The organism is Enterobacter sp. KBR-315C3_2022 (genome assembly GCF_041399425.1).
In the GTDB taxonomy this organism is placed as follows: domain Bacteria; phylum Pseudomonadota; class Gammaproteobacteria; order Enterobacterales; family Enterobacteriaceae; genus Enterobacter.
The window spans coordinates 1-53329 of sequence record NZ_JBGKEB010000026.1; the positions used below are offsets into that span (position 1 = coordinate 1).

46 protein-coding genes are annotated in these 53329 nt (G+C 55.5%); 24 read left to right on the forward strand and 22 right to left on the reverse strand.

The genetic code is table 11. The features are described 5' to 3' along the window. Nucleotides 1-386: 386 nt before the first annotated feature. The gene (gene rplM / locus AB8804_RS20020) at nt 387-815 is read left to right on the forward strand and encodes a 50S ribosomal protein L13 (RefSeq protein ID WP_003860434.1); all 429 of its coding nucleotides are present in this window, start codon (nt 387-389) and stop codon (nt 813-815) included. Nucleotides 816-830: 15 nt separating this feature from the next. Continuing rightward, nucleotides 831-1223: a 30S ribosomal protein S9 gene (gene rpsI, locus AB8804_RS20025; protein ID WP_003025138.1), complete on the forward strand. Its 393-nt coding sequence runs from the start codon at nt 831-833 to the stop codon at nt 1221-1223. Between the two features lie 11 nt (nt 1224-1234). Here the strand turns inward: rpsI and AB8804_RS20030 are convergent, their stop codons facing one another. Continuing rightward, entirely contained in the window at nt 1235-1531 is a 297-nt protein-coding gene (locus tag AB8804_RS20030; RefSeq protein ID WP_371189691.1) for a hypothetical protein, read from the reverse strand. Between AB8804_RS20030 and sspA the strand changes: the two genes are divergently transcribed. From sspA to AB8804_RS20070, 8 genes are all read left to right on the forward strand, one after another. Beyond that, complete coding sequence (gene sspA, locus AB8804_RS20035; RefSeq protein WP_003860438.1) at nt 1530-2168, forward strand: stringent starvation protein SspA; 639 nt, start codon at nt 1530-1532, stop codon at nt 2166-2168. The two genes, AB8804_RS20030 and sspA, sit on opposite strands and share 2 nt — an antisense overlap. Before the next feature lie 5 nt (nt 2169-2173). Then, nucleotides 2174-2674 carry a ClpXP protease specificity-enhancing factor gene (sspB, locus tag AB8804_RS20040; RefSeq protein WP_371189692.1) on the forward strand — a complete coding sequence of 167 codons (501 nt, stop codon included), beginning with the start codon at nt 2174-2176 and terminating at the stop codon, nt 2672-2674. A 763-nt stretch (nt 2675-3437) separates the two neighbouring features. Beyond that, the gene (locus AB8804_RS20045) at nt 3438-4142 is read left to right on the forward strand and encodes a fimbria/pilus chaperone family protein (RefSeq protein WP_371189693.1); all 705 of its coding nucleotides are present in this window, start codon (nt 3438-3440) and stop codon (nt 4140-4142) included. Between the two features lie 8 nt (nt 4143-4150). After that, complete coding sequence (locus tag AB8804_RS20050; protein WP_371189694.1) at nt 4151-6577, forward strand: fimbrial biogenesis outer membrane usher protein; 2427 nt, start codon at nt 4151-4153, stop codon at nt 6575-6577. Then, nucleotides 6574-7134 carry a hypothetical protein gene (locus tag AB8804_RS20055; protein WP_371189695.1) on the forward strand — a complete coding sequence of 187 codons (561 nt, stop codon included), beginning with the start codon at nt 6574-6576 and terminating at the stop codon, nt 7132-7134. Before AB8804_RS20050 ends, AB8804_RS20055 begins: the two co-directional genes overlap by 4 nt. Nucleotides 7135-7236: 102 nt before the next feature. Next, nucleotides 7237-8016 (forward strand): transcriptional regulator NanR, encoded by a 780-nt coding sequence (gene nanR / locus AB8804_RS20060; RefSeq protein ID WP_371189696.1) that lies wholly within the window; start codon nt 7237-7239, stop codon nt 8014-8016. 125 nt (nt 8017-8141) lie between these two features. Then, nucleotides 8142-9035 (forward strand): N-acetylneuraminate lyase, encoded by an 894-nt coding sequence (gene nanA, locus AB8804_RS20065; protein ID WP_371189697.1) that lies wholly within the window; start codon nt 8142-8144, stop codon nt 9033-9035. Nucleotides 9036-9081: 46 nt separating this feature from the next. Further along, nucleotides 9082-10566, forward strand: a complete 1485-nt coding sequence (locus AB8804_RS20070; protein WP_371189698.1) for an MFS transporter — start codon at nt 9082-9084, stop codon at nt 10564-10566. A gap of 118 nt (nt 10567-10684) precedes the next feature. On the opposite strand, the gene AB8804_RS20075 is transcribed toward AB8804_RS20070, so the two are convergent. After that, entirely contained in the window at nt 10685-12103 is a 1419-nt protein-coding gene (locus AB8804_RS20075; protein ID WP_371189699.1) for a glutamate synthase small subunit, read from the reverse strand. 12 nt (nt 12104-12115) lie between these two features. Continuing rightward, nucleotides 12116-16576, reverse strand: coding sequence for a glutamate synthase large subunit (gene gltB / locus AB8804_RS20080; protein WP_371189700.1), 4461 nt, complete (start codon nt 16574-16576; stop codon nt 12116-12118). Nucleotides 16577-17263: 687 nt separating this feature from the next. On the opposite strand from gltB, the gene AB8804_RS20085 reads away from it, so the two are divergent. Then, nucleotides 17264-18205 (forward strand): TIGR01212 family radical SAM protein, encoded by a 942-nt coding sequence (locus tag AB8804_RS20085; protein ID WP_371189726.1) that lies wholly within the window; start codon nt 17264-17266, stop codon nt 18203-18205. On the opposite strand, the gene AB8804_RS20090 is transcribed toward AB8804_RS20085, so the two are convergent. Continuing rightward, nucleotides 18185-19687, reverse strand: coding sequence for a helicase HerA-like C-terminal domain-containing protein (locus AB8804_RS20090; RefSeq protein WP_371189727.1), 1503 nt, complete (start codon nt 19685-19687; stop codon nt 18185-18187). The genes AB8804_RS20085 and AB8804_RS20090 overlap by 21 nt on opposite strands. A 137-nt stretch (nt 19688-19824) precedes the next feature. Here AB8804_RS20090 and AB8804_RS20095 point away from each other — a divergent pair, with 137 nt between their 5' ends. Beyond that, nucleotides 19825-21462 (forward strand): dihydroxyacetone kinase subunit DhaK, encoded by a 1638-nt coding sequence (locus tag AB8804_RS20095; RefSeq protein WP_371189701.1) that lies wholly within the window; start codon nt 19825-19827, stop codon nt 21460-21462. A 90-nt stretch (nt 21463-21552) separates the two neighbouring features. Here the strand turns inward: AB8804_RS20095 and AB8804_RS20100 are convergent, their stop codons facing one another. From AB8804_RS20100 to pepA, 5 genes are all read right to left on the reverse strand, one after another. After that, complete coding sequence (locus AB8804_RS20100; RefSeq protein ID WP_371189702.1) at nt 21553-22572, reverse strand: NAD(P)-dependent alcohol dehydrogenase; 1020 nt, start codon at nt 22570-22572, stop codon at nt 21553-21555. Nucleotides 22573-22655: 83 nt separating this feature from the next. Further along, the gene (locus AB8804_RS20105) at nt 22656-23159 is read right to left on the reverse strand and encodes a GNAT family N-acetyltransferase (protein WP_371189703.1); all 504 of its coding nucleotides are present in this window, start codon (nt 23157-23159) and stop codon (nt 22656-22658) included. A gap of 123 nt (nt 23160-23282) precedes the next feature. Further along, a complete protein-coding gene (locus AB8804_RS20110) occupies nt 23283-26138 on the reverse strand; it encodes a valine--tRNA ligase (protein ID WP_371189704.1) in 2856 nt (951 codons plus the stop codon). Then, entirely contained in the window at nt 26138-26581 is a 444-nt protein-coding gene (gene holC / locus AB8804_RS20115) for a DNA polymerase III subunit chi (RefSeq protein WP_008502815.1), read from the reverse strand. Before holC ends, AB8804_RS20110 begins: the two co-directional genes overlap by 1 nt. Before the next feature lie 86 nt (nt 26582-26667). Beyond that, nucleotides 26668-28179 carry a leucyl aminopeptidase gene (gene pepA, locus AB8804_RS20120; RefSeq protein ID WP_371189705.1) on the reverse strand — a complete coding sequence of 504 codons (1512 nt, stop codon included), beginning with the start codon at nt 28177-28179 and terminating at the stop codon, nt 26668-26670. Between the two features lie 266 nt (nt 28180-28445). On the opposite strand from pepA, the gene lptF reads away from it, so the two are divergent. From lptF to mtgA, 5 genes are all read left to right on the forward strand, one after another. Then, nucleotides 28446-29546, forward strand: a complete 1101-nt coding sequence (lptF, locus tag AB8804_RS20125) for an LPS export ABC transporter permease LptF (RefSeq protein WP_371189706.1) — start codon at nt 28446-28448, stop codon at nt 29544-29546. Then, on the forward strand, nt 29546-30628 hold the full coding sequence (gene lptG / locus AB8804_RS20130) for an LPS export ABC transporter permease LptG (RefSeq protein WP_371189707.1): 1083 nt from the start codon (nt 29546-29548) through the stop codon (nt 30626-30628). Before lptF ends, lptG begins: the two co-directional genes overlap by 1 nt. A gap of 135 nt (nt 30629-30763) precedes the next feature. Further along, a complete protein-coding gene (gene arcB / locus AB8804_RS20135; protein WP_371189708.1) occupies nt 30764-33100 on the forward strand; it encodes an aerobic respiration two-component sensor histidine kinase ArcB in 2337 nt (778 codons plus the stop codon). 229 nt (nt 33101-33329) lie between these two features. After that, nucleotides 33330-33983 (forward strand): isoprenoid biosynthesis glyoxalase ElbB, encoded by a 654-nt coding sequence (gene elbB, locus AB8804_RS20140; RefSeq protein ID WP_371189728.1) that lies wholly within the window; start codon nt 33330-33332, stop codon nt 33981-33983. Then, on the forward strand, nt 33980-34705 hold the full coding sequence (gene mtgA, locus AB8804_RS20145) for a monofunctional biosynthetic peptidoglycan transglycosylase (protein ID WP_371189709.1): 726 nt from the start codon (nt 33980-33982) through the stop codon (nt 34703-34705). Before elbB ends, mtgA begins: the two co-directional genes overlap by 4 nt. Before the next feature lie 39 nt (nt 34706-34744). Here the strand turns inward: mtgA and npr are convergent, their stop codons facing one another. The 11 genes from npr to AB8804_RS20200 all read right to left on the reverse strand — a co-directional run bounded on the left by npr (nt 34745) and on the right by AB8804_RS20200 (nt 42658). After that, nucleotides 34745-35017: a PTS phosphocarrier protein NPr gene (gene npr, locus AB8804_RS20150; RefSeq protein ID WP_003861872.1), complete on the reverse strand. Its 273-nt coding sequence runs from the start codon at nt 35015-35017 to the stop codon at nt 34745-34747. After that, nucleotides 35014-35868 carry an RNase adapter RapZ gene (rapZ, locus tag AB8804_RS20155; protein WP_371189710.1) on the reverse strand — a complete coding sequence of 285 codons (855 nt, stop codon included), beginning with the start codon at nt 35866-35868 and terminating at the stop codon, nt 35014-35016. Before rapZ ends, npr begins: the two co-directional genes overlap by 4 nt. Before the next feature lie 45 nt (nt 35869-35913). Then, a complete protein-coding gene (gene ptsN, locus AB8804_RS20160; protein ID WP_371189711.1) occupies nt 35914-36405 on the reverse strand; it encodes a PTS IIA-like nitrogen regulatory protein PtsN in 492 nt (163 codons plus the stop codon). Nucleotides 36406-36487: 82 nt separating this feature from the next. Beyond that, complete coding sequence (gene hpf, locus AB8804_RS20165; RefSeq protein ID WP_221551120.1) at nt 36488-36775, reverse strand: ribosome hibernation promoting factor; 288 nt, start codon at nt 36773-36775, stop codon at nt 36488-36490. Nucleotides 36776-36797: 22 nt separating this feature from the next. After that, a complete protein-coding gene (gene rpoN, locus AB8804_RS20170; protein ID WP_371189712.1) occupies nt 36798-38231 on the reverse strand; it encodes an RNA polymerase factor sigma-54 in 1434 nt (477 codons plus the stop codon). Nucleotides 38232-38278: 47 nt separating this feature from the next. Further along, on the reverse strand, nt 38279-39004 hold the full coding sequence (gene lptB / locus AB8804_RS20175; RefSeq protein WP_003861862.1) for an LPS export ABC transporter ATP-binding protein: 726 nt from the start codon (nt 39002-39004) through the stop codon (nt 38279-38281). A 6-nt stretch (nt 39005-39010) separates the two neighbouring features. Further along, nucleotides 39011-39559, reverse strand: a complete 549-nt coding sequence (gene lptA, locus AB8804_RS20180) for a lipopolysaccharide ABC transporter substrate-binding protein LptA (protein ID WP_371189713.1) — start codon at nt 39557-39559, stop codon at nt 39011-39013. Then, nucleotides 39528-40103, reverse strand: a complete 576-nt coding sequence (lptC, locus tag AB8804_RS20185; RefSeq protein WP_371189714.1) for an LPS export ABC transporter periplasmic protein LptC — start codon at nt 40101-40103, stop codon at nt 39528-39530. Before lptC ends, lptA begins: the two co-directional genes overlap by 32 nt. Beyond that, nucleotides 40100-40666 (reverse strand): 3-deoxy-manno-octulosonate-8-phosphatase KdsC, encoded by a 567-nt coding sequence (kdsC, locus tag AB8804_RS20190; RefSeq protein WP_371189715.1) that lies wholly within the window; start codon nt 40664-40666, stop codon nt 40100-40102. Before kdsC ends, lptC begins: the two co-directional genes overlap by 4 nt. 14 nt (nt 40667-40680) lie before the next feature. Further along, a complete protein-coding gene (gene kdsD, locus AB8804_RS20195; RefSeq protein ID WP_371189716.1) occupies nt 40681-41667 on the reverse strand; it encodes an arabinose-5-phosphate isomerase KdsD in 987 nt (328 codons plus the stop codon). Nucleotides 41668-41680: 13 nt separating this feature from the next. After that, nucleotides 41681-42658: a calcium/sodium antiporter gene (locus AB8804_RS20200; protein ID WP_371189717.1), complete on the reverse strand. Its 978-nt coding sequence runs from the start codon at nt 42656-42658 to the stop codon at nt 41681-41683. Between the two features lie 226 nt (nt 42659-42884). Between AB8804_RS20200 and mlaF the strand changes: the two genes are divergently transcribed. From mlaF to murA, 7 genes are all read left to right on the forward strand, one after another. Next, nucleotides 42885-43697: a phospholipid ABC transporter ATP-binding protein MlaF gene (mlaF, locus tag AB8804_RS20205; RefSeq protein WP_371189718.1), complete on the forward strand. Its 813-nt coding sequence runs from the start codon at nt 42885-42887 to the stop codon at nt 43695-43697. Nucleotides 43698-43704: 7 nt separating this feature from the next. Continuing rightward, nucleotides 43705-44487: a lipid asymmetry maintenance ABC transporter permease subunit MlaE gene (gene mlaE, locus AB8804_RS20210; protein ID WP_371189719.1), complete on the forward strand. Its 783-nt coding sequence runs from the start codon at nt 43705-43707 to the stop codon at nt 44485-44487. Between the two features lie 4 nt (nt 44488-44491). After that, nucleotides 44492-45040 (forward strand): outer membrane lipid asymmetry maintenance protein MlaD, encoded by a 549-nt coding sequence (gene mlaD / locus AB8804_RS20215; protein WP_371189720.1) that lies wholly within the window; start codon nt 44492-44494, stop codon nt 45038-45040. Nucleotides 45041-45058: 18 nt separating this feature from the next. Next, the gene (gene mlaC, locus AB8804_RS20220) at nt 45059-45694 is read left to right on the forward strand and encodes a phospholipid-binding protein MlaC (protein WP_371189721.1); all 636 of its coding nucleotides are present in this window, start codon (nt 45059-45061) and stop codon (nt 45692-45694) included. Next, complete coding sequence (gene mlaB, locus AB8804_RS20225) at nt 45694-45987, forward strand: lipid asymmetry maintenance protein MlaB (RefSeq protein ID WP_371189722.1); 294 nt, start codon at nt 45694-45696, stop codon at nt 45985-45987. The genes mlaC and mlaB overlap by 1 nt, the downstream gene beginning before the upstream one ends. A gap of 126 nt (nt 45988-46113) precedes the next feature. Beyond that, a complete protein-coding gene (gene ibaG, locus AB8804_RS20230) occupies nt 46114-46368 on the forward strand; it encodes a BolA family iron metabolism protein IbaG (RefSeq protein ID WP_014071941.1) in 255 nt (84 codons plus the stop codon). Nucleotides 46369-46417: 49 nt separating this feature from the next. Then, on the forward strand, nt 46418-47677 hold the full coding sequence (gene murA, locus AB8804_RS20235; RefSeq protein ID WP_371189723.1) for a UDP-N-acetylglucosamine 1-carboxyvinyltransferase: 1260 nt from the start codon (nt 46418-46420) through the stop codon (nt 47675-47677). A 38-nt stretch (nt 47678-47715) separates the two neighbouring features. Here the strand turns inward: murA and AB8804_RS20240 are convergent, their stop codons facing one another. Further along, on the reverse strand, nt 47716-52734 hold the full coding sequence (locus AB8804_RS20240) for a hypothetical protein (RefSeq protein ID WP_371189724.1): 5019 nt from the start codon (nt 52732-52734) through the stop codon (nt 47716-47718). Nucleotides 52735-52749: 15 nt separating this feature from the next. Then, complete coding sequence (locus AB8804_RS20245) at nt 52750-53295, reverse strand: hypothetical protein (RefSeq protein ID WP_371189725.1); 546 nt, start codon at nt 53293-53295, stop codon at nt 52750-52752. Nucleotides 53296-53329 lie beyond the last annotated feature (34 nt).

Genomic DNA, 53329 nt, shown 5'->3' on the forward strand with positions numbered 1-53329 from the left:
ATCTCTGGCAGACTGTATGTAAAGGCACGATGAGGTCTCTTCTGTTTTGTTGGCGCAATCAGTAGATCACACTTCATCGTGCTTTTCATTTTTCTGGGGAACCCTCAGCCCCGTGGGAGAGGGACTGAGGGGGAGGGCACCAGACCGCACACAGTCCACCCCCGAAAAACCCATTCCAAATCACATTTAAGGGTCGATCTTTGACCTCAACTTCTCTATAATCTTGCGACCCCACGTTACGAGAAGGTTTTTTTCCCGAAACTTTCTATGTGTCGGCATTAGCTATTCGAAGGGGTAGGTTTGCCGGACTTTGTCGTGTGAACCTCAACTGACTAAACGTTTGGGTGTTCACCAACGTGTAACTTATTTATTTGGGTAAGCTTTTAATGAAAACTTTTACAGCTAAACCAGAAACCGTACAACGCGACTGGTATGTTGTTGACGCGACCGGTAAAACTCTGGGCCGTCTGGCTACTGAACTGGCTCGTCGCCTGCGCGGTAAGCATAAAGCGGAATACACTCCGCACGTTGATACTGGTGACTACATCATCGTTCTGAACGCAGACAAAGTTGCTGTTACCGGCAACAAGCGTACTGACAAAATGTACTACCATCACACCGGCCACATCGGTGGTATCAAAGAAGCGACCTTTGAAGAGATGATTGCTCGCCGTCCTGAGCGTGTGATTGAAATCGCGGTTAAAGGCATGCTGCCAAAAGGCCCGCTGGGTCGTGCTATGTTCCGTAAACTGAAAGTTTACGCAGGCAATGAGCACAACCACGCGGCACAGCAACCGCAAGTTCTTGACATCTAATCGGGATTATAGGCAATGGCTGAAAATCAATACTACGGCACTGGTCGCCGCAAAAGTTCCGCAGCTCGCGTGTTCATCAAACCGGGCAGCGGTAAAATCGTAATCAACCAACGTTCTCTGGAACAGTACTTCGGTCGTGAAACTGCCCGCATGGTAGTTCGCCAGCCGCTGGAACTGGTTGATATGGTAGAAAAACTGGATCTGTACATCACTGTTAAAGGTGGTGGTATCTCCGGTCAGGCAGGTGCGATCCGTCACGGTATCACCCGCGCTCTGATGGAGTACGACGAGTCCCTGCGTGGCGAACTGCGTAAAGCTGGCTTCGTTACTCGTGATGCTCGTCAGGTTGAACGTAAGAAAGTCGGCCTGCGTAAAGCACGTCGTCGTCCACAGTTCTCCAAACGTTAATCATTTTCTGCTTACGCAGAACGATTGGCGAAAAACCCGCTTCGGCGGGTTTTTTTATGGATAATGCGCAGGTTATCCACAAAACTATTCCATATATCTTCTCTTTTTCCACATTTCCAGAATCCCCTCACCACAAACCCATCAAAATCTGGTAAACTATCATCCAATTTTCTGCCCAAATATCGGTGAATACTCGGTTTTTGTTCGATTCTTGAACAATGTGTTTTCTCTGGGATGGGCGATATTTCATCTGGCTGGCCCCGCTGGGCCAGTAGCAGTAAATTCTGAATATACCTGGAGGTTTTCATGGCTGTCGCTGCCAACAAACGTTCGGTAATGACGCTGTTTTCTGGTCCTACTGACATTTATAGCCATCAGGTTCGTATCGTGCTGGCCGAGAAGGGTGTCAGTTTTGAGATCGAGCATGTGGAAAAGGATAACCCGCCTCAGGATCTGATCGATCTCAACCCGAGCCAAAGCGTACCGACGCTGGTGGATCGCGAGCTGACCCTGTGGGAATCCCGTATCATTATGGAATACCTGGATGAGCGTTTCCCGCATCCGCCATTGATGCCTGTTTACCCTGTTGCACGTGGTGAAAGCCGCCTGTACATGCAGCGTATCGAGAAAGACTGGTATTCGCTGATGAACGTGATCGTAAACGGTTCATCTTCAGAAGCGGACGCTGCGCGTAAACAACTGCGTGAAGAGCTACTGGCCATCGCGCCGGTATTTGGCCAGAAGCCTTTCTTCCTGAGCGACGAGTTCAGCCTGGTGGATTGCTACCTGGCTCCGCTGCTGTGGCGTCTGCCAACCCTGGGCGTAGAGTTCAGCGGTCCTGGCGCGAAAGAGCTGAAAGGCTACATGACTCGCGTATTTGAGCGCGACTCCTTCCTGGCATCTTTAACTGAACCGGAACGTGAAATGCGTCTCGGCCGAGGCTAATGACTGTGGAAATGTCACAACTTACCCCACGCCGTCCGTATCTGCTGCGCGCCTTCTATGAATGGCTGCTGGATAACCAGCTCACGCCGCACCTGGTTGTGGATGTGACGTTGCCGGGCGTGCAGGTTCCAATGGAATATGCGCGTGACGGACAAATAGTGTTGAACATTGCGCCGCGCGCGGTGGGCAACCTGGAGCTGGCGAACGACGAAGTGCGCTTCAACGCGCGTTTTGGCGGCGTGCCGCGCGTGGTTTCGGTGCCGCTGGCAGCCGTACTGGCTATCTATGCGCGTGAAAACGGTGCGGGCACCATGTTCGAGCCGGAAACGGCTTACGATGAAGATGTTGCCAGCCTCAATGATGACGAGTCACCTTCTGATTCGGAAGGTGAAACGGTGATGTCCATTATCGACGGTGATAAGCCGGACCATGCGGATGATAACGATCCGGATGACGATCCGCCGCCGCCACGGGGTGGACGTCCCGCGCTACGCGTCGTCAAATAGATTCATGTTTCTTATAAACCAGCCAGTTACCTGTACCTGGCTGGTTTTTTTATGCCTCAAGGTTTCGCCAAATTTACCCTACAGTTATAGATTTTGATGATAAGTTTTAAGCCGAAACACCTTGAAATAAAATAAATAAATCAAAAGCCATTAATAAGGCGAATATTATAATCCTTTTTTTTCATTGAAAGTTCTGATTTTATAGCCTCCATATATCTTATGAGTAATCCTTAATTCAGTTATTAATAAAGCTAAATTGCATATATTTATGAAAGTAATATTATGGGTACCGGTCGTAAAGGCTGTCGCATAAACGTGATAGATTTTCGCCAACATAATTTTCGCATATGTTAAGGATTAACACGTGAAAAAGGTTTTACTTGCCACGAATTTGCCTCTCTGTGTTACTTTCACCGTTGCTATAGATGCCCGCAGCGCTGGGAGTCGAAGGTCTACTGAATAACGCAGCATGCACTCCGGAATCACGCAACGTGGCGTAGTGAAATACGGTACAAATAATTCTGCTGCTTTGTCTGTTATAACCGTTAACCCGTTAGGTCATAAACACGTGATCTGTTGAATAACTGTTAATCGACAGAGAAGCTGCATGGTATGAGTAACCTCAGCCTGAAGTACCTGTAATCTTTTTCAAGTAACGTGTGTTAAATAAATCCAGAGAATAAATGCAACATGCATTTATTCTCTTTTTAACAGCACGATGAACATGGAATGTAGTGTAATAGGCTTCTAAGGATTTACTCATATGTCATGCTTTAAAAATGTATTATTGAACACATTAATTACTGCTGCGTTATTCTCCGTGCAATTTACTGCGCATGCGGGGGGGATGGTGCCTGAAACCAGCCTGCTCGTGATTGATGAAGCAACGCACAGTGGAACCATTAACGTCAAAAATACCGATAGTTTTCCTTCACTTCTCTATACCAGCGTCGTGGATCTTCCTGATGACCAGGGGTTGAAGCTGATTGTGACTCAACCTGTTGTGCGTCTGGAGCCGGGCCAAACCCAGCAGCTCCGTTTCATATTGCAGACGAAAGAGCCTCTGACCGTCGAGCATTACAAACGCGTGACCTTTGAAGGCATTCCACCGAAAGGTACTGATAAGAAAGTAAAAATCGGTATTAACTTGCGTCAGGATCTGCCTGTGCTTATCCGTCCTAAGTCCCTGGAAGTGGTTACCGATGCCTGGAAAGATCTGAAATGGAACGTAAGCGGAACTTCCTTAAAGGTTAATAACCCGAGCAAATACGTCGTTCGCCTGGCGCAAAAAGTGTTAACCCAGCCTTCAGGCGCGGTCGGCATGCTGAAGAAAACCTACATCCTGCCGGGGGAAACGCTCACCACGACGTTAGATAAATCCTCGGGCAGCGATAACAAAGTGAAATTCTTCCCGGCCAGTCGATATGGGGTTGAAGTACCAAGTTTTACAACGGATTTAAATAAATAAATAGGGAAATGACGGTGTGTAAAAAAAGCCGCCTTGCACTTTGTGTCCGCGCGATCCTTTGCGGCACGTTACCTCTGGTGTTATTGAACTCAACTTCCCTTCAGGCGAGGGAAGTGACGTTTGATACAGGTATCATTCAGTCACGTGGTCTAAGCATGGATCTTAACCATTACTTTGCTGAAGCACCGCGCTTTCTTCCGGGAACGCACTCGGTGCAGGTTAAGGTAAATGGCAAGGAACGCGGAACTGCGGCAGTACGCTTTAACGAAGATGGCGTACTGTGCGTTGATAATGATTTCATGGAATTTGCGGGCCTCATACCTGTTCCGCTAAAAGCCAGTGAAGCGTGCCATGATATTCGCAGCGATTACGCACAGGCCGTGGTGAACTCACTGCCCAACCAGGAAGCGGTTGAGCTGTTTGTTCCTATGGAAGCCGTTAACAGCCTGACGGCAGACATCAAAAACTTCCAGCATGGCGGTACTGCTGGTTTGCTGAATTATTCGTTGTTCAGCACCCGCAATGAATACGATGGCACGGACAATAGCCGTTACTCTCAGGCGAATCTGGAAGCGGGCTTTAATGCCATGGACTGGTCGCTGCGCAGCCGTTACATCCTGACGGATGATGATGGTAAAAAAAATGCGGACAGTATCTACACCTACGCTGAGCACGTGTTTGTGCCGCAGCGGTTAACGCTGCAGGTCGGTGAAATTAACGCCATGTCGGATGTCCTGAACGGCGTGTCGATCACGGGCGTTCAGCTGATGCCAACGCGTGGCCTGCAGAAAGACGGATCCGGCGTGACGGTCAACGGTATCGCGCGTTCTCCGCAGGCTCGCGTCGAGGTTCGCCAGAACGGCCAGCTCATCTTCAGCACGTTAGTGCCAGCCGGTCCCTTCACGCTTGATGACGTGCCAATGGTGCGTAACAACGTGGATCTTGACGTCACCGTGGTCGAGACGGATGGTTCCAGCAGTCACTTCCTTGTCCCAGCCGCTTCCGTGCGCTCGCAGAAGCTGTCGCGCCCGCAGGGCTTGACCATCTCCGCAGGACAGGTGCGCGATATCGAGAGTGATTATGACGACCCTATGGTCGTAAACGTGTCTGATGGCTGGCGCATCCTGCCGTGGATGAACCTCCTCGCCTCAGGCGTGGCTGCGCAAAATTATCAGGCCGTAGGGAGCAGAGCCGAGTTTATGCTAACAGACCGCTGGGGCGTGTCGACAAGTGCAGCCACCAGTAAATCGAGCTTTGGCGACAACAACTACAACGGCTTGAAAGCGGAATTGCAGAGCGATTATGCGCTGGGCGAAAACCTGGGCTTGTCAGCCAGTGCGTCACATTTCAGCAGCGACTATCGCGAACTCGCTGACGCAATGGACGATGATTTTGTACCTAATGACAACACCTACTCAGGCAATATTAGCTTCTCTACTGGCATTGCCGGATCGTTCAGCGCCGGGTTTAACTATAACCAGGCTGCAGGGGATGGCCCTGACTCACGCTATCTGCTGCTCACCTGGGGCAAAACGTTCAAGTACGCAACCGTCACGGTTAACTGGCAGAGCGCGGTGGGCAACAATGGCGATGACGATCAGGACGACGATCTGCTTTACGTCAACCTGAGCGTTCCTCTCGGTGGTTCTCAAAGCCTGAGCTCCTACATGCGTAAGCAGGGCGACAGCACCAGCTACGGGGTGTCGAACAGCGGTGCCATTGGTGATAACACCTATTACACCGTCTCGGCTGACCGCGATGACGACTCTCAGGAAAACAACTTTAACGGCAACATCACCTCTAACCTGCACTATACCCAGCTTGGCGTGGGCGGCGGTACGAGCGGTGACCATCAGCGTAACTATAATGCGACGCTTTCGGGCGGGATCGCGATGCATAAAGATGGCGTAACCTTCTCGCCATACGCGATCAGAGACACCTTTGCGATTGCAAAACTCAGCGAGCCGAAGAGCGGCGTTGAGATTTCCACCCCGCAGGGAACCGTCTGGACGGATCGCTGGGGACAGGCCGTGGTGCCGGGCTTAAGCGAATGGCGAAACTCTCGCCTGGAAGTTGATGCGAATAAACTGCCGCAGAGTATGACGCTCGCAAACGGGACCAAGTATATTGCTGCTGCGCATGCGTCCGTCAGTGAAGTGACCTTTAAAGTGCTTAACAGCCGCCGCGTCATGCTGCGCGTGAAGCGTCCTGATGGTACGCCATTGGCAAAAGGGCTTTCGATTGTTGACGGTAAAGGTAATTACATTGTTACCAGCGTGGATGACGGACACATCTTCCTGAGTGAAGCCGATCAGATTGATGCGTTGTACGCAATGGATGACAACAACAAACAACTGTGTCAGATCGATTTCACTCTCAGCGATAAGCGAGATGAAAACGCATTCTACGAAGAAGTTAATGGAGTATGCCGATGAACATTCAGCGAAAAGTGACCCTGGTCGGGCTGCTGGCGCTCTGTTTGCCTGCCGCCGCTTTTGCCGGTGACTGCCAGATAACGCTGTCGCAAGCCGTGGTGGATTACCACCAGCTGCAGCGTGACAATATTGTCACCACTCAGCAGAACTGGCATAAAATGCCGGAGCGTGAAGTTAACGTGAACGTCTTCTGTCCCGAACAGCAGCAAATTGGCGTACTTCTTCAGGGCGCTGCGGGTGAAAAAGGTCGTTTCTTGTTTGGTGAAAAGGGCGGCGTTGGGGTCAAAATCGACAATATGATTGTTGATGGAAAAAACTACAACGTGGGTAAAACTACCGACCAGGTTAATTTAACGCCCGAAGGGGACGCCGCGACGTCGTTATATCTGAAAAATAACGAAACCGTTGTAGCTGAAGAGAACAGTAAGGTTCCTTCCGCACAGCAGATGAGCTTTAGGGTAACGGTCTTCCCGGTACTGAAGGATAACGCGTTCAGAAATACGGCGGACGTCACCCAGCTGGAAAGCGATCTCAGCTGGAAAGTCCTGACCCACTGACATGCCGGCCTTATGGTGCGTCCTGCATCATAAGGCCTTTTCGCCCCCCTCTCGTTTCCTGTGTTATCATGAACTGTTTTCCTTCAATGGCACCGGACTGCAATGAAACCGACCGATCTCAAAGCCGAAAACGCTGAAATCATTTCAGGGCACAGCCTTCGCCGCCGCCCGCTGGCGCGCAAAAAGCTGTCCGAAATGGTGGAGGAAGAGCTGGAGCAGATGATCCGCCGGAAAGAATTTGCTCAGGGAGAGCCGCTGCCCTCCGAGCGTGAACTGATGGCGTTTTTCAACGTAGGCCGCCCCTCGGTGCGTGAGGCGCTGGCGGCGCTCAAGCGCAAAGGCCTGGTGCAGATCAACAACGGCGAGCGCGCCCGCGTCACCGTGCCTTCCGCCGATACGATCATCAGCGAGCTATCGGGCATGGCGAAGGATTTCCTGACCCAGCCCGGCGGAATCGCGCATTTCGAGCAGCTCCGCCTGTTCTTTGAATCCAGCCTTGTCCGCTATGCGGCAGAGTTCGCCACGGACGATCAGATTGCGCAGCTGACGAAAGCGCTGGAGATCAACAGCCAGTCACTTGATGACAACGCGCTGTTTATTCGCTCAGACGTCGATTTTCACCGCGTGCTGGCGGAGATCCCCGGTAACCCAATCTTCAATGCGGTCCATGTGGCGCTGCTCGACTGGCTCATTGCGGCACGTCCGAAGGTACCGGACGCGGACCTTTACCAGCATAACGAAGTCAGCTATCGCCAGCATATTGCAATCGTCGATGCGATCCGCCGCCGCGATCCGGATGAAGCCGATCGGGCGCTGCAAACCCATCTCAACAGCGTTTCCGCCACCTGGCACGCCTTCGGCCAGAGTTCTAAAACCCAATAATCCCGATCCTTTAGTGAAGCAGATCGCAATATAAGCGTTCTGTATCCCACTGCTGCATAATTGATCTGGTATAACAGGTATAAAGGTATATCGTTATAACACTCGCACGATCGATTGAGGTAACTATGGCAACGCAACTACGCGGCGTAATGGCCGCACTCCTGACCCCGTTTAACCAGCAGCAGATGCTGGATAAAGAGAGCCTGCGCCGGCTGGTGCAGTTCAATATTGCGCAGGGTATCGACGGGCTGTATGTCGGTGGTTCAACCGGCGAGGCCTTTGTACAAAGCCTTTCCGAGCGTGAACAGGTGATGGAAATCGTGGCGGAAGAGGCGAAGGGAAAGATCGCGCTTATCGCCCACGTCGGCTGCGTCAGCACGACGGAAAGCCAGCAGCTGGCGACCTCAGCGGCCCGGTATGGCTTCGACGCCGTCTCCGCCGTCACGCCGTTCTACTATCCTTTCAGCTTCGAAGAACACTGCGATCACTACCGTGCAATTATTGATGCTGCTGATGGCTTACCGATGGTGGTCTATAACATTCCGGCGCTGAGCGGCGTGAAGCTGACGCTGGATCACATCAGTACCCTGGTGACGCTGCCGGGCGTCGGGGCGCTGAAGCAAACCTCCGGCGATCTCTTCCAGATGGAGCAGATACGCCGCGCGCATCCGGATCTGGTTCTCTACAACGGCTACGACGAGATCTTCGCATCAGGCCTGCTTGCGGGCGCTGACGGTGGCATCGGCAGCACGTACAACATCATGGGCTGGCGCTACCAGGCGATCGCCAGGGCGGTGCGGAAAGGGGACAACGCCACCGCGCAGCGTCTGCAGAGCGAGTGCAACAAGGTCATCGATCTGCTGATCCAGGCGGGCGTTTTCCGCGGTCTGAAAACGGTGCTGCATTACATGGATGTCGTTTCCGTGCCGCTGTGCCGCAAACCCTTTGCCCCCGTGGATGACAAATTCGTCCCAGCGCTAAAAGCGCTGGCAGAGCAGCTAATGGCGGAAAAGCGCTAACGCATTGCCATCCGGCAAACGACAGAAAAATCGTCGGGAGAGTGAAATGAGTAAGTCTACCCAAAGCATCCCGTGGTACCGCCATCTTAGCCGCCCACAGTGGCGCGCGTTCTCCGCCGCCTGGCTGGGATATCTGCTCGATGGCTTCGATTTTGTATTGATTGCCTTAGTCCTGACGGAAGTCAAAAGTGAATTTGGCCTGACGACGGTGGAAGCCGCGAGCCTGATTTCGGCGGCCTTTATCTCGCGCTGGTTTGGCGGCCTGCTGCTGGGCGCGATGGGGGATCGCTACGGGCGCAAGCTGGCGATGATCTCCAGCATTGTGCTTTTTTCCTGCGGCACGCTGGCCTGCGGTTTTGCGCCGGGTTACGTCACTCTGTTTATTGCCAGGATGGTGATCGGCATGGGGATGGCGGGCGAATACGGCTCCAGCGCAACTTACGTCATCGAAAGCTGGCCGAAGCACCTGCGCAATAAGGCGAGCGGTTTTCTGATCTCCGGTTTCTCCGTGGGTGCCGTCATCGCCGCGCAGATCTATAGCCTGGTGGTGCCCGTCTGGGGCTGGCGCGCGCTGTTCTTTATCGGCATCTTGCCCATCGTGTTTGCCCTGTGGCTGCGTAAAAACATTCCGGAAGCGGAAGACTGGAAGGCAAAGCACGAAGGCAAAGCCCCGGTCCGCACGATGGTGGATATCCTGTATCGCGGCAAATATCGCGTAATCAATTTCCTGATGACCCTGTTTGCCGGCATCGCGCTGTGGCTCTGCTTTGCGGGCGAGCTTAACAATGTGGGGCTGGTTGTCATTCTTGGCCTGCTGTGCGCCATCGTGTTTATCAGCTTTATGGTGCAAAGCAGCGGCAAGCGCTGGCCGACGGGCGTTACGCTGATGGTCGTTGTGCTGTTTGCCTTCCTCTACTCGTGGCCGATTCAGGCGCTACTGCCTACCTATCTGAAAACCGAGCTGGCGTATGACCCGTCTACCGTGGCGGAGGTTCTGTTCTTCAGCGGATTTGGCGCGGCGGTAGGGTGCTGCGTGGGCGGTTTCCTCGGTGACTGGCTGGGCACCCGCAGGGCCTACGTCTATAGCCTGCTGGCCTCGCAGCTGCTGATCGTTCCCGTCTTTGCCATCGGCGGTACCAGCGTCTGGATCCTTGGCCTGCTGCTCTTTTTCCAGCAGATGCTGGGGCAGGGGATTTCCGGGATCTTACCTAAGCTTATCGGCGGCTATTTCGATACCGACCAGCGCGCCGCGGGGCTGGGCTTTACCTACAACGTTGGCGCGCTGGGTGGCGCGATCGCTCCGGTCATCGGCGCGTTGCTATCACAGAATATGCCGCTCGGCACGGCGCTGGGGTCGCTCTCCTTTGGCCTGACGTTTGTGGTTATTCTGCTCATCGGTCTGGACATGCCTTCTCGCGTTCAGCGCTGGATAAGGCCGGAAGCGCTGCGCACGCATGACGCCATTGACGGTAAGCCGCTGAGCGGTGCTTTTCCTGCGGGCGCCATCAAGCGCGAACAGGTGATGAAATGATGACGCTGAGGATTACCAGCCGTGCGGCGTTCAATCGAAAAGGGTTGTCGTGAAAGTGCGCGCCAGCCTGTTAGCCGCATAAAAAAAGCCGGATGGTGTGCCCATCCGGCTTAATTTCCTACACTTCCAGGAAGTTCAGGATCCCGTCAGCCGCCTTGCGGCCTTCGGCAATCGCCGTCACCACCAGATCCGAACCGCGCACGATGTCGCCACCGGCGAAGATTTTCGGGTTGCTGGTCTGGAAGGCGTTATCGCTGCCTTCCGGCGCAATAACGCGGCCCTGCGAATCCAGCTCAACGCTGTGCTTCGCCAGCCACTCCATGCTGTGAGGACGGAAGCCGAACGCCATCACCACGGCGTCTGCCGGGATCACGTGCTCAGAACCCGCGACGATCTCCGCGCGACGACGGCCTTTTGCATCCGGCGCGCCCATCTCGGTGCGCGCCATCTTCACGCCGCTCACCCTGCCGTTGGCATTCACTTCCACGCCCAGCGGCTGGATGTTGAACTGGAACTCCACGCCCTCTTCGCGCGCGTTTTTCACCTCGCGCTTAGAGCCCGGCATGTTCTCTTCGTCACGGCGATAGGCGCAGATGACGTGCGCCGCGTTCTGACGAATCGAGGTACGCACGCAGTCCATCGCGGTATCACCGCCGCCCAGCACCACCACGCGCTTGCCTTCCATGCTGACGAAAGGCTCGTCGGTGGTTTCGCCGTAGCCCATAATCTGCTTGGTGTTGGCAATCAGGAACGGCAGCGCGTCGTACACGCCCGGCGCGTCTTCGTTCTCAAGCCCGCCGCGCATGGACTGATAGGTGCCCACGCCGAGGAACACGGCGTCGTAGTCCTTCAGCAGATCGTCGAGCTGCACGTCGCGGCCCACTTCCACGTTCAGTTTGAACTCGATGCCCATGCCGGTGAAGATTTCGCGGCGGCGGGTCATGACCTCTTTTTCCAGCTTGAAGGCCGGAATGCCGAAGGTCAGCAGGCCGCCGATTTCCGGATGACGATCGAAGACCACCGCCTTCACGCCGTTGCGGGTCAGCACGTCCGCACAGGCCAGGCCCGCCGGGCCCGCGCCGATAATCGCCACGCGCTTGTCGGTTTGACGAACGCCGGTCATATCCGGACGCCAGCCCATTTCGAACGCCTTATCGTTGATATAGCGCTCGATGTTGCCGATGGTCACCGCGCCGAACTCGTCGTTCAGCGTGCAGGAGCCTTCGCACAGGCGGTCCTGCGGGCACACGCGGCCGCACACTTCCGGCAGGGTGTTAGTCTGGTGAGACAGCTCGGCGGCCTCAAAAATACGCCCTTCGTTGGCCAGCTTCAGCCAGTTCGGGATGTAGTTGTGTACCGGGCATTTCCACTCGCAGTACGGGTTGCCGCAGGACAGGCAGCGGTCCGCCTGCGCCTTGGCCTGGCCTTCTGAAAACGGCTCGTAGATTTCTACAAATTCGATTTTACGGATCTTCAGCGGTTTCTTTGGCGGATCAACGCGCTGCAGGTCGATAAACTGGTATACGTTCTGACTCATTGCTGCTACCCCTTACTGCGCCTGCACGCGCAGCTCTGCTGCGCTACGACTACGGTGACCCAACAGGGCTTTAACATCGCTGGACTTCGGCTTAACCAGCGCGAATTTCGCCGAGAACGCTGGCCAGTTCGCCAGGATCTCCTCCCCGCGCGAAGAACCGGTATGCTGCACGTGTTCGGTAATCAAACCGCGCAGATGCTCCTCGTGGATCGCGAGTGAGTCTACGTCCAGCACTTCCACCAGCTCCGGGTTCACGCGCTTGCGGAACTCGCCGTCTTCATCCAGTACGTAGGCAAAGCCGCCCGTCATTCCCGCGCCGAAGTTCACGCCGGTTTTACCCAGCACGCAGACAATCCCGCCCGTCATGTATTCACAGCCGTTATCGCCGATGCCTTCCACCACGGTGATGGCGCCGGAGTTACGCACCGCGAAACGCTCGCCCGCGCGGCCCGCCGCGAACAGACGACCGCCGGTCGCGCCGTACAGGCAGGTGTTGCCGATGATGCTCGCATCGCAGCTGCGGAAGGCTGAGCCAACCGGAGGACGTACCGCCAGCAGACCGCCCGCCATGCCTTTACCGACGTAGTCGTTGGCGTCGCCGGTCAGGTATAGCTCAACGCCGCCCGCGTTCCACACGCCGAAGCTCTGGCCCGCCGTGCCGCTGAAGTGTGCGGTAATCGGGTCGGCCGCCAGCCCCTGGTCACCGTGCGTCTGCGCGATGTAGCCGGAGAGCGACGCGCCCACGGAGCGGTCGGTGTTGCGGATATCAAACCAGAACGTTTTGCTCTGCTTGTCGTCCACGTACGGCTTCGCCTGCTGCAACAGCTGCGCGTTCAGCACGCCGTTGTCGAACGGCGGGTTGTTCTCGGTGCAGTAGACCGCTTTGCCTGGATGCGGCTGCGCGGTTTCCAGCAGCTTGCCCAGATCCAGCTTCTGCTGCTTGGCGGTGAAGCCTTCCAGCTCTTTCAGCAGGTCGGTACGGCCAATCAGATCCACCAGACGCTTCACGCCCAGCTGCGCCATCAGCTCGCGGGTTTCGCGGGCGATGAAGTCAAAGTAGTTGGTCACTTTGAACGGCAGGCCGTGGTAGTGGTTCTTGCGCAGCTTCTCGTCCTGGGTTGCCACGCCGGTTGCGCAGTTGTTCAGGTGGCAAATACGCAGGTATTTACAGCCGAGCGCCACCATCGGGCCGGTGCCGAAGCCGAAGCTTTCCGCGCCAAGAATCGCCGCCTTGATGATGTCGAGGCCGGTTTTCAGGCCGCCGTCCACCTGCAGGCGGATCTTGTGGCGCAGGCCGTTAGCCACCAGCGCCTGCTGGGTTTCCACCAGGCCAAGTTCCCACGGACAGCCCGCGTATTTCACTGAGGAGAGCGGGCTTGCGCCGGTGCCGCCGTCGTAGCCGGCGATGGTGATGAGATCCGCATAGGCTTTCGCCACGCCGGTCGCGATGGTGCCGACGCCCGGCTCGGAGACCAGCTTCACGGAGATCATCGCTTTCGGGTTGACCTGCTTCAGGTCGAAAATCAGCTGCGCCAGGTCCTCGATAGAGTAGATATCGTGGTGCGGCGGCGGGGAGATCAGCGTCACGCCCGGCACGGAATAGCGCAGTTTGGCAATATACGGGGTGACTTTATCACCCGGCAGCTGGCCGCCTTCGCCCGGCTTCGCGCCCTGAGCGACTTTAATCTGAATCACGTCGGCGTTGACCAGGTACGCTGGCGTCACGCCGAAGCGGCCGGAGGCGACCTGCTTGATGCGGGACACCTTGTTGGTGCCGTAGCGCGCCGGATCTTCGCCGCCTTCGCCGGAGTTCGAGTTGCCGCCGATGCTGTTCATGGCTTCCGCCAGCGCTTCGTGGGCTTCCGGGCTCAGCGCGCCGATGGACATCGCCGCGGTGTCGAAGCGTTTGAACAGCTCGGACGCAGGCTCAACCTCGTCAATGCTGACCGCTTCATCGCCCGGGTTCAGGGCAATGAGGTCGCGCAGCGTCGCTGCCGGACGGTTGTTCACCAGCTCGGCATACTGCTGATAATCGCTATATTCGCCGCTCTGAACCGCCTGCTGCAGCGTGCGCACCACGTCCGGGTTGTAGGCGTGGTATTCGCCGCCGTGAACGTATTTCAGCAGGCCGCCCTGATCCAGCGGCTTGCGCGCCAGCCAGGCGCGTTTCGACAGATTCACCAGATCCTGCTGGAAGTCCTCGAATCCGGCGCCGCCGATGCGGCTAACCACGCCGTTGAAGCAGAGGTTCGCGACGTCATCGTGCAGACCGACCGCTTCAAACAGCTTCGAGCAGCGGTAGGAGGCGATCGTCGAAATGCCCATTTTGGACATGATCTTGTACAGGCCTTTGTTGATGCCGTTACGGTAGTTCAGCATCACGGCGCGATAGTCTTTCTCAATCGCGCGGGTATCGACCAGCTTCGCCAGCGTTTCGTAGGCCAGGTACGGGTAGATCGCCGTCGCGCCAAAGCCCAGCAGCACGGCAAAGTGGTGCGGATCGCGCGCGCTTGCCGTTTCAACGATGATGTTGGCGTCGCAGCGCAGGCTCTTGTCTACCAGGCGCGTCTGAATCGCACCCACCGCCATTGGCGCAGGCACCGGCAGGCGGTTTTTCGCGATGTTGCGGTCAGACAGCACCAGCAGAACGGTGCCGTTACGCACCATCTGTTCAGCCCTGTCACACAGCGCGTTCACCGTCTCTTCGAGGCTCGCTTCGGTCACGTCGAAGGTGATATCGAGCGTGTCCGCGCGGTAGTGCTCCTCTTCCATGGTGGTGAGCTGCTTGAAATCGGAGTACAGCAGGATCGGCGACTTAAAGGTCAGGCGGTGCGCCTGGCCTTCGGCCTCGCAGAAGACGTTCATCTCGCGGCCGATGCTGGTGGCCAGCGACATCACGTGCGCTTCGCGCAGCGGATCGATTGGCGGGTTGGTCACCTGCGCAAACTGCTGGCGGAAGTAGTCGTAAATGATGCGCGGCTGGCTGGAGAGCACGGCAAACGGGGTGTCGTCGCCCATTGAACCGACCGCTTCCTGGCCGTTTTCACCCAGCACGCGTATCACCGAGTCCAGCTCTTCGGCGCTGTAGTTAAACTGTTTCTGGAAGCTCGCGAGAGCGTCGTCGTCCAGCTCGCGGCTGCCAACCTCTTCATCAGAGAGGTCTTCAAACGGCACCAGGCGGCGAACGTTCTTTTCCATCCACTCTTTGTACGGGTGGCGGCTCTTCAGATCGTGATCGGTTTCGGCGGAGTGCAGAATACGCCCGCCGCGGGTATCGATAACCATCAGCTCGCCCGGCCCCACGCGGCCTTTCTCGACCACTTCGTCAGGCTGGTAATCCCAGATCCCGACCTCAGAGGCACAGGTGATGAGCTTGTCTTTGGTGATGACGTAGCGCGCCGGACGCAGGCCGTTACGGTCGAGGTTACAGGCGGCAAAGCGGCCGTCGGACATCACGATGCCCGCCGGGCCGTCCCACGGCTCCATGTGCATGGAGTTAAAGTCGAAGAACGCGCGCAGCTCCGGATCCATATCCGGGTTGTTCTGCCAGGCCGGCGGCACGAGCAGGCGCATGGCGCGCACGATGTCCATCCCGCCCGCCAGCAGCAGTTCAAGCATGTTATCCATCGAGCTGGAGTCCGAGCCGGTTTCGTTAACGAACGGCGCGGCGTCGTGCAGATCGGGGATCAGCGGGGTCTGGAACTTATAGGTACGGGCGCGCGCCCACTGGCGGTTACCGGTGATGGTGTTGATCTCGCCGTTGTGCGCCAGGTAGCGGAACGGCTGTGCCAGCGGCCAGCGCGGCACGGTGTTGGTGGAGAAGCGCTGGTGGAACAGGCAGATGGCCGATTCCAGACGCAGGTCCGCCAGGTCCAGGTAAAAGCGCGGCAGATCGGCCGGCATACACAGGCCTTTATAGATGTTCACCAGGTTAGAGAGGCTACAGACGTAGAACTCTTTATCGTCCTGGAGACGTTTTTCAATGCGGCGGCGGGCAATAAACAGGCGGCGTTCCATGTCGCGCGGACGCCAGCCCGCGGGCGCATTCACAAAAATCTGTTCAATACGAGGCAGCGAGGAGAGGGCGATTTCACCGAGCACCCCTTCGTTGGTTGGCACATTGCGCCAGCCGACGATCGACAGGGTTTCACGCTGAAGTTCTTCTTCAACGATGCGGCGCGAGGCGGCGGCTTTTTCAGGATCCTGATTCAGGAACAGCATGCCGACGGCGTAATTTTTGGCTAAACGCCAGCCGCGCTCTTGCGCTACGATGCGGAAGAAACGATCCGGCTTTTGCAGCAGCAGGCCGCAGCCGTCGCCGGTTTTGCCATCGGCAAGTATTGCACCACGGTGCTGCATGCGGGCCAGTGCGTGAATAGCAGTACGCACTACCTTGTGGCTAGGTTCGCCTTCTATGTGGGCGATCAGGCCGAAACCACAGTTATCCTTCTCAAGGGATTTATCGTACAACATATCAGTGAACCTCCCCAGGCTCGTCGGGCTTCCCACTGAACTTTACCGTGGCGCACAGGCGCAGAAAGAGCATGGCGACGGGGTTTGCGCTTCATACGCGTACCTCGCATTCGCCCTCTTTTTCATCCTTTCGCGCAGGTAAACAAGTTTGAGGACTTGCTTCAGAGGGAATCTCAATTACTGCATAAATATGATGAGCAGGCCGCTCATCCAGAAAGCTTCCAGCGGATTTCCAACTTATCGGGAATTAGCACACAGGTCAAATGGCAATCTTATTTATATAAAAATGTGCTAATGAGAAGTTATTGCATTGAATATAAAAGCTATTTTACTCTTTTTATAACCCGGTGAGCCTGCGGGAAGAGGCAGCGTAATGTGATCTGACTCACTGTATGAAAGCGGTATTATCGATGCAGCGTGCTGAATAGCGGTTTTAACGCAGAATAAGTCACTGGTACGTAGCATAAAGCCGCATAAAATCACTGTTTTTCAGTGCTGGCGCTATAATGGAAAAAAACCATCAGAACATAAGGAAAAGTAATTACGGATTGGATGAATGAAATTGCGGTAATCTTGATTTTTTATTCATATAGATAAAGGCCGTCCAGGGCGATTGATCCAGGTCATCGCCGACAGAGGCTAAAAATGGCAGGCTTGTCCCCTTTCTTCGGGACGGTCTATCAGATTATGCAGTTACAGAAATTAGTCAATATGTTTGGTGGGGATCTTTTGCAGCGCTACGGGCAAAAGGTTCACAAGCTGACGCTGCACGGCGGCTTCAGCTGCCCGAACCGCGACGGCACCATCGGGCGCGGGGGCTGCACCTTCTGTAACGTTGCGTCTTTTGCTGACGAAGCCCAGCAGCACAAATCCATTGCCGAGCAGCTTGCGCATCAGGCAAGCCTGGTGAACCGCGCGAAACAGTACCTGGCCTATTTCCAGGCCTACACCAGCACGTGGGCGGAGGTACAGGTGTTGCGCTCTATGTATCAGCAGGCGGTGAGCCAGGCCAATATCGTCGGGCTGTGCGTCGGCACGCGCCCGGACTGCGTGCCGGAAGCCGTGCTGGATCTGCTCAGCGAGTATAAAGAGCAAGGTTACGAGGTCTGGCTCGAGCTCGGCCTGCAAACGGCGCATGACAAAACGCTGCACCGCATCAACCGCGGGCATGATTTTGCCTGCTACCAGCGCACAACGCGCCTCGCCCGCGAGCGAGGCTTGAAGGTCTGTTCACATCTTATTGTCGGCCTGCCGGGCGAAGGGCAGCAGCACGGACTCGACACGCTGGAAAGCGTGGTTGAGACCGGCGTGGACGGCATCAAGCTTCACCCGCTGCATATTGTGAAAGGCAGCATTATGGCGAAGGCCTGGGAAGCGGGGCGGCTAAGCGGGATTGAACTCGAAGAGTACACCGTGACGGCAGGCGAGATGATTCGCCACACGCCGCCGGAGATCGTCTACCACCGCATCTCCGCCAGCGCCCGCCGCCCAACGCTTCTGGCACCGCTCTGGTGCGAGAACCGCTGGACGGGGATGCTGGAAATCGACCGCTATCTGCACCAGCACGGCGTTCAGGGCTCGGCGCTGGGCCGCCCGTGGGTTCCCCGTCTACCGGCGACGGCCGCCTAACAGGCTTCCCAGCATGCCGCGCACGATCTGATTGGTGACCTGCCGCGCCGCGCTTTTGGCCATGGTTTGTACCACGCCGTCGCGCTTGCCGCCGCGCGGCCCGGTGGTGCCGAACAGAATATCCTTCAGCCCGCCGAGAATACCGTCGTCTACCGCCACCGACTCACCTTTGGCGGCTGGCGCATTCTGAGATTCGGCGGTCGCCTGAACCCCTTTTTGCAGTATTTCGAACGCCGACTCCCGATCCACTTCATCTTCGTATTTGCCGTAAACCGGCGAGTGGTTAATCAGGCCGTTGCGCTCGTCCTCGGTCACGGGCCCCATTCTTGAGCAGGGGGCAATGACCATTGCGCGTTCGACCACCGACGGGCTGCCCTTCGCGTCCAGGAAGGAGATGAGCGCCTCGCCTGTTCCCAGCGCCTGAATCGCGGCTTCGGTATCAAACGCGGGATTGGCCCGCATGGTTTGCGCGGCGGCTTTCACCGCTTTCTGGTCTTTTGGCGTAAAGGCGCGCAGGGCGTGCTGAACACGGTTACCCAGCTGGCCGAGCACGTTGTCGGGAATGTCCGACGGGTTTTGCGAAACGAACCAAACGCCCACGCCTTTGGAGCGAATCAGGCGGATGACCTGCTCAATCTTATCCAGCAGTACCTGAGGCGCGTCGTTAAACAGCAGATGCGCTTCGTCAAAGAAGAAGACCAGCTTCGGCTTTTCCAGATCGCCCGCTTCCGGCAGCTGTTCGTACAGTTCAGACAGCATCCACAGCAGGCTTGCCGCATAGAGCTTGGGCATTTGATAGAGCTTTTCAGCGCTCAGAATATTGATGATGCCTTTGCCGCTACCGTCGGTGCGCATCCAGTCTTTGATATCCAGCATCGGCTCGCCGAAGAAGTGCTCGGCACCCTGCTGCTCCAGCGTCAGCAGCCCGCGCTGAATGGCGCCCACCGAGGCGCTGCTGATGTTGCCGTACTGGTTCTGGAAGGATTTAGCGTTATCCCCGATGTATTGCGTAATGGCGCGCAGATCCTTGAAATCAAGCAGCAGCAGCCCCTGATCGTCGGCGATGCGGAAGATGATGTTCAGCACGCCGGACTGCACGTCGTTCAGGTTCAGAAGACGGGCGAGAAGAAGCGGACCCAGATCGGAGACCGTAGCGCGCACGGGATGGCCTTTTTCGCCAAAAATGTCCCATAGCACTACCGGGTTGCTGTGGGGCGTCCAGTCCGTAATACCAATGTTTTTGAGGCGCTCGAGCAGTTTTTCCGATGCTGTACCCTCCTGAGCCACGCCGGTTAAATCGCCTTTCACATCGGCCATAAATACCGGTACGCCAATCTCTGAAAGCGACTCTGCCAGCTTCTGCAGGGTGACGGTTTTCCCCGTCCCCGTCGCGCCGGTGATCAGGCCGTGGCGGTTTGCCATTGCGGGCAGTAAAAACAGCTCTTTTTCCAGCGTCCGGGCGATTAACAAAGGTGTACTCATCATGCGCATCCTCACGTTGACATGGGTGCAGTATAGGCAACCCGACGGCAAAATGTCTGCGTAAATTCCTGACTTTGCGGCGCGTTATCCAGTGCAGACTATGCTTTTGCATACGGTTAACAAAATTTTGGAAAGCTATGTCCAGATTCTTCTTTAACGATCGCAAACAGCTGGTCAACGACGCCATTGAAGGCATACTGATCTCCGCGCCGCACGGCAATCTTGTGAAGCTTGATATCGACCCGGCGATCCGCGTAGTGGCGCGCGGCGACTGGGACAAAAGCCGCGTGGCGGTCATCTCCGGCGGTGGCTCCGGCCACGAACCGGCGCATGCCGGATTTGTAGGCAAGGGGATGCTCACGGCGGCGGTGTGTGGCGATCTGTTTGCCTCGCCGAGCGTGGACGCGGTGCTTAACGCCATCGTGGCGGTAACGGGCGACCGCGGCTGCCTGCTGATTGTCAAAAACTATACCGGTGACCGCCTGAACTTCGGCCTGGCGGCGGAAAAAGCCAAGCGCTACGGGCTGAAGGTCGAAATGGTGATTGTCGCGGACGATATCGCCCTGCCGGACAACAAGCAGCCGCGCGGCATTGCCGGGACGGCGCTGGTGCATAAAATTGCGGGTTATGCGGCAGAGCGCGGCAAGTCGCTGAACGAGGTTCGGGATATCGCGCGGCAGGCGTGTGAAAACCTCTGGAGTCTGGGCGTGGCCATGCAAACCTGCAATCTTCCGGGAAGCGATGATGAAGAGGGACGCATCAAAAAAGGCCACGTTGAGCTGGGTCTGGGCATCCACGGGGAGCCGGGCGCATCCGTTGTGGATACGCAAAACAGCAGGCGGATTATCGAGACGCTGGTGAAGCCGCTTATGGCACAGGCCGGGGACGGGCGCTTCGCGGTGCTGATTAACAATCTGGGCGGCGTTTCGGCGCTGGAGATGGCGCTGCTGACTAAAGAGCTGGCGCATTCGGCCCTCAAAGAGCAGATAGCCTACCTGATTGGTCCCGCGCCGCTGGTGAGCTCGCTGGATATGAAGGGGTTTTCGCTGTCCCTGCTGAAGCTTAATGATGCCTTTGAGAAGGCGCTTAATGAAAGCGTTGAGACGCTGGGCTGGCAAAAGCCCGTTGCATTTTCGCCGGTGAAAACGCTGCCCCATACCGCGATTCACGACAGCGTTGAGTTTACGCCGTCGGAAAATGCGCAGGCTGCGGCAGGCGTGCGGGCGGTGACGCAGACGCTGCTCGATCTCGAGAACAGGCTGAACGCGCTGGATGCCAAAGTGGGCGACGGGGATACGGGATCAACCTTTGCCCAAGGCGCGCGGGATATTGCGCAGCGGCTGGAGAAAAATCAGCTGCCGCTTAACGATCTGCCAAAGCTGCTCCTGCTGGTGGGCGAGCGTCTGGCGACCGTGATGGGCGGATCGAGCGGGGTATTGATGTCGATCTTCTTTACGGCGGCCGGGCAGAAGCTGCACGACGGTAAGCCGCTGGCGGAAGCCCTGCTGGACGGGCTGGCGCAGATGAAGCATTACGGCGGGGCCGATCTCGGGGAGCGCACGCTGATCGACGCCCTACAGCCGGCGCTTGAGGCGCTGCAGAAAGGCGATCCTAAGGCTGCTGCGAAGGCGGCACAGGCAGGCGCTGACGCGACGGCGAAAATGGAAAAAGCGGGGGCAGGGCGTTCGTCGTATGTGAATAAAGAGAATCTGGACGGGGTAATGGACCCGGGGGCGGTCGCGGTGGCAGAGGTGTTTTATGCACTGGTGCGGTAGGTGAGAAACGCCCGGTGGCGCTGCGCTTACCGGGCCTACAAAATCGGATGTAGGCCGGGTAAGGCGAAGCCGCCACCCGGCAATGTCACATCAAAAATCCGCTTTTAACACCACGCGATAGCGCGCTTTACCGTCGCGCACGTGCTGGATAGCCTCGTTGATCTTCGACATCGGATACAGCTCGGTGGTCGGTGCCACTTTGGTGCGTCCGGCAAACTTCATCAGCTTGCGCAACTCGTACGGCGTGCCCGTCGCGGAACCGGAAACGCTGCGATCCCCGCCGATCAGCGTAAACGCCGAAACCGGCAGCGGCTTCATTACGGCACCTACGGTATGGAAGTTGCCGCCGTAGGCCAGCGCTTCGAAGTACGGCTGCCAGTCGAGATCGACGTTGACGGTGTTGATGATCAGATCAAACTGACCGGCCAGCGCGTTGAGCGCCTGCGGATCGCGGCTGTTCACCACTTTATCCGCGCCCATTGCCAGCACTTCTTTCTCTTTGGCGGGGTTCGAGCTGAACGCCGTGACCTCGCAGCCCATGGCGTGAAGCAGCTTGATGGCGATGTGGCCCAGGCCGCCGATACCGATCACCCCTACGCGGCTGGTGGCGGTGATATGGTGCATCAGCAGCGGCTTGAACACGGTAATACCGCCGCACAGCAGCGGGCCCGCGGTTTCAATATCAATGTTGTCCGGCAGCGGGATGACCCACTGCCAGTCGGCGCGAAGCTTATCGGCAAAACCGCCCTTGTTCATGATGGTCGGCGTCGCGCCTTCCAGACAGTTGATCTGGTTGCCGCTGATACAGGCGTCGCAGTGGCCGCAGCTGCGGGCCGTCCAGCCGATGCCCACGCGCTGGCCAATCTTCAGCCCTTTGTCCTGTGCGGCCGTGCCGAGCGCGACAACGTGACCAATGATTTCGTGTCCTGCAACCAGCGGATACTGCGAAAAGCCCCATTCGTTGTCGATCATCGAGAGATCCGAGTGGCAGATCCCGCAGTAGTCGACCTGCACTTCGACGTCTTCTGCTTTTAGGTCGCCCGCATCGTATTCGTACAGCTCAAGTTCTGCACCCGCCTGCGGTGCGGCGTAGCTTTTTATCTTCGACATCGTACTTCCCCTTTATGGTGTGAACTGAAAAGTGTAGAGCATTCACTTTACGACCGCTTAGCAGAAGAGGGCAGGAACGAAACTTACAGACTTTTCAGCATTCTGACTTCGCAATCGACGTGGCCGGTACAGCCCAGCGGCGCGTCAATATGCTCAAAGCCCAGGTGTTCATACAGGCGAATCGCCTCTTTAAGGAAGGCGGTTGTTTCGAGATAGCAGCGTTTGAAGCCCTGCGTGCGGGCGTGCTCGAGCGCCTCCAGCGCAAGCTTCTTAGCCAGCCCCTGTCCGCGCACGCTGGGCAGGAAATACATTTTTTGCAGCTCACAGATGTCCGGCTCGCTGCAGCTGAGCGGCGCGATGCCACCGCCGCCCACAACCTCACCGTTCTGCTCGATGATCCAGTAGGCGTGGCCCGGCTGGCTATAGAGCTGATATAGCTCGTCCAGATTCGGATCGGCAACGGTGTAGCCTTTGTCGGCGGTCAGGCCGTACTCGGCGGAAACGTGGCGAATGACGGCGGCAATCGCCGGATTGTCTTGCTCAACGAGCCGACGCATTGTCGTCGCGGCGGGGGTAATCACGCTCATAGTCTTACTCATGACAAAAATTGACACTCAGCTGCTGTTAATAGCACCGCAGGCAGGGGAGTGCAAGAGAGGAGTTTTCAGGAAGGTTACCCCTTACGCCCTGAAGCGTAAGGGGTAAAAGCATTACAGGGCGGCGATAACCGCCTGCTGCTCGATCAGTTTGGATTTTGCATCCGCAAAGGCAACCAGGCGTTCACGCTCTTTGGCGATGACCGCTTCCGGCGCGCGGGCGACAAAGCCTTCGTTCGCCAGCTTGCTTTCGATTTTGCCAATCTCTACGTCGACCTTCGCCACCTCTTTCGCCAGGCGAGCCAGCTCGGCGTCCTTGTCGATCAGGCCTGCCATTGGGATCAGCAGCTCGGCGCCGTCGATGATTTTGGTCACGGAAACCGGACCTTTGTCATCCGCAGGCAGCACGGTAATGCTTTCCAGGCGCGCCATGGTCTTCAGGAAGGTGTTGTTCTCGCTGACGCGACGAACGGCAGCCTCGCTGCAGCCGCGCAGCAGCAGTTCCAGCGGCTTGCTCGGGGCGATGTTCATTTCCGCTCGAATATTACGTACCGCAACGATCGCCTGCTTCAACCATTCGGTATCCGCCGCAGCGGCTTCATCAACGCGCGCAGCATCAAATTCCGGGAACGGCTGCAGCATGATGGTGTCTGCGTTGATGCCTGCAATCACCTTCACGCGCTGCCAGATGGTTTCGGTGATGAACGGGATGACCGGATGCGCCAGGCGCAGCAGGCCTTCCAGCACGGTAATCAGCGTGTTGCGCGTGCCGCGCAGCTCCGCCTCGGATCCACCGTTCATCACCGGCTTCGCCAGCTCCAGATACCAGTCGCAGAACTGGTTCCAGGTAAATTCGTACAGAATGCCCGCCGCGATATCGAAGCGGTAGCTGTCCAGCGCTTCGCGGAACGCTTTCACCGTCTGGTTGAACTCGGCCAGGATCCAGCGATCCGCCAGGGAGAGCGTCATCTCGCCGCCGTTAAAGCCGCAGTCCTGGTCTTCGGTGTTCATCAGCACGAAGCGGCTGGCGTTCCACAGCTTGTTACAGAAGTTGCGGTAGCCTTCCAGGCGCTTCATGTCCCAGTTGATGTCGCGGCCGGTCGAGGCCAGCGCCGCCAGGGTGAAGCGCAGGGCGTCGGTACCGTGAGATTCAATCCCGTTCGGGAACTGCTTCTCGGTGCGCTTGCGGATTTTCTCTGCCAGCTGCGGCTGCATCATGTTGCCGGTGCGTTTTTCCAGCAGCTCTTCCAGAGAGATACCGTCAACCATATCCAGCGGGTCAATAACGTTACCCTTGGACTTGGACATCTTCTGGCCTTCGTCGTCGCGGATCAGACCGGTCATGTAGACGGTGTGGAACGGAACCTGCGGCTTGCCGTTTTCATCTTTGATGAAGTGCATGGTCATCATGATCATGCGGGCAATCCAGAAGAAGATGATGTCGAAGCCTGAAACCATCACGCTGGTTGGGTGGAACTGGCGCAGCGCGTCGGTGTTTTCCGGCCAGCCGAGCGTGGAGAAGGTCCACAGCGCGGAGGAGAACCAGGTATCCAGCACGTCTTCATCCTGACGCAGCGCAACGTCAGCGCCCAGGTTATTTTCCTGACGCACTTCGTCTTCGGTGCGGCCAACGTAGACGTTGCCTTCGTTGTCATACCACGCCGGAATGCGGTGGCCCCACCACAGCTGACGGGAGATACACCAGTCCTGGATATCACGCATCCAGGAGAAGTACATGTTTTCGTACTGCTTCGGCACGAACTGGATATCGCCGTTCTCAACCGCTTCCACGGCCGGCTTCGCCAGCACGTCGGCGCGCACGTACCACTGGTCGGTCAGCATCGGTTCGATAACCACGCCGCCACGGTCGCCGTACGGCACGGTCAGGTCGTGAGGCTTGATCTCTTCCAGCAGGCCGAGCGCGTCAACGGCAGCCACGATTGCTTTACGCGCGGCAAAGCGCTCCAGCTTCTGGAACTCGGCAGGAATGTCGCTGGAGTAGACGTCAGACTCTTCACCTTTGGTATCAAAGACCTGAGCGCTTTCACGGATATCACCGTCGAAGGTCAGGATATTGATCATCGGCAGAGCGTGACGACGGCCCACTTCGTAGTCGTTAAAGTCGTGCGCTGGGGTGATTTTCACGCAGCCGGTGCCTTTTTCCATGTCGGCGTGTTCGTCGCCCACGATTGGAATACGGCGGTTAACCAGCGGCAGCACCAGGAATTTACCGATCAGATCTTTGTAGCGCGAATCTTCCGGGTTAACGGCCACGCCGGTATCGCCCAGCAGGGTTTCCGGACGGGTGGTGGCAACCACCAGATAGTCTTTACCGTCTGCGGTTTTCGCGCCGTCGGCCAGCGGATAACGAATGTGCCACATGGAGCCTTTCGACTCGCGGTTTTCCACTTCCAGGTCAGAAATCGCGGTGCGCAGTTTCGGGTCCCAGTTTACCAGGCGCTTGCCGCGGTAAATCAGGTCTTCTTTATACAGGCGGACGAACACTTCTTTCACGGCATTGGAAAGACCTTCGTCCATCGTGAAGCGCTCGCGCTCCCAGTCTACGGAGTTGCCGAGACGGCGCATCTGGCGGGTAATGGTGCCGCCAGATTCCGCTTTCCACTGCCAGATTTTGTCGATGAACGCGTCGCGACCGTAGTCGTGGCGGGTTTTACCTTCTTCAGCGGCAATTTTACGCTCAACCACCATCTGGGTCGCGATACCCGCGTGGTCAGTCCCCGCCTGCCACAGGGTGTTTTTCCCCTGCATGCGCTGGTAGCGGATCATGGTATCCATGATGGTCTGCTGGAAAGCATGTCCCATATGCAAACTACCGGTGACGTTCGGCGGCGGGATCATGATGCAGAAGGACTCTTTGCTTTCGTCGCCGTTAGGCTTGAAATAGCCCTGCTGTTCCCAGTGCTCGTAAAGCGGCTGTTCGATATCGCGTGGGTTATATGTCTTTTCCATTATTTCCAGGTTGCCGTATTCAGGTTAAAACCGGCCAGGCGGTACGCTTTGTAGCGTTCGCGCGCCAGCTGTTTCAAGGATTCTTCGTAAGGGACAAAGTCTACCACTTCTGTGAAAGCGGTGGCAAAATCTGCAAAATCTATCCGCAGGCTAATCAGGATATCGCGCGCGCTGCTGTTGCGCTTCTGCGGCCAGGCTATTTCGACCGGGGCGCCGCCGCGCGGGCCTTCACCGGACAAGTTATGCGGAACAAAACTCTCCGGCGGACGCGCCCATAGCGCTTCATCAAGGCGAATCGCCTGCTGCTCGTCTTCACAGGCAATCAACACGCGCTTGCCTGCGCGCCAACGTTCTGCGGCAATTTCACACACCAGCTGTTCCACGGCGCTGAGACCGTCCTGATGAGTGTCGTTGTCCAGAAGGTAGAACGTTGCATTCTTCATATATGGGGCTTCTTGTGCTCACTTTAAATGCTTAAGCCGGGTGGCGGCTTCGCCTTACCCGGCCTACGGTTTACTGCCGTTCTGACTTACTCGTCGCCGTTAAAACCCGCGCGGTTCAGCAGGAACTGCGACAGCAGCGCAACCGGACGACCGGTCGCGCCTTTGGCTTTACCGGAGCGCCATGCGGTGCCCGCGATATCCAGGTGCGCCCAGTTGTACCTGCGGGTAAAGCGCGACAGGAAGCAGCCCGCGGTGATAGCACCGCCCGGACGACCGCCGATGTTCGCCATGTCCGCAAAGTTGGACTCCAGCTGTTCCTGGAACTCGTCGCCCAGCGGCAGGCGCCACGCGCGGTCTCCCGCCTGCTCGGACGCGCCAATCAGCTCGTGCGCCAGCGGGTTGTGGTTCGACATCAGGCCGGTAATGTGGTGGCCCAGCGCAATCACGCAGGCACCGGTCAGGGTGGCCACATCGATAACGGCTTCCGGTTCGAAACGTTCCACGTAGGTCAGCACGTCGCACAGCACCAGACGGCCTTCGGCGTCGGTGTTCAGCACCTCAACGGTCTGCCCGGACATGGTGGTCAGCACGTCGCCAGGGCGATAGGCGCGTCCGCCAGGCATGTTTTCACAGCCCGCCAGCACGCCGGTGACGTTGATAGGCAGCTGAAGCTCGGCGACCATGCGCATCACGCCGTAAACTGCCGCCGCGCCGCACATGTCGTACTTCATCTCGTCCATGCCTTCGGCTGGCTTGATGGAGATACCGCCGGAGTCGAAGGTCAGCCCTTTGCCGACCAGCACGATAGGACGCGCGTCTTCGGACGGGTTGCCTTTGTACTCAATCACCGACATCAGGGATTCGTTCTGGGAGCCGTTGCCGACCGCCAGATAGGAGTGCATTCCCAGCTCTTTCATCTGCTGCTCGCCGATGACGCGGGTAATCACGTTTTTGCTGTAGGAATCGGCAAGCTGACGCGCCTGAGAGGCCAGATACGCGGCGTTACAGATGTTCGGCGGCATGTTGCCGAGATCTTTTGCCGCTTTAATACCGGCGGCAATCGCCAGGCCGTGCTGGATCGCGCGCTCGCCGCTGGTCAACTCGCGGCGGGTCGGGACGTTAAAGACCATTTTGCGCAGCGGACGACGCGGCTCGCTTTTATTGGTTTTCAGCTGATCGAAGCTGTAGAGGCTCTCTTTCGCGGTTTCGACGGCCTGACGCACTTTCCAGTAGGTGTTGCGGCCCTTGACGTGCAGCTCGGTCAGGAAGCAGACGGCCTCCATTGAGCCGGTATCATTCAGGGTATTAATGGTTTTCTGAATCACCTGCTTATACTGGCGCTCGTCCAGCTCGCGCTCTTTACCGCAGCCAATCAGCAGAATGCGCTCGGACAGCACGTTTGGCACGTGGTGCAGCAGCAGGGTCTGGCCCGGTTTGCCTTCCAGCTCGCCGCGGCGCAGCAGGGCGCTAATGTAGCCGTCACTGATTTTATCGAGTTGTTCGGCGATCGGGGAGAGTCGGCGTGGTTCAAAAACGCCCACAACGATGCAGGCACTCCGCTGTTTCTCCGGGCTACCACTTTTTACACTGAACTCCATGCACTACGCTCCTGAATCTTAAAGACAACGGCGGCCGCTACAGATAGAATTGAAAGCTTTCGTAACTCATATCCGCTGTTGTGATGACTTCGTGTTAATCTTACGTTATTACGGTTTCGACACGTCAGAAAATGTCCTGAAGCGTGAATCCGCCGGGTTTTTTAATCTTAGCGATGATTTCGACGACTCAAGAGAATAAATGACGTTTAAGCCATGAAACAAGCGATTTTCCAGCAAAAAGACGGGTTTTTACGGGCGTATTAATAGTGATAATCATAAGATATCTGGTGCGGGAGACGCTCAAGAGCCAACTGGCGATTCTGTTTATCCTTCTTCTGATCTTCTTCTGTCAGAAGCTGGTCAAGATCCTCGGTGCGGCGGTTGACGGCGAAATTCCAACAAATCTGGTGCTTTCCCTGCTCGGGTTAGGCGTGCCGGAAATGGCGCAGCTTATCCTGCCGTTAAGCCTTTTCCTCGGTTTGCTGATGACGCTGGGTAAGCTCTATACCGAAAGTGAAATCACGGTGATGCATGCCTGCGGCTTAAGCAAAGCCGTGCTGGTGAAAGCAGCCATGGTTCTGGCGCTGTTTACGGGGATTATTGCCGCCGTGAACGTGATGTGGGCCGGTCCTGCGTCCTCGCGCCATCAGGACGAGGTGCTGGCTGAGGCCAAAGCGAACCCGGGCCTGGCGGCGCTTGCGCAGGGCCAGTTCCAGCAGGCCACCGACGGCAATTCCGTTCTCTTTATTGAAAGCGTCAACGGCAGCCGCTTCAACGACGTTTTCCTTGCTCAGCTTCGCCCGAAGGGCAACGCGCGGCCGTCCGTCGTGGTGGCTGACTCCGGCCAGCTGTCGCAGACCAAAGACGGCTCTCAGATCGTGACCCTGAACAAAGGCACGCGTTTTGAAGGCACCGCGATGCTGCGCGACTTCCGCATCACCGATTTCCATAACTATCAGGCCATTATCGGGCATCAAACCGTCGCGCTCGATCCGAGCGACACGGAGCAGATGGATATGCGCACCCTGATTCAAACGGATAGCGATCGCGCCCGCGCGGAACTGCACTGGCGTATCACTCTGGTATTCACCGTATTTATGATGGCGCTGATGGTCGTTCCGCTGAGCGTGGTGAACCCACGTCAGGGCCGCGTGCTGTCGATGCTGCCTGCCATGCTGCTGTATCTGGTCTTCTTCCTGCTGCAAACCTCGATCAAGTCCAACGGCGGTAAGGGAAAAATTGACCCGGTCGTTTGGACTTGGGTAGTAAACGGTCTTTATCTGCTGCTGGCAGTCGGACTTAACCTGTGGGACACGGTGCCAATGCGTCGAATGCGTGCCCGGTTTACGCGTAAAGGAGCCCTCTAATGCAGGCCTTTGGCGTTCTTGACCGCTATATCGGTAAAACCATTTTTACCACCATCATGATGACCCTGTTCATGCTGGTGTCGCTCTCCGGGATCATTAAATTCGTCGACCAGCTGAAAAAAGCCGGGCAGGGGAGCTATGACGCGCTGGGGGCAGGCATGTATACCCTGCTCAGCGTGCCAAAAGATGTGCAAATCTTCTTCCCGATGGCTGCCCTGCTGGGGGCGCTGCTCGGCCTGGGCATGCTCGCGCAGCGCAGCGAGCTGGTTGTGATGCAGGCGTCGGGCTTTACCCGCATGCAGGTTGCGCTCTCCGTGATGAAGACGGCTATCCCGCTGGTGATGCTGACAATGGCAATCGGCGAGTGGGTGGCACCGCAGGGCGAGCAGATGGCGCGTAACTATCGTGCTCAGGCGATGTACGGCGGTTCGCTGCTGTCGACGCAGCAGGGCCTGTGGGCGAAAGACGGCAGCAACTTTGTCTATATCGAACGCGTTAAAGGGAACGATGAGCTGGGCGGCGTCAGCATTTACGCCTTCAACAGCGAGCGTCGCCTGCAGTCCGTTCGTCACGCTTCTTCCGCGAAGTTTGACGCCGAAAACAAGCAGTGGCGCCTGTCGCAGGTGGATGAGTCCAACCTGACCGACCCGAAACAGATCACCGGCTCGCAGACGGTGTCCGGCACGTGGAAAACTAACCTGACGCCTGACAAGCTGGGCGTTGTGGCGCTGGATCCCGACGCGCTCTCCATCAGCGGCCTGCACAACTACGTGAAGTATCTGAAGTCGAGCGGCCAGGATGCGGGGCGCTATCAGCTCAACATGTGGAGCAAAATCTTCCAGCCGATGTCCGTGGCCGTCATGATGCTGATGGCGCTGTCGTTTATCTTTGGCCCGCTGCGCAGCGTGCCGATGGGCGTGCGCGTCGTGACCGGCATCAGCTTTGGCTTTGTCTTCTACGTGCTGGATCAGATCTTTGGGCCGCTGACGCTGGTTTACGGCATTCCGCCGATTATCGGCGCACTGCTGCCGAGCGCCAGCTTCTTCCTGATCAGCCTCTGGCTGCTTCTCAGACGCTCCTGATGCCATATCTACTCGCTCCCGGTTCGCCGGGAGCGGGCTAATCTCCTGTTTCACCCCGCACTTTTTCTCATAACCTTCAACGCCCCGCCGCGAATTTGAGTATTATTGAGCGATATAGTCGTGAAGGGATCCTCTATGAAGCAAATTCGAATGCTCGCCCAGTACTACGTCGACCTGATGATGAAGCTTGGGCTGGTGCGTTTCTCCATGCTGCTGGCGCTGGCGCTGGTGGTTCTGGCGATAGTCGTACAGATGGCCGTTACCATGGTGCTGCACGGTCAGGTCGAAAGCATCGACGTGATCCGCTCTATCTTCTTCGGGCTGCTGATCACCCCCTGGGCCGTTTACTTCCTTTCGGTGGTGGTGGAACAGCTGGAGGAGTCCCGCCAGCGGCTGTCGAAGCTGGTTGAAAAGCTGGAGGAGATGCGCGACCGCGATCTTAAGCTCAACGTTCAGCTGAAGGACAACATTGCGCAGCTGAATCAGGAGATTTCGGACCGCGAGAAGGCGGAAGCCGAGCGCCAGGCGACGCTGGAACAGCTCAAGATAGAGATGAAAGAGCGTGAGGTGACGCAGATCCAGCTTGAGCAGCAATCCTCTTTCCTGCGCTCCTTCCTGGATGCGTCTCCGGATCTCGTTTTCTACCGCAATGAAGATAAAGAGTTTTCCGGCTGTAACCGGGCGATGGAGCTGCTGACCGGCAAGAGCGAGAAGCAGCTTATCCACCTCAAGCCGCAGGATGTCTATTCCGAAGAGGCTGCCGCCAAGGTAATGGAAACGGACGAGAAGGTCTTCCGCCACAACGTCTCGCTGACCTATGAACAGTGGCTGGACTATCCGGACGGGCGCAAAGCCTGTTTTGAGATCCGCAAGGTGCCGTACTACGACCGCGTGGGCAAGCGCCACGGCCTGATGGGCTTTGGCCGCGATATCACCGAGCGCAAGCGCTATCAGGACGCGCTTGAGCGCGCCAGCCGCGACAAGACCACCTTCATCTCCACCATCAGCCACGAGCTGCGCACCCCGCTTAACGGCATCGTCGGCCTGAGCCGCATTCTGCTCGATACCGACCTCACCGCCGAGCAGGAAAAATACCTTAAAACCATCCACGTCTCGGCGGTAACGCTTGGCAATATCTTCAATGATATTATCGACATGGATAAAATGGAGCGCCGCAAGGTCCAGCTTGATAACCAACCGGTCGATTTCACCGGCTTCCTGGCCGACCTGGAAAACCTGTCTGGCCTCCAGGCGCAGCAAAAGGGGCTGAGCTTCGTGATGGAGCCAACGCTGCCGCTGCCGCATAAGGTGGTGACGGACGGCACGCGCCTGCGTCAGATCCTGTGGAACCTGATCAGCAACGCGGTGAAATTTACCCAGCACGGCGGGCGGGTGGCGGTACGCATTCGCTACGATGCGGGCGATATGCTGCACTTTGAGGTGGAAGACTCCGGCATCGGTATTCCTCAGGAAGAGCAGGACAAGATCTTCGCCATGTATTATCAGGTCAAAGACAGCAACGGCGGCAAGCCCGCCACCGGCACCGGGATTGGCCTGGCGGTATCGAAACGCCTGGCGAAGAGCATGGGCGGGGATATCACCGTGTCCAGCCTGCCGGGGAAAGGTTCTACCTTTACGCTGACGGTGCATGCGCCTGCGGTCGCGGAAGAGGTTGAGGATACCTTCGATAACGACGATATGCCGCTGCCGGCGCTGCACGTGCTGCTGGTGGAAGATATTGAGCTTAACGTCATCGTGGCGCGCTCGGTGCTTGAGAAGCTGGGCAACAGCGTCGACGTGGCCATGACCGGAAAAGCCGCGCTGGAGATGTTCACGCCGGGGGAATATGACCTGGTGCTGCTGGATATTCAGCTGCCGGACATGACCGGGCTGGATATCTCTCGCGAACTGACGAGCAAGTACGCCGCTGGCGATCTGCCGCCGCTGGTGGCGCTCACGGCGAACGTGCTGAAAGATAAAAAAGAGTACCTCGATGCCGGTATGGATGATGTGCTGAGCAAGCCGCTGGCGGTGCCCGCCCTGACCGCTATGATCAAGAAATTCTGGGATACCCGTGATGAAGAGGAGAGCACCATGACGTCTGTTGATAGCGAAAAAGCCCAAACGATACTGGATACCGCCATGCTGGAGCAGTATATCGATCTGGTGGGGCCGAAACTGATTACCGACGGCCTGGCCGTATTCGAGAAAATGATGCCGGGCTACCTGAACGTGCTGGAATCCAACCTGACGGCGCGCGACCAGAAGGGCATCGTGGAAGAAGGGCACAAAATTAAAGGTGCCGCTGGCTCCGTGGGCTTGCGCCATCTACAGCAGCTGGGGCAGCAGATTCAGTCTCCCGATTTACCTGCCTGGGAAGATAACGTAGGTGAATGGGTTGAAGAGATGAAGCAGGAGTGGCAAAACGATGTGGCGGTATTAAAAGCCTGGGTGGATGCCAGAAAAAAATGACCCCGGCTTAACCGGGGTGCGCGAATACTGCGCCAACACCAGGGAAATTGTGGCTGCGCCGAATCTTTCGTGTTGTTTTCGCATGGCGCCGCCTTAATGTGAGGCCGCACGCAAATAAGATAGCAAATCTTAAATGGTTTGTTACATGAATCAGTGAAATGTGTGAAGCATAGCGTTTTAATCAGAATTATTAATGTGCTTACGCGGGTTTGAGAGAAGGATCGTCATGATGAAAAAGATGGGTGTTGTGCTGAGCGGATGCGGCGTTTACGACGGTTCAGAGATACACGAAGCCGTATTAACGCTGCTGGCCCTCTCCCGTCACGGGGTAGAAGCCGTCTGCTTTGCGCCGGATAAAAATCAGGCCGATGTCATTAACCATCTGACCGGCGAACCGATGGCGGAAACGCGTAACGTGCTGATCGAAGCGGCGCGGATTGTCCGTGGTGATATTCGTCCTCTGAATGAGGCCGATGCCTCAGCGCTTGATGCGTTAATTGTGCCGGGCGGCTTCGGCGCGGCGAAAAACCTGAGCAGCTTTGCTTCGCAGGGCGCGGAGTGTCGCGTCGATCCGGATCTTAAAGCGCTGTCGCTGGCGATGCACGCGGCGGGGAAACCGCAGGGCTTTATCTGTATTGCGCCTGCCATGCTGCCTAAGATTTTTGATTTTCCGCTGCGCCTGACCATCGGCACCGATATCGACACCGCTGAGGTGATTGAAGAGATGGGCGGCGAGCACGTGCCCTGTCCGGTGGATGACATCGTGGTGGATGAAGACAATAAAATCGTCACCACGCCTGCGTACATGCTGGCGCAGAACATCGCTGAGGCGGCCGCGGGGATCGACAAGCTGGTGGACAGAGTGCTGGTTCTTACTGAATGAGCCGCAAATTTTCCCCGGGCGCATGGGTGAAACGCCTCCTGCTGCGCGCTGTCGTGATTCTGGCGGTCTTCTGGGGCGGCGGCATTGCCCTGTTCAGCATCGTGCCCGTTCCCTTTTCCGCGGTGATGGCCGAGCGTCAGATCGGCGCATGGCTGTCAGGGGATTTCCGCTACGTTGCCCATTCCGACTGGGTGGGCATGGAGGACATCTCGCCGTGGATGGGGCTGGCGGTGATTGCGGCCGAAGATCAGAAATTCCCGGAACACTGGGGGTTTGACGTGGCGGCGATAGAGAAAGCGCTGGCGCACAACGAGCGCAATGAAAGTCGCGTGCGCGGAGCGTCGACGCTGTCTCAGCAGACGGCGAAAAACCTGTTTCTTTGGGATGGCCGCAGCTGGATGAGAAAGGGGCTGGAGGCTGGCCTGACGGTGGGTATTGAAACGGTCTGGAGCAAGAAGCGTATTCTGACCGTGTATTTGAATATCGCCGAGTTTGGCGACGGCGTTTTTGGCGTTGAAGCCGCGTCGCAGCGTTATTTTAATAAGCCCGCCAGCAGGCTGAGCCTCTCTGAAGCAGCGCTGCTGGCCGCCGTGTTGCCGAACCCGATCCGTTATAAAGCGGATGCCCCTTCCGGCTATGTGCGAAGCCGCCAGGCGTGGATCATGCGCCAGATGCGCCAGCTCGGTGGGGAAGGATTTATGGAGAGAAACGCGCTTATGTAGGGCGGGTAAGCGCAGCGCTACCCGCCTCGGAGACAGGGATCAGTCTTCGTCAAACCCGGCGTTAAACAGCGCAATGACTGCCGCCAGGGCTTCCTCTTCCTGCGGGCCGGTGGCTTCCACCTCAATCTGACGACCTTTGGCAGAATCCAGCATCAGCAGGGCGATCACGCTGTTGGCTTCGGCTTCGGTGCCCTCGTCGTTACGCAGCAGAACCTCGGCATCAAAACCCTGCATCAGTTCAAACAGCTTCATCGCCGGGCGGGCGTGCATGCCCAGCTTGTTGGTGATCTCAACGGTCTGTTTTACGGTCATGTTTTACGTTTTTCCAGCGTGCGATGACGGGACTGAACGTTCTTTCCGCGCGAGCGGAAGTAGTCGGCCAGCTGTTCGGCGATATAGACCGAACGATGTTTTCCGCCGGTACAGCCAATCGCCACCGTCAGGTAGCTACGGTTGTTGGTCTCCAGCATAGGTAACCATAGCTCAAGGTAGCTTCGCGTCTGGTAAATAAAATTGTGAACTTCTGTGTGCCTGTCGAGGAACGCTGCGACCGGCTTGTCGAGGCCGGTCATCGGACGCAGCTTCGGGTCCCAGTGCGGGTTCGGCAGGAAGCGCACGTCGAAAACATAGTCCGCATCGATAGGAATGCCGTGCTTGAAGCCGAAGGATTCGAATACCATCGTCAGCTCGCGCTCGCGTTTGCCCAGTAAACGGGTGCGCAGCATTTCCGCCAGCTCGTGCACGGACATTTCGGAGGTGTCGACAATCAGGTCGGCGCGGGAGCGCAGCGGCTCCAGCAGGTCGCTCTCCTCGTCGATGGCGCTTTCCAGGGAAAGATTTTTACTGGAAAGCGGGTGCAAGCGACGCGTGTCGCTGTAGCGACGGATCAGCGTGTTGCGGTCAGCATCGAGGAACAGCAGCTGAGGCGAGAAGGCATCCGGCAGGCTGTTCATGGCCAGCTCGAAGATTTCGGGGGATTCCGGCATGTTGCGGACGTCAATGCTGACCGCCGCCGAGATCTGCCTGTCCGCAAGCGTGCGGGCCAGATCGGGCAGCAGCACCACCGGCAGGTTATCTACGCAGTAAAAACCCATATCTTCCAGCGCGCGCAGGGCTACAGATTTTCCCGAACCCGAACGACCGCTGACGATCATCAGCACCATGTTCCGTTTCTCCTCAGGGCAGCAGATGTGAAGGTCATCTCCCGGCTACTCATCTTCCTGGCGGCCTTCTGTTTCCGTGATAATTTGATAAAGCTCTTCATCGCTTTGCGCGGAGCGCAGCCGACGACAAATGGTTTTATCCGCCAGGCGTTTGGCGACCAGCGAAAGAGTGTGCAGATGCGTTTTCGTCTGATCGGCAGGTACCAGCAGCGCAAAGAGGAGATCGACGGGCTGGTTATCAATCGCGTCAAAGGCGATTGGCGTTTCAAGCTGCACGAAAACACCGACGGCACGCAGGGTGTCTTCTTCCAGTTTGCCGTGGGGGATCGCAATGCCGTTGCCGATGCCGGTACTGCCCATTTTTTCGCGGGTCAGAATGGCTTCGAACACGACCTGCGGCGGCAGGCCCAGCTGTTTTGCGGCCAGCTCACTGATGATCTCCAGCGCACGTTTTTTGCTCTGGCAGTGAACGCCACTGCGGGTACATTCCTGGTTAAGGACATTGCTCAGTTGAAGAGCGGAATCGTTGTTCATCATAATTTCACCTAAGCGCTAACTGTACAAATGGCCCGTTGTGCTCCACAACAGGCCGTCCTGCACCCGTTAACTGCCCGGACAATTAGTGTTGTTTCAGTTTATCTTTATGTTTATTAAGCTGTCGCGCAAGCTTGTCAATCAAGCCGTCGATAGCTGCGTACATGTCTTGCCCTTCCGCACTGGCATGAAGTTCACCCCCGTTAACGTGCAGGGTGGCATCCGAGATGTGAGTCACTTTCTCCACTTTTAACACAACATAGACCTGATTGATCCTCTCGAAATACTGTTCGAGCTTGGCGAACTTCGCGTTCACAAACTCGCGTAAAGCCTCAGTAATTTCGACGTTGTGTCCTGTGATATTGAGCTGCATAGTGTCTTCCTTATCGGTTGTGTCAGACCAGTTGTTTACGCTGGTTTGACGGCGGAATGGATAAAGACTCTCGATACTTCGCAACGGTACGTCGTGCCACCATAATACCCTGATCGGAGAGAAGGGTGGTCAACTTACTGTCGCTCAGTGGCTTCGCGGGGTTTTCCGCGGCGATCAACTTCTTCACCAGAGCGCGAATTGCCGTTGACGAGGCTTCGCCGCCGCCTTCGGTATTCACATGGCTGGAGAAGAAATACTTAAGCTCAAATATGCCGCGCGGACTGTGCAGATACTTCTGCGTGGTCACGCGAGAAATGGTTGATTCGTGCATCTCGACGGCCTGGGCGATATCCGCCAGCACCATCGGTTTCATATACTCTTCGCCCTGCTCGAAGAACGCCTGCTGCTGTTCGACAATGCAGCGGCTGACGCGCAGGAGCGTATCGTTTCGGCTTTCAAGGCTTTTAATCAGCCATCGCGCTTCCTGCAGGTTACTGCGAATGTACTGATTATCGGAATCATTACGCGCGCTGGTGCACAGGGAGGCATATTGCTGATTGATTTGCAGGCGAGGAAGGCTGTCGGAATTGAGTTCAACAACCCATCGGTCGTTATGTTTTCTCACCAGCACGTCCGGAATGACGTATTCCGGCTCGCTGGTCTGGATCGACTGGCCGGGGCGCGGATCGAGCGACTGGATCAGGCTTACCGCTTCCTTAAGCACCTCTTCTTTGAGGCGCGTCACGCGCATGAGCGAGCGGAAATCATGGTTAGCCAGCAGATCGAGATGTTCGCTGACGATCAGGCGGGCTTCGTCAATCCACGGCACCTCTTTACCGAACTGGGAGAGCTGGATCAGCAGGCAGTCGCGCAGATCTTTCGCCGCCACGCCCACCGGGTCGAAGCGCTGGATACGCTTTAAAACGGCTTCAACTTCTTCAAGCTCGATCTCATCGTTACCGATGCTTTCGAGAATATCGTCCAGCGTGACGGTTAAATACCCGGTGTCATCGACGGCATCGACAATTGAGGTCGCAATGGCGCGATCGGTATCGGAGAAGGGCGTCAGCTCCACCTGCCACATCAGGTAATCCTGTAGCGACTGGGTCGTTTCACCCTGATAAACGGGCAGCTCGTCATCCTGATAGTCCGCGCGCGTCCCGGAAGGGGTGCCCGCGGTGTAGATTTCATCCCAGCTGGCGTCGAGAGGCAGCTCGTCCGGCATCTCGTTTTGCTCGAGAGCGTCCGCGGTGTCGAGGGTTTCGGTATCCTGTGTTTGCTGAGCGTCTACTTCGTCATGAAGATCGGTTTGCTCCAGCAGCGGGTTGCTGTCCAGCGCCTGCTGGAGCTCCTGCTGGAGTTCTAACGTGGACAGCTGCAACAGGCGGATTGCCTGCTGGAGCTGCGGCGTCATCGCCAGTTGCTGGCTGAGCCTTAATTGCAAACCTTGCTTCATGTTCAGAGCATTTTTCTCCGCGTCAGCGTTTCGTGACCTCTACCCTATCAGAGTCTGAAGTCTTCCCCAAGGTACACGCGCTTAACATGCTCATCTTCAAGGATCTGCTGCGGCGTACCGTGGGCAATCAGGTGGCCCTGGCTCACGATATACGCGCGCTCGCAAACGGCCAGCGTTTCACGAACGTTGTGGTCGGTGATCAGCACGCCAAGCCCGCTGTCGCGCAGATGCTCGATAATACGTTTGATATCGATAACGGAAATCGGGTCAACGCCGGCAAACGGTTCATCCAGCAGGATGAATTTTGGGTTAGCGGCCAGCGCGCGGGCAATCTCAACGCGGCGGCGTTCACCGCCGGAGAGCGCCTGACCGAGGCTGTCGCGCAGGTGTTCTATGTGGAACTCCTCCATCAGCTCGTTCGCGCGGTCGGTGCGCTGCTCGCTGGTGAGATCGTCACGGATCTGCAGCACGGCCATCAGGTTATCGAAGACGCTCAGGCGACGGAAAATGGAGGCTTCCTGCGGCAGGTAGCCAATACCGCGACGCGCGCGCGCGTGCAGCGGCAGCAGGCTAATGTCTTCATCATCGATGATGATGTTGCCCGCATCGCGAGGCACGATGCCCACGACCATGTAAAAGGTGGTGGTTTTACCCGCACCGTTTGGGCCTAGCAGGCCGACGATTTCGCCTGAATTGACGGTCAGACTGACATCTTCCACGACGCGGCGGCCCTTATAGGCCTTCGCGAGATTTTTAGCAGTTAATGTTGCCATAACGAATTAGTTACTCTTCTTCTGTGCCGGGGCCTGGCTTTTGTCCTGCAGCTGAGACGGAACAAGCACGGTAGTGACGCGTTTGCCTTTCTCGCTGGACGCCTGCATTTTCTGCTCTTTCACCAGGTAGGTGATTTTGTCGCCGGTAATGTTGCTGTCCAGCTGTTCCAGATAGGCGTTACCGGTCAGGATGACGAGATCTTTCGCCAGCTCGTAGTGCATGTGCGACGCGCGGCCTTTGACCGGCTTGCCGTTATCCTGCATTTGGTAGAAGGTTGCAGGATTGCCATAGCCATCAATGATCTCTTTACCCTGCTCGCCGCCAGGGCGGGTCACCACCACTTTATCGGCGTTGATTTTGATCGTGCCCTGGGTCATCACGACGTTGCCGGTAAAGGTGACAACGTTGCCCTGCATATCAAGCGACTGCGCGTCGGATTCGATATGGATTGGCTGCTCGGTATCACCCGTCACAGCCAGCGCGGGAAGGCTGGCCGCCAGCAGCGCGCTGGCCATAACAACTTTAAGGCTGAGTTTGTTTGTTTTGAATTTCATAAGAGGTTCTAACCTTTTCAATCAGCTCGGCGTTTTTGCTGCGTAAGTTCCCGCGCATTTTCATACCGCTGGAATTAAATGTGGTGCCGTACAGGGTCACCAGATCCTGTGACGTCACGTCCTGGGTCACCAGGTTTATCTGGGCGTTATCCGTCGTGATTTTGCGCAGCTGTGCGTCAGGGGTCAGGGCGTTGACTTCAACATGGCCATACAGATAAAGCATACGGTCATTCGTTAATTTTGCTTTGTCAGCCTTGATCGACCACGTTGGGACTTTGTCGGTATCAAAGGTGGTCATGATCGGCTGGGTAAACCATGACACGCTGTCGTCCGAGAAATATTCAACGTGCTGCGCAATCAGGCGATAGTTCAGCGCGCCTTCCGGGCTGTAAACCACGGTGTCGCTATGATCGCTTTTATAGGTTGGGTCGCTGGTGTTGACGACTTCCGCTTGATTATCGTCACGGTCAGCGAGGTTGACGCCAATCAGTATCAGTGCGACAAGCGTTAGCAGAATGATAACCCAACGTCTGGTTTTACTCATATCGATTGCCCTTTGGCCTCATCAAGCTTGCCCTGCGCCAGCAGCAGCAGATCGCAGACTTCGCGGACGGCACCGCGTCCGCCGTGAATGTGGGTAACATAGTCAGCGCGCGGGATCAGCAGCGGATGCGCGTCGGCAACGGCGATACTTAGCCCCACTTCTGCCATCACCGGCCAGTCGATCAGGTCATCTCCCACGTAGGCAACGTTTTCTGGAGCAGCGGCCAGTTTTGCCAGCAAATCCCTGAATGCCGCCATCTTGTCAGATTGCCCCTGATACAGATGGGTGATGCCCAGCGTTTCACAGCGGTCTTCTACCAGTTTAGCTTTTCGACCGGTGATGATGGCAACTTCGATACCGGACGTCAGCGCGCAGCGAATGCCGTAGCCGTCGCGCACGTTAAAGGCCTTGAGCTCTTCGCCGTTGTTGCCCATGTAAATCAGGCCATCGGAGAGCACGCCATCCACATCGAGGATCAGGAGACGGATCTTTTCCGCCTTTGCCATCATGTCGGCGCTCACCGGGCCGTAACAGGTTGCAAGGGATGCACCCGCATTACTCATTGTCTTATCCTTCATTACACTACGCCTGCGCGCAGCAGATCATGCATATGTACCACACCCAGCAGTTGGTCGCCATCGGCAACCATCACCGAGGTGATATGACGGGACTGCATCAGGTTCAGCACGTCCACCGCCAGCGTGCCGGGACGGACGCGGATACCGCCGGAAGTCATCACGTCGGCGATGCCTAACGTGCGCACGTCAACGCCCATATCGAACACGCGGCGCAAGTCGCCGTCGGTGAAAATGCCCTGAATTTTCATCAGGTCGTCGCAGATAACCGTCATGCCCAGATTTTTACGGGTGATCTCCAGCAGCGCGTCGCGCAGGGAGGCCTCTTTGCTGACGTGAGGGATCTCATCGCCCGTGTGCATAATATCGTTAACCCGCAGCAGCAGCTTGCGCCCAAGCGCGCCGCCAGGGTGGGAAAGCGCGAAATCTTCCGGGGTGAAGCCCCGGGCTTCCAGCAGCGCCACGGCGAGCGCATCGCCCATCACCAGCGCGGCGGTGGTGCTGGAGGTTGGGGCCAGGCCCAGCGGGCAGGCTTCTTTCGGCACTTTGACGCACAGATGAATATCCGCCGCGCGCGCCATGCTGCTTTCCGGGCGGCTGGTCATGCAAATCAGCGGAACGTGCAGTCGCTTTAGGACCGGGATCAGCGCCAGGATTTCGTTGGACTCGCCGGAGTTTGACAGGGCGATAACCACGTCCTGCGGCGTCACCATTCCCAGGTCGCCGTGCGCGGCTTCACCGGGGTGCACGAAGAACGACGACGTCCCGGTGCTGGCGAAGGTGGCCGCCATTTTGCGTCCAATGTGGCCGGATTTGCCCATCCCCATCACCACGACTTTACCCGCACAGTGGAATATCTTCTCACAGGCCAGGCTGAAATCCTGATTAATATACTGATCTAACTGCGCCAGACCTTCACGTTCAATCTCCAGAACCTCTTTACCCGCTTTCTGAAAGTCAAAACCCGGCTGCAATTCTATTTGCGACATAATGCGTTTCCGTTTACCCAGAGAGAAGAGGCGAGAGCCAGTAGAGCATCGCCATCCATACGATAAAACCACCCGTCAGCAGCGCGCCTGCGCCTTTGCCGATCTGCCTTTTACGCCGCCAGCAGAGCAGGGCGAAAATCACGCTGACCAGCAGCATTACCCCGTAATCGCGCGAGAAAGCCAGCGGATTAAACGCGCCTGGCGAGATCAGGGCGGGTAGGCCCGTCACGATGGCAATGTTGAAAATGTTGGAGCCGATGATGGTGCCAATGGCGATATCGTCTTCGCCCTTGCGCGCGCCCGCGATGGCGGTAGCCAGCTCCGGCAGGCTGGTGCCGATGGCGATCACCGTCAGGCCAATCGTCAGCTCGCTCATGGCGAAGTAGTTTGCCAGCACCGTCGCGTTATCCACCACCATGCGCGTTGCCATCGGCATAATGATGAGCGCGACGCCGAGCCAGAGCAGGGCAACGGGCAATGTTCCTTCCCGCGGAAGTTCAGCCACATGCTCGCGCGTGAGGCTATCGCTGCCCTCTTTTTCAGCCAGGCTTGCTATCTTAACGCTGTACAACAGCCAAACTACGGCCAGCGCCAGCAGGAAAATGCCATCCCCCACGCTGAGGACGCCATCATACAATACGCAGCCCGCCAGCAGGCTTACGATCAACATTAGCGGCAATTCACGGCGCAGAACATCAGAATGCACGCGAAATGGATGCAGCAGCGCCGCCAGGCCTAAAATGAGCAGAATATTGACGATGTTAGAGCCAATCCCGGTACCGATAGCGAGATCGACCTGCCCGTGAAGCGATGCCGACACTGACACAATGATTTCGGGAAGGGAGGTTCCCACGCTGACAACCGTCATGCCAATGATGACGGGCGGCATGCCGATCAGGCGGCACAATATTGATGCTGCAAATACCAGTCGGTCAGCACTGTAGACCACCAAAAGTAAACCTATTATTAACAGTGCTGTCGCTAAAAGCATCAAAAGTCCTTTCTTCAGGTATACTCGCCGGTCCACCACGCTGATTGTGTGGCGCTGTATACTGTCTGAGACGTAACGTATTCCTAATTTTGACTTTATGCGCCGGAAAAGTAAAACAAATGCCAGCTTTCGCTAACCTCGATAGCGATTATTCTGTAAAAATATCCGGTTTAGGGCTGATTTAAGCGTCATGCTTAACGTGTACCTGGTAAGAAAGGAACTATAAATGAGCCAAACGACGGCGAATTTGGTCGATGTCCGTGGTGTCAGCTTTTCTCGCGGCAACCGATTGATATTTGATGATATTTCGTTGACCGTTCCCCGTGGCAAGATCACTGCCATCATGGGGCCATCAGGGATCGGTAAAACAACGCTGCTACGCCTTATTGGTGGTCAAATTCCACCCGATAGCGGCGAAATTCTCTTCGACGGTGAAGACGTGCCGAAGATGTCCCGCTCGCGCCTGTATACCGTGCGCAAACGCATGAGCATGCTGTTTCAGTCCGGGGCGCTGTTCACCGATATGAACGTTTTTGACAACGTGGCTTACCCGCTGCGCGAGCACACCAGCTTGCCGCCCGCGCTGCTAAAAAGCACGGTGATGATGAAGCTTGAAGCGGTTGGCCTGCGGGGAGCCGCAAAGCTGATGCCGTCTGAGCTCTCCGGCGGTATGGCCCGCCGCGCGGCGCTGGCGCGTGCGATAGCGCTTGAGCCGGATTTAATCATGTTCGACGAACCGTTCGTCGGGCAAGATCCGATCACAATGGGCGTTCTGGTGAAGCTCATTTCTGAACTCAACAGCGCGCTCGGCGTGACGTGCGTCGTTGTTTCTCACGACGTGCCGGAAGTGTTGAGCATCGCAGATTACGCCTACATTGTGGCAGATAAAAAGATCGTCGCGCACGGGAGCGCTCAGGCGCTGCAGGAAAATGGCGATCCGCGCGTGCGGCAGTTCCTGGACGGCATTGCGGATGGTCCCGTACCGTTCCGCTATCCTTCCGGCGACTATCGCGACGATTTACTGGGAATAGGGAGTTAAGCCACTCATGCTGTTAAATGCGTTGGCCGCTCTCGGACACCGTGGCATAAAAACCACCAGGACGTTCGGGCGAGCCGGATTGATGTTGTTCAACGCGCTGGTTGGCAAGCCAGAATTTCGCAAGCATGCGCCTTTGCTGGTGCGTCAGCTCTACAACGTCGGCGTGCTGTCGATGGTGATTATCATCGTTTCGGGTCTGTTCATTGGTATGGTGCTTGGCCTGCAGGGCTATCTTGTCCTGACGACCTACAGCGCTGAGACCAGCCTCGGCATGCTGGTGGCGCTTTCTCTGCTGCGCGAGCTGGGGCCGGTTGTGGCCGCGCTGCTGTTTGCCGGACGCGCCGGATCGGCGCTAACGGCGGAAATTGGCCTGATGCGCGCGACCGAGCAGCTCTCCAGCATGGAGATGATGGCCGTCGACCCGCTGCGCCGCGTCATTTCACCGCGCTTCTGGGCCGGGGTTATTTCGCTGCCGCTGCTGACGATCCTCTTTGTGGCCGTGGGAATATGGGGCGGCTCGCTGGTGGGCGTTCACTGGAAAGGTATTGATGCCGGGTTCTTTTGGTCTGCCATGCAGGACGCTATCGACCTGCGGATGGACCTGATTAACTGCCTGATTAAGAGCGTGGTCTTTGCCATCACGGTGACCTGGATCGCACTGTTTAATGGTTACGATGCGATCCCTACGTCGGCAGGCATTAGCCGCGCAACTACGCGTACTGTTGTTCATTCGTCGCTGGCCGTTCTGGGCCTGGATTTTGTGCTCACCGCACTGATGTTTGGGAATTGAGTTCATGCAAACGAGAAAAAATGAAATTTGGGTCGGCGTGTTCCTGCTGCTGGCACTGCTGGCAGCGCTGTTTATCTGCCTGAGAGCGGCGGATATCACCTCTGTCCGCACTGAGCCAACCTATCGCGTTTACGCGACCTTCGACAATATTGGCGGCCTGAAGGCGCGCTCGCCCGTGCGCATTGGCGGCGTGGTCATCGGGCGCGTAGCGGACATCACCCTGGATGAGAAAACCTATCTGCCGCGCGTGGCGATGGACATCGAGGAGCGCTACAACCACATTCCCGATACCAGTTCGCTCTCTATCCGCACGTCGGGCCTGCTGGGGGAACAATATCTGGCGCTTAACGTCGGTTTTGAAGACCCGGAGCTGGGAACGACTATCCTTAAAGACGGTAGCGTGATTCAGGATACAAAATCCGCCATGGTGCTGGAGGACATGATTGGTCAGTTCCTTTACAACAGTAAAGGGGATGATAAAAAATCTGATGATGCCCCGGCACAGAATGAAGGTCATAGCAACGCCGCACCGGCCCCTGGTGCGACAAATTAATTTCAGGAGAAGTGATTCATGTTTAAACGACTGTTAATGGTTGCCATGTTGGTCATTGCCCCTCTCACCGCGGCGCACGCTGCGGATCAGAGCAACCCGTACAAGCTGATGAATGAGGCCGCGAAGAAAACCTTCGACCGTCTTAAAAACGAACAGCCTCAAATTCGCGCTAATCCTGATTATCTGCGCGATGTGGTTGACCAGGAGCTGCTGCCGTACGTGCAGATCAAATATGCCGGCGCGCTGGTGCTGGGCCGCTACTATAAAGACGCCACCCCGGCGCAGCGCGAAGCTTACTTCGCCGCGTTCCGTGAATACCTGAAGCAGGCTTACGGCCAGGCGCTGGCGATGTACCACGGCCAGACTTACCAGATTGCCCCTGAGCAGCCGCTGGGCGACGCTACTATCGTGCCGATTCGCGTGACGATTATCGATCCAAACGGCCGTCCGCCGGTTCGTCTGGACTTCCAGTGGCGTAAAAACAGCCAGACCGGCAACTGGCAGGCGTATGACATGATTGCAGAAGGCGTCAGCATGATCACCACCAAGCAAAATGAGTGGAGCGATCTGCTGCGTACCAAAGGGATCGATGGCCTGACCGCGCAGCTGCAGTCCATCTCTCGTCAGAAAATTTCCCTGGACGAGAAAAAGTAATGTCTCAGCAGCTTAGCTGGTCTCGCGAGGGAGATGCTCTAAAGCTCTCTGGCGAACTCGATCAGGACCTGCTGAATCCTCTGTGGGATAAACGCCACGAGGCAATGCAGGGCGTCAGCGTGATTGATCTGAATGGCGTCACGCGGGTGGATACGGCGGGCGTTGCGCTGCTGGCCCACCTGGTCGATGTGGGGAAAACGCAGGGGATGCGCGTCACGCTCTTAGGGGCGAGCGACAACGTCGTAACCCTTGCGCAGCTCTATAATTTGCCGCAGGACATTTTGCCGCGCTAATTTTTTCAGTGCGTTACTTCTGAAAGCCCCGATTGTTTTCGCGTCGGGGCTTTTTGATTGTTTAAGACAACGTCACTTTGCTCTAAGATGTTGAGCTTGTTTTCACTATCAGATGAATTTGAACCCATGGAAAATAATGAAATCCAGGCAGTGCTGATGAATGCACTCTCCCTTCAGGAAGCCCACGTCTCAGGCGATGGCAGTCACTTCCAGGTTATTGCTGTGGGTGAGATCTTCGACGGAATGAGTCGCGTGAAGAAGCAGCAGGCTGTTTACGCGCCGCTGATGGAATACATTGCGGATAACCGCATCCACGCCCTGTCGATTAAAGCGTTTACGCCGCAAGAGTGGGCACGCGATCGCAAACTAAACGGTTTTTGAGCCGGGGGCTGAAGCCCACGGCACGGTTGAATTATAAGAGAGTAATCAGATGGACAAATTTCGTGTACAGGGGCCGACGCGCCTCCAGGGCGAAGTCACAATTTCTGGCGCTAAAAACGCCGCGCTGCCAATCCTTTTTGCTGCGCTGCTCGCCGAAGAGCCGGTAGAGATCCAGAACGTACCGAAGCTGAAAGATATCGACACGACCATGAAGTTGCTGACTCAGCTGGGTACCAAAGTTGAGCGCAACGGTTCCGTCTGGATCGACGCCAGCAAGGTAAATAATTTTTCTGCGCCCTATGACCTGGTGAAAACCATGCGTGCATCCATCTGGGCGCTTGGCCCGCTGGTGGCGCGTTTTGGTCAGGGTCAGGTTTCCCTGCCGGGCGGCTGCGCGATTGGCGCGCGTCCGGTCGATCTGCACATCTTTGGCTTAGAGAAGCTGGGCGCAGAGATCAAGCTGGAAGAAGGTTATGTTAAGGCGTCCGTGAACGGCCGTCTGAAAGGCGCGCACATCGTCATGGACAAAGTGAGCGTGGGCGCAACCGTGACCATTATGTCGGCGGCGACGCTGGCAGAAGGCACGACGATTATTGAAAACGCCGCGCGCGAGCCGGAGATCGTGGACACCGCGAACTTCCTCGTGGCGCTGGGCGCGAAAATCACCGGGCAGGGAACCGACCGTATCACCATCGAAGGCGTTGAGCGCCTGGGTGGCGGCGTGTACCGCGTGCTGCCGGACCGCATCGAGACCGGTACGTTCCTGGTCGCGGCGGCCATCTCCTGCGGTAAAATCACCTGCCGCAACGCGCAGCCGGATACGCTTGACGCCGTGCTGGCGAAGCTGCGTGACGCGGGCGCCGACATTGAAATCGGTGAAGACTGGATTAGCCTGGACATGCACGGCAACCGTCCTAAAGCGGTAAACGTGCGTACGGCACCGCATCCGGCCTTCCCGACGGATATGCAGGCGCAGTTCACCCTGCTAAACCTTGTCGCGGAAGGGACGGGCTTCATTACGGAAACGATTTTCGAAAACCGTTTTATGCATGTTCCTGAACTGATCCGTATGGGCGCGCATGCGGAGATCGAAAGCAACACCGTTATTTGCCATGGCGTTGAAAAACTGTCCGGCGCGCAGGTAATGGCGACCGATCTGCGTGCGTCTGCAAGCCTGGTGCTGGCGGGCTGTATTGCGGAAGGGACAACGGTGGTGGATCGTATTTATCACATCGATCGTGGCTACGAGCGCATTGAAGACAAGCTGCGCGCGCTGGGTGCGAATATCGAGCGCGTGAAGGGCGAGTAAGTGTTAAAAAGCTCCCGCGTGTGCGGGAGCTTTCATATTTATTGCGGAGTAGTCAGTTGATAGTGACTGTATTCATTTCGATGAATGTTTCCCGTCATGCCTGTGCCGCCTTCACTGTCGCCAAAAGCTGCCATCGCATCAATTAACTGATTAAGTTGTGCGGTTTCTGAAGATGCACTCAAGACAGTCTCTGAACGAACAGGGCTATTAGATAACAACGTCCTTTCTTGTACACCTGCCGGTTGCCCAGACCTCAGCACATCATTCTTAGCCAGCGTTTCGGCCACAAATTCCGGCAAATCTTCCATTGTGACTTTTTTATCTTCAAACTGGATTTCAAGTCGTCGGCTGTATTGGCTGTAGAAATAGCCATCAATGGTTATTGTGTCTTCGTCTCGGTAGGCATTGATGACCAAGGAACTTCCTTTCTTTTCCATAGAAACATAGTTGACGTATGCTCCTTCAAGGACCAACGTATTTACACCATCGGTATCGCGCTCGATGACAGTGTCCTTTCCATGTCCTTTATAGAATTTATATGCGTCACTTCCGTTACCACCGGAGAGGGAATCGTCACCTAAACCCCCGTCCAGAGTGTCGTCACCATCGTAACCGTAGAGATAGTCGTTGCCACCGTAGCCGTAAAGCGCGTCGTTGTTGTTCCAGCCGGAAAGGGTGTTAGCCGTATCGGTGCCATAGAGCTGAAAACCGTAGGCATTTAACTCGTCCATAGAAATGGTTCGATCATCGAAGCGAAGTTCGAAGCGAGTACAATCCGCATTAATGAAAAAGTCGTCAATGGAAACAGCATCGTCTGCGCCGTAGGCCTGAATGACGAGTTTATTACCTTCTCTGTTCATCACCAGCTGGGAAGATTGTGCTCCTTCGAAGACAAGCGTATTAACGTCTGACGTGGACCTATCGTTAAGGCTGTCCTTACCGTGACCGGCCCTGAAGATATAGGTGTCGTTACCTTTTTCGCCGCACAACCGATCGTCCCCCTCACCCCCATCCAGCATATCGTTACCTTCTTGACCGAAAAGGGCATCGTTACCGGCAAAGCCATAGATAGAGTCATCACCACTCCAGCCGACAAGACTGTTATTATTTTTGTCGGTACCATAGACCAGGAAACCGGAGGCGTGCAGCTCGTCCATGGAAATAGTCCGGTCATCGAAGACCAGTTCGTAGCGTGTATAGTTAGCGCTATAGAAGTAGTCGGAAAGCGTAACCGTATCGTCCGTACCAAAGGCCTGGATAACGAGAGTATTATTCTCTCTTTTCATCAGCAGTTGAGAAGATTGTGCGCCTTGGAAGATCAACCGATTAATCTCGCTGGTGGAATTTTCGAAGACAGTATCGTGGCCATGGCCGATCTGGAAAATATAGGTGTCATTACCTTTCCCACCTTCCATTTTATCGTCACCTGCACCCCCGTCCAGCAGATCGTTCCCCTCCTTACCGCCAAGAGCATCGTTACCGGCAAAGCCATAGATAGAGTCATCACCGCTCCAGCCGACAAGACTGTTATTATTGTTGTCGGTACCATAGACCAGGAAACCGGAGGCGTGCAGCTCGTCCATGGAAATAGTCCGGTCATCGAAGACCAGTTCGTAGCGGGTATAATTATCGCTGTAGAAGTAGTTGGAAAGGGTAACCGTATCGTCCGTACCAAAGGCCTGGATAACGAGAGTATTGTTCTCTCTTTTCATCAGCAGTTGAGAAGATTGTGCGCCTTCGAAGATCAACCGATTAATCTCGCTGGTGGAATTTTCGGAGACAGTATCGTGGCCATGACCGGTCTGGAAAATATAGGTGTCATTACCTTTCCCACCTTCCATTTTATCGTCACCTGCACCCCCGTCCAGCAGATCGTTCCCCTCCTTACCGGAAAGAGCATCGTTACCGGCAAAGCCATAGATGGAGTCATCACCGCTCCAGCCGACAAGACTGTTATTATTTTGGTCGGTACCATAGACCAGGAAACCGGAGGCGTGCAGCTCGTCCATGGAGACAGTCCGGTCATCGAAGACCAGTTCGTAGCGCGTACAGTCAGCATGGTAGAAATAGTTGGAAAGGGTAACCGTATCGTCCGTACCAAAGGCCTGGATTACGAGAGTATTGTTCTCTCTTTTCATCAGCAGCTGAGAAGATTGTGCGCCTTCGAAGATCAACCGATTAATCTCGCTGGTGGAATTTTCGGAGACAGTATCGTGGCCATGACCGGTCTGGAAAATATAGGTGTCATTACCTTTCCCTCCTTCCATTTTATCATCCCCTGCACCCCCGTTCAGCAGATCGTTCCCCTCCTTACCGGAAAGAGTGTCGTTACCGGCAAAACCATAGATGGAGTCATCACCGCTCCAGCCAACAAGACCATTATTTTGGTCGGTACCATAGACCAGGAAACCGGAGGCGTATAGCTCTTCCATAGAAATCGTCCGGTCATCGAAGACCAGTTCGTAGCGGGTATAGTTATCGCTGTAGAAGTAGTTGGAAAGGGTAACCGTATCGTCCGTACCAAAGGCCTGAATGACGAGAGTATTGTTCTCTCTTTTCATCAGCAGCTGAGAAGATTGTGCGCCTTCAAAGATCAACCGGTTAATAGCGCTGGCGGAATTATCGGTGACAATATCGTGACCGTGATCAGTGCGGAAGATATAGGTGTCGGTATCGCTGCCCCCCTCGAGGGTGTCGTTGCCGGTGCCACCGATAAGAATGTCCTGGCCTTGATCTCCGCTGAGGGTGTCGTTGCCCAATCCGCCGATGAGGGTATCATCGCCTACATCCCCGCTGAGGCTGTCATCACCGTCACCGCCATCAAGGTAGTCGTTTCCTTCATAGCCTCTGATATTGTCCTTACCTCCTTTACCCCAAAATGAATCATCTTTGCTAGTACCACTCAATGAGTTATTCTGATCATCACCCATAAACGTGGTCTCTGGGGTTACAGTTAGTACATCACGTTCATTAGATAATTCCATATTCTTCTCGATGCAATAATAAGCAATGTTGCTTACGGCACAGTATCGGTCATAGTCGGTATTTTTTAACTCCGCAAGGTGGGTATTGAATTGGCTAAAGTCGATTTTAAAGCCCGTCGCTTCCTCATTGAAAGTAACAGCTATATATGAAAACTCTTTCTTAAAAAGTGTTTGTGCTAGTAACAACGACTCTATGTGAGTGGCGAGTTTACTATATTCATCTTGCAGGATTTTAGCAGCGTTTGCATTAGGAGTGTCGCGATTATCAGTCTTGTTAAGATACTTTTCTCCAATTGCTGCTTCTAGCACTTCCAGTTTACGGGCGTCAAAATGTTTTCCACGGCTATTTGGTACGGTATCACTTACACCTGACCAAGTAAAAAGAATCTCATCTATTAAGTTGTTTTCATGAGCTCCGACAGGATCTAAAATGAATTCAAGTATTAATTTTCTTAAGGTACTGTTATTTGACATAGCAATATGCAAATTAGTCATGTTGCCTGTGCCGCGAATAAATGGTAAGTCGCGCACATTATTATCAATAATGTTATTTCCAATATATTGTGAACGATTTTTATCAAGCTGAAACCAAACATCAGAAGATGAGGTGGTAATACCATTATCCCAAGTCACAGTACTTTGCTGGGAATGCGTGTTTCCCTGTTGATCAATGGATTGACGATCAATATAATCTGTTGAAATGGATACTAATCCTAATTCATTTAATGAAAAAAGTTCGCCTTCATCTACTTTCGCATTGCTATTTTTATCTTGCCAAATTTGAAGGTTATCCCAAATGATATCCTTGTTGTTTATTAAGTTGTCGTTATTTGTATCTAATTCCCTAAGAGCAACATAACCATTTGATGCATTTGTCCCATCAGATAGTATTGTATTATTTCCGAATAACTCTTTACCTGTATCAATTTTTCCATCATGATTGCGATCAAGTACAAGTAAGCCATCGTCAGCACTTACCCAGCCGGTGTTTTCTGCGAACTGATTATCATCATGATCGAAGAATACATTTTTTTCCAGCGATAATGTTTCGATGCCATCCCCATCCAGATCGATAATGATAGGATCTCCGGCAGTATTTTCCGCATCAATAAGCGAAGGGTAAGTGTAATTATCCCAGAAACCGCTGGCAAGCATATCATCAATAAGCGCATCGAGAGGAAGGTTTAGGGATTTTAAAGCATCAATGGGTATTGACTCGCCTTCAGAGAGTTGCTTCATCATATCTGATGTTGCGAGTAGGTTTTGCAAGTAATAGCTCTGAAACTCCTGCATCCAGGCTGGTAAAGAAGTGTTTTCACCAAAGTAGTTAAACAGCTCCGAGAATGCGTTTGCAGCGACGTTGCCAGCGACCAAACCATTCAAAATGGCTCCCAGAAAGTCACCGAGAAATGTGGTATTGTTTTCACCACTATCGAACCAGCCAGATATTGCGTCCCAGGCGCCCGATGTTGTTCTATTGAGGAAGTCAATTAAGTCCAGAGATGTTTCTGCTAAGCCAAAATCGTAAATCTTTCCGTCATAATTGAATGATAAATCAGCAGTAACAGGAACCGAATACTTAGCAATTTTCGAAGAGATTATATCAGAAACCGCAGTTCCAGTAGATAAATCTATAGGGCAAATTCCACTCGCAAAACCATTTATGCTCCCTGCTACCCCAAAAGGTGATTGAACGCCATCGAGAAAGTTTATGCCGCCGCTTTGCAAAATAGCATCTGCGGCCTTTGTGCAGTTATAATCATTGTTACTATCTGTATCAGGTAATAAGTCATATGTCGGAACGGTTGTTGTAAAGTCATTGATGGCGGATGTCATTGCTTGATATTGTTTTTGATCAATATCAAACGTTATTGATTCAGAATGATTTCTTGTTTTAAGATAATCTTCCTTATCAATTACACCTTCTACATTAAAATACTCCATTCCATTTTTTGGAGAGAAACCAAAATGAATATCTTTTTCGCCCGGTGCCTTCAATACAAGCCATGTATGAACGATTCCATGACCATTACAAAATTGCGCGTCGTTCTTAACGGTAACTGAGTATGACATCTCTAATCCACTCCATTATTTTGTGCCAGTGATAGGTTTAAAAGCCAGCATGAGATCTTTATATTCATTGCTATCAGAATAAAGTTCAGACCTTACTGCATAGGTGCCCGTGTCTACTATCTTTACAGAAGGAAGTGTCAACCCTTCCCAATTTGTATCATTTAAACCGAAATATTCTTTATGCAGACTTTTTTCATAGCTAACGTCAGTTGGTATTAATAATTTGTATATAATTTCACCTTTTGGCATGTTATAAACAATAATTGTTCCTTTTACGTGAGTTTCAAAAAAACTCGAAATACTATCGGTTTCTTCAAACATTTTTTGAGCGTGTTCTTTAGATGTTTCTTCGAGAATATAAGGATTTTTCTTTGGGACTAATAAAGCGAGGCTATAACCATGTTCAAAAACTTTATCTACTTTTACCACAAAATGTTGCACAGGTAAGCCATACCATTCTTTATTTGGGGGTTCCGTGACTTTATTCACACGTGCAATACATGGTTTTATGATAATTAACATCACCAGAAAAAACATTGATAATAATGATCTATAGTTCATGATTTATTTACGTTGTTTATGTGTTCTATTTATT

Coding starts and splice junctions, on each gene's coding strand:
- murA (WP_371189723.1), top strand. CDS start 46,418: ATGGACAAATTTCGTGTACAGGGGCCGACGCGCCTCCAGGGCGAAGTC.
- mlaF (WP_371189718.1), top strand. CDS start 42,885: ATGAGCCAAACGACGGCGAATTTGGTCGATGTCCGTGGTGTCAGCTTT.
- kdsC (WP_371189715.1), bottom strand. CDS start 40,666: ATGAGTAATGCGGGTGCATCCCTTGCAACCTGTTACGGCCCGGTGAGC.
- ibaG (WP_014071941.1), top strand. CDS start 46,114: ATGGAAAATAATGAAATCCAGGCAGTGCTGATGAATGCACTCTCCCTT.
- holC (WP_008502815.1), bottom strand. CDS start 26,581: ATGAAGAATGCAACGTTCTACCTTCTGGACAACGACACTCATCAGGAC.
- AB8804_RS20085 (WP_371189726.1), top strand. CDS start 17,264: ATGCAGTTACAGAAATTAGTCAATATGTTTGGTGGGGATCTTTTGCAG.
- npr (WP_003861872.1), bottom strand. CDS start 35,017: ATGACCGTAAAACAGACCGTTGAGATCACCAACAAGCTGGGCATGCAC.
- mlaB (WP_371189722.1), top strand. CDS start 45,694: ATGTCTCAGCAGCTTAGCTGGTCTCGCGAGGGAGATGCTCTAAAGCTC.
- ptsN (WP_371189711.1), bottom strand. CDS start 36,405: ATGATGAACAACGATTCCGCTCTTCAACTGAGCAATGTCCTTAACCAG.
- AB8804_RS20045 (WP_371189693.1), top strand. CDS start 3,438: ATGTCATGCTTTAAAAATGTATTATTGAACACATTAATTACTGCTGCG.
- sspA (WP_003860438.1), top strand. CDS start 1,530: ATGGCTGTCGCTGCCAACAAACGTTCGGTAATGACGCTGTTTTCTGGT.
- rapZ (WP_371189710.1), bottom strand. CDS start 35,868: ATGGTGCTGATGATCGTCAGCGGTCGTTCGGGTTCGGGAAAATCTGTA.
- rpsI (WP_003025138.1), top strand. CDS start 831: ATGGCTGAAAATCAATACTACGGCACTGGTCGCCGCAAAAGTTCCGCA.
- AB8804_RS20110 (WP_371189704.1), bottom strand. CDS start 26,138: ATGGAAAAGACATATAACCCACGCGATATCGAACAGCCGCTTTACGAG.
- rplM (WP_003860434.1), top strand. CDS start 387: ATGAAAACTTTTACAGCTAAACCAGAAACCGTACAACGCGACTGGTAT.
- kdsD (WP_371189716.1), bottom strand. CDS start 41,667: ATGTCGCAAATAGAATTGCAGCCGGGTTTTGACTTTCAGAAAGCGGGT.
- elbB (WP_371189728.1), top strand. CDS start 33,330: ATGAAAAAGATGGGTGTTGTGCTGAGCGGATGCGGCGTTTACGACGGT.
- mlaE (WP_371189719.1), top strand. CDS start 43,705: ATGCTGTTAAATGCGTTGGCCGCTCTCGGACACCGTGGCATAAAAACC.
- gltB (WP_371189700.1), bottom strand. CDS start 16,576: ATGTTGTACGATAAATCCCTTGAGAAGGATAACTGTGGTTTCGGCCTG.
- lptA (WP_371189713.1), bottom strand. CDS start 39,559: ATGAAATTCAAAACAAACAAACTCAGCCTTAAAGTTGTTATGGCCAGC.
- mlaC (WP_371189721.1), top strand. CDS start 45,059: ATGTTTAAACGACTGTTAATGGTTGCCATGTTGGTCATTGCCCCTCTC.
- arcB (WP_371189708.1), top strand. CDS start 30,764: ATGAAGCAAATTCGAATGCTCGCCCAGTACTACGTCGACCTGATGATG.
- AB8804_RS20050 (WP_371189694.1), top strand. CDS start 4,151: ATGACGGTGTGTAAAAAAAGCCGCCTTGCACTTTGTGTCCGCGCGATC.
- AB8804_RS20245 (WP_371189725.1), bottom strand. CDS start 53,295: ATGAACTATAGATCATTATTATCAATGTTTTTTCTGGTGATGTTAATT.
- AB8804_RS20055 (WP_371189695.1), top strand. CDS start 6,574: ATGAACATTCAGCGAAAAGTGACCCTGGTCGGGCTGCTGGCGCTCTGT.
- AB8804_RS20030 (WP_371189691.1), bottom strand. CDS start 1,531: ATGAAAACCTCCAGGTATATTCAGAATTTACTGCTACTGGCCCAGCGG.
- AB8804_RS20200 (WP_371189717.1), bottom strand. CDS start 42,658: ATGCTTTTAGCGACAGCACTGTTAATAATAGGTTTACTTTTGGTGGTC.
- AB8804_RS20240 (WP_371189724.1), bottom strand. CDS start 52,734: ATGTCATACTCAGTTACCGTTAAGAACGACGCGCAATTTTGTAATGGT.
- nanA (WP_371189697.1), top strand. CDS start 8,142: ATGGCAACGCAACTACGCGGCGTAATGGCCGCACTCCTGACCCCGTTT.
- hpf (WP_221551120.1), bottom strand. CDS start 36,775: ATGCAGCTCAATATCACAGGACACAACGTCGAAATTACTGAGGCTTTA.
- lptC (WP_371189714.1), bottom strand. CDS start 40,103: ATGAGTAAAACCAGACGTTGGGTTATCATTCTGCTAACGCTTGTCGCA.
- mtgA (WP_371189709.1), top strand. CDS start 33,980: ATGAGCCGCAAATTTTCCCCGGGCGCATGGGTGAAACGCCTCCTGCTG.
- lptB (WP_003861862.1), bottom strand. CDS start 39,004: ATGGCAACATTAACTGCTAAAAATCTCGCGAAGGCCTATAAGGGCCGC.
- AB8804_RS20075 (WP_371189699.1), bottom strand. CDS start 12,103: ATGAGTCAGAACGTATACCAGTTTATCGACCTGCAGCGCGTTGATCCG.
- mlaD (WP_371189720.1), top strand. CDS start 44,492: ATGCAAACGAGAAAAAATGAAATTTGGGTCGGCGTGTTCCTGCTGCTG.
- lptG (WP_371189707.1), top strand. CDS start 29,546: ATGCAGGCCTTTGGCGTTCTTGACCGCTATATCGGTAAAACCATTTTT.
- AB8804_RS20095 (WP_371189701.1), top strand. CDS start 19,825: ATGTCCAGATTCTTCTTTAACGATCGCAAACAGCTGGTCAACGACGCC.
- AB8804_RS20100 (WP_371189702.1), bottom strand. CDS start 22,572: ATGTCGAAGATAAAAAGCTACGCCGCACCGCAGGCGGGTGCAGAACTT.
- AB8804_RS20105 (WP_371189703.1), bottom strand. CDS start 23,159: ATGAGCGTGATTACCCCCGCCGCGACGACAATGCGTCGGCTCGTTGAG.
- pepA (WP_371189705.1), bottom strand. CDS start 28,179: ATGGAGTTCAGTGTAAAAAGTGGTAGCCCGGAGAAACAGCGGAGTGCC.
- AB8804_RS20090 (WP_371189727.1), bottom strand. CDS start 19,687: ATGAGTACACCTTTGTTAATCGCCCGGACGCTGGAAAAAGAGCTGTTT.
- nanR (WP_371189696.1), top strand. CDS start 7,237: ATGAAACCGACCGATCTCAAAGCCGAAAACGCTGAAATCATTTCAGGG.
- rpoN (WP_371189712.1), bottom strand. CDS start 38,231: ATGAAGCAAGGTTTGCAATTAAGGCTCAGCCAGCAACTGGCGATGACG.
- AB8804_RS20070 (WP_371189698.1), top strand. CDS start 9,082: ATGAGTAAGTCTACCCAAAGCATCCCGTGGTACCGCCATCTTAGCCGC.